Genomic DNA, 47,197 nt, shown 5'->3' on the forward strand with positions numbered 1-47,197 from the left:
CCGCCGACGGCCGGCGGAGCGGGAGGCCCGCGATCGCCGAGATGTACGAGGCGCGGGCGGCCGAGTATCGCGAATATGCCGACATGATCCGGCGCGTCGTGCTACAATCGCTCGACCCTCCGGTGCGCAAGCCGGAGGCTTGAAGGCGCCCCATGGCCATCTCCCTTGCCAAACGGACGGCCCAGCTCAACGCCGAGCAGACGCTCCTGGTGAAGGCCGATAAGGACATCGAGGAGGGCTGGCAGCGCATCCGAAATCAGGAAGACCGGGTGCGCGAACTCATGGCGGGCGGCCACGATACGCGCCAGGCCGAACGGCTGGTCGACCTGCTCAAGGAGACCCTGATCGAATGGGAGCGCCACCGCGTCCTGATCGAGCAGCGTGTCAGGTATCTGGAGCAGGAGGTCGAGGCGGGGTAGCCGGGGCCGGCCGGCTAAACGCGGCACGGGCTCGACCCGGGGTTATGTGCTGCTTGGCATCGCGGGTCCCTGCCGCCGGATCGAACAGGTCCGGGCACATTTTCGCCTTTGATCTGTTGGGGTAATATCGATTTCTGCTATTTGCAGGGGCCGGGCGCCCGTTGGCCCCGCGTCGGTGAACGAAAGCTGCCTGAGCCATGAATGAAGTCGGCGACCAGCCGGTCGATGGAGAGCGTCGGACGAAGACCCCGCTGATCATCGGCGTGGGCGCCTCGCCGGGGGCACTGGACAGCATCGAGCGATTCTTCGCCAAGCTGATCGTCGGGGCCGATCAGGCCATCGTGCTGGCGCTTCAGCATCATGAGGCTTTCGACGAGCCGCGGCTGCGCGAGGTCGTGCGAAATTCCAGCGGCGGCAAGGTCGCCGAGATCGCCGATGGCGATGCGGTCGAGGGCGGCACGATCTATCTGTGCCCGCCGGCGATGATCACCACCGTCCAGGATGGCCGGTTCGCGATGCGCAAGGCCGAGCAGGCGCCCGGCGAGCGCGCCACCATCGACAGCTTCCTGGTGTCGTTGGCGGAAGAGCGCGCCGAGCAGTCCATCGGCGTCCTCCTTGCCGGCACCGGCGGTGACGGCACGCTCGGCACCGCGACGCTGAAGGATCATGGTGGCCTCGCCATCGCCGAAAGGATCGCGAGCCAGGAAAATGCCGAACCTCTCATCGACGGCAACACGCCCGCTTCGATCGCGGACTACGTGCTGCCGCCGGAGGAGATCCCGGAGCACATCCAGGTCTATGCCCGGCATCTGCGGCGCCTGGAGGAGAAGCAGGGGTTCGACGAGGTTCTGGCCGCGGCCGCAACCTCGCTGTCGCGCATCGCGGACATCCTGCGCAACAAGACCGGCAATGATTTCCACGGCTACAAGCAGAACACCTTCCTGCGCCGGGTGCAGCGGCGCATGCAGGTGGTCCAGATCGAAGACATTTCCGCCTATGTCGATTTCCTGCGCAACGACAAGGACGAAGCGCAGCATCTGTTCAACGACCTCCTGATCGGTGTCACCGAGTTCTTCCGCGACAAGCGCGAATTCGAGGTGCTGGAGACGCAGATCATTCCAAAGATCTTCGAGAGCAAAGGCGCGGGCCAGCAGGTCCGCGTCTGGGTGCTCGGCTGCGCCACCGGCGAGGAGGCCTATTCGATCGGTATCCTCCTGCGCGAGCACATGGCGCGGATGGATTCGGCGCCGCAGGTCCAGATCTTCGCCACGGACATCGACGGACGGGCGCTCGCGACCGCCCGGGTCGGGCGCTATCGCACCAATATCGAGGCCGACATGACCGGCGAGCGCCTGGCGCGCTGGTTCGTCCGCGAAGGCGACACCTATTGCGTGGTCAAGGAGCTGCGCGAGATGTGCATCTTCTCGCAGCACAACGTCATCAAGGACGCGCCGTTCTCCAAGCTCGACCTCGTCTCTTGCCGCAATCTGCTCATCTATCTCAATGCCGAATTGCAGAACCGGGTCATCCCGCTGTTCCACTTCGCGCTGCTGCCGGAGCGGTATCTGTTCCTCGGCAATTCCGAGAACGTGACGCGGCATCCGAAGCTGTTCGAGCCGGTCGACCGCCGCGCCCGCATTTTCAAGAAGCTCGAGACCGGCGCGCGGCTGCCGCCGGAATTTCCGATCACGACGACAGCGGGCAGGGTGCCGGTCGAAGTGCCGACGGTCCGCGCTCTCGGCCCCGACGTCGGGCTGGAGCGCCGCGCGCAGCGCATCGCGGAGCGTTATGCACCCGCCTATGTCATCACCGACGAAAATTTCCACATCCTGCACTTCTCGGGACGCACCGGCCGCTACATCGAGCCGACGGCGGGCGCCGCCACGCTCGACCTGCTTCAACTGGTGCACCGCGACATCCGTCTGGAATTGCGCACCGCGCTCGGGCGCGCTGCCGAGACCAACGAGCCGACCCATGCAGGCCCGGTGCAGCTCGGTGTCAACGGTCACCGCGTCCTCGTCGACATCACGGTGGAGCCGATCCAGGACGGGCCTGGTGGTCACCGCAACTTCGTCGTGCTGTTCAAGGACGGTCCCCTCCGCACAATCGAGGCTGACCGGAACAATCCCAACGTCCTGGTGCGCACCGAGCATGTCGAGCGCCTCGAAGGCGAGCTGCGCGCCACGCGCGACCGCCTCCAGGCAACGATCGAGGAGCTCGAGAGCACCAACGAAGAGCTGAAATCCTCCAACGAGGAGTACCAGTCGCTCAACGAGGAGCTTCAGTCGGCCAATGAAGAGCTCGAGACCTCGCGTGAGGAGTTGCAGTCGGTCAACGAGGAATTGACGACGGTCAACGGCGAGCTGGCGCACCGTGTCCAGGAATTGACGCGGGCCACCAGCGACCTCAAGAACTTCCTCGAGAGCACGCAGATCGCAACGGTATTCCTCGACAATGATTTGCGCGTGATGAACTTCACGCCGGCGATCACGCAGATTCTGCACCTCGTCGAGACCGACACGGGCCGGCCCATCGCTCACATCAAGGCACGTATCCCGATCGAAGAGCTCTACGACGACGTCCGCCGCGTGCTGCGCACGCTCGCAAGCATCGAGCGCGAGCTGAGCGCGCCGGACAGCGGCACGCGCTACATCGTGCGCATCCTGCCGTACCGCAGCATCGACAATTTCATCGCGGGCGTGGTCGTCACCTTCATCGACGTCACCGCCATCACCCGCGCCGAGGAGCGGCAGCGTTTGCTGCTGGCAGAGCTCCAGCATCGTGTCCGCAACACGCTCGGCGTGGTGCGCTCGATCGCTCGCCGCTCGGCGGAGACGAGTTCGACCGTGGACGAATACGCCTCCCATCTCGATGGCCGGCTGAATGCTTTCGCTCGCACCCAGGCGCTGGTGACGCGGGATCCGGAAGGCGGTGTCGATCTCGAATACCTCGTCATCGAGGAACTGCTCTCCTATAACGCCCGCGAAGGCGAGCAGATACGGGCCTCGGGGCCGAAGGTGCGCTTCCAGCCCAAGGCTGCGGAAACCTTCGCGCTCGCCATCCACGAACTCGCGACCAATGCGCTCAAATACGGCGCCCTGAGCCAGCCGAGCGGGCGCATCGAAGTCAGTTGGCGGGTCGATGAGCGCGCTGAGCCGGCAGAGTTGGTGTTCGAATGGCAGGAGCGCGGCGGGCCGCCCGCGGCGCCGCGGCCGCGAAAAGGATTTGGTAGCGAGCTTCTGGAGCGTACCCTGGCGTTCGAGTTCAAGGGGCAGACCACGATGGCATTCAACCCTGTCGGGCTGCAATGCACGATCACCATTCCCTTGACCAACCGCGCGTTCCATACACCGGCGGTGGCTGATTAATGCCGTTGTCGAAGCCAGATCGCAGCCTGGTGGAGCCGGTCATTCGCCGGCTGAACCTGCTCAGGCCGTTGTCTGCCGAAGCCCGCGCGTCGCTCGAATACGCAATGCTCGAGGGGATCCAGCGCGCAGGAGCGGGCGAGGACCTGATCGCGGACGGCGATCCGGTCGACAGTGTCCGCCTCGTGCTGTCGGGCTGGCTCTGCCGCTACAAGACTCTCGAGGACGGCCGGCGCCAGATCGTCAATTTCATTTTTCCGGGCGAGAGCTGTGACGCCCATGCGTTCCTGCTTGCGGTGATGGATCATTCCATCGCGACGCTGACGCCGGTGGTCTACGCCGAGATCAAGCGCGCGCGTTTCGAGAGCCTGCTGGCCGGCGCCCCCTCGCTCGCCGAAGCGTTCTGGTGCGAGACGCTGGTCAACAACGCAATCCAGCGTGAATGGGCCATCAATCTCGGCCGGCGCGTCGCGGTGGAGCGCGTGGCGCATCTGTTCTGCGAGATCTTCGAGCGGCTCCGTCCCGTCGGCATGGTCGAGGGGAATTCGTGCATGATGCCGGTGACGCAAATGGATCTTGCGGACGCCACCGGACTTTCCGTCGTTCACCTTAATCGGACCCTTCAGGAACTGCGCGCGTCGGGGCTGATCATCCTGCGCGAGCGGATGCTGACGATCCCTGACCTCGATGCGCTCAAGAACGCGGCCCTGTTCTCGCCGAGCTATCTGCAAATCTACCGAGGGGCTGAAGCGACGCTGTGAAGCCGGCCTTGCTTCGCGCGACGCGTCGTCGGCGACACGCGGTCGAGCAGGAGCCGTCCCGTCGCGATCATCGCGGTTTGCGACGTAGCTCTCGCTGCGCATCATCGCCTGGCTCGCTTGGAAAAGGCTCGTGAGTTTGTCGGCCGAGAAACGTATCCGGCCGGGGAAGCTTCAATACCTCCCACGCATCGCAGATGGTCTTGCGAACCTGCTCCGCGTGCTTCTCATCCGACTGCAGGGGATGGTGAGTTTGCTTCGCCATCGAGCTCCCCGGATCATGCAGGCGGGAGCGCCATCGGTCTCTCAGCCACCAGCGCCTACGGCAGAGCCTCAGCCGGTGATGAAGCAACGATACACCCATCGCGGCGTCTCGGCTAAGCAAATCGGGGATTTGCCGGTTAATTCCCGTTCCGGCCCGGTTCTTGGTTGAAGAACGCTCGGAAAGGTTGGGAATGCTTGATCCAGGTTAGTCAGCGAAGCTTTTTGTGCGATTGGCTCGACTTGAGTAACTTATGCAAGGGCGCGCTCATGAGCCTTGTTGCATCATGGCGGATGCCTGACGCCCTGTTTGTCCGCGCCACACGCGCTATCGAAGAGAGCCGCACCCTCCGGGAGCAGCACAGACGGGCTGTGGGTCGCTACGGCGAAACCGTGAACGATTTGCGTGTGGCCATCATGGACAGCGCCATGCTTCGTTCGGAGATCAAGGCGCGCCGGGACAACGAGGAACCGTAGATCCGGTCCTTTCGAGAGGCGAGCAACCGTTCATCCTCCGGAACGTTGGTCCTCTGCCGATCTGTGCCGGCTCGGCGCCCACGAACGTCAGAACGCAACGGCGCGCGCGACCTCATGCATCGGAGAACGCCTGATGACGACGCGACCTCAGTTCCAGCAAAGAGATCCTTTGGAAACACGGCTTGCCGCGGAGGCGGAGCGGCTGCGCGAAGAAGCCGGGTTGCTTCCGCCCGGCGCAACGCGCGACGCGATGTTGCGCAAGGCGCATCAGGCGGAAACTGGCTCTCAAATGAGCGAGTGGCTGCGGTCGCCGGGCCTGCAGCCACCGGACTAGCGTCTGCTGAATGCGGCGGTGCTAACGCCGCTTCGCCGTTTTGCTGCGCCGGTTGTAAGGCGAGCGGTTGACGGGCCGCAGCGAAATCCCCTCGCGTTGCGCCTTGCTGCGAATGGCCGCGACCGGACGTTGCAGCTTGATGCTCATGACGCCGGTCGGCGTGTTGCCCTTCGCCAGCTGCTTCAACTTGCTCACGTCCGCGGGCGTCCACGGTTGCCGCGCGCGGCGTTTGTACGCGGGATTGGCCTTGCGCGGTCCCTTGCGGCCGATCGGTGAGCCCGCGCGCTTCCATGCTGCTTTTGCCATGATGGTCCTCCTTCAAGTCCTTAAGAACATACGAATCAGCATTTCGGTTCCGCCGCAATCAGGCGACAGAGCGAGGGGCGCGCACCGCTCGCGATCGCAAAACGACGCGGCGTTAACTTATTGAAATGCTGGAACCGTCTGTTGCGGCGGAAGCTACCAACGTTGCCGGCTGGGCCGCCTCAACCGGCAAGCGACTTGAGTGACAGAGAACTGGCCCCGGCGCCGGATCCCCCGCCGGGGCCGATTTCAGTCGATCCGAATCCGCTGTGGAAAGTCCAATGACCGCAAAACGCAACCGCAGGAAACAGACCCAATCGCTCCAGGAGCGGTTGGCGACATTCGCTGAAAAGGCTCGCGAGCGCGCAAGCAGCCTGCCACCCGGCAAGGAGCGCGAGATGCTGCTGCGGCGCGCGAAGCAGAACGAGATGACCTCGAACCTCACAGACTGGCTGAGCGCCCCGGTCTATCCAAGGCGAGGCGGTGACCATGCGTAGCTTCAAGCATTACCGCGCGTTCCAGATCGATCCGGACGGGCACGTGTTCGGATGCATCAACCTGGTCTGCGACGACGACGAGCAGGCCAAGCGCGAAGCCGCCGCGCTCGTGCTGGTCCATCACATCGAGCTGTGGCGACTGGACCGGCGGATCGCGCGATTCGATGTGCCGCCGGAAGCGGCTCGCCAGTAAGGGTTGAGGAACCGCGTGCAGCGCACCGGGTTGGTCGGATACCGACTTCGCCGGGAGCCAGCATGACGGACGTCGAAATTCGCAAGGGGATGCCGCCCGTCAAGCTGTCGCGCGGAGAGTTCGAGCGGCGTTACAAGAGCCAATTCGTCGATCCGGCCTTTGCGCCGCTGCAACGCGAGCTCGATGCGATCGTCGGCAGCGCCTGGGACGCCTACAGCCGTTCGCGCAAGGCGCCGCTGACGCGAAAGGCGGGCGCGGGTTTCTCCGATCCCGACTACGACATTGCCATCGACTGGCTGGACGCGCGCGCAAAAATCCTGGAAGCGCAGCGACGGCACGACGATGCGGAGGAGATGCCGCGCATCCTCGTCATCAACGGTTCGGCCCGCAGCGAGCACACCTGTCCCGGCGAGATGTCCAAGACCTGGCGTCTGGTCAAGCTGGCCGAGCCTGTCTTCACAGAGATGGGGTTCGCCGTCGACATCCTCGATCTGTCGCGCCTCGCCTCCGAATTCGGCAAGACCATTTATCCCTGCAAGTCCTGCGTCGGGACGGCGATGCCGCTCTGCCATTGGCCATGCAGCTGCTATCCGAACTATTCGCTGGGGCAGACCCACGACTGGATGAACGAGATCTATCCGCTGTGGGTTGCCGCTCACGGTATCCTGATCGTGACACCGGTGAACTGGTATCACGTGCCTTCAGGGCTCAAGGCGATGATGGACCGCATGGTCTGCGCCGACGGCGGCAATCCCGATCCCACCTCCACGCACGGCAAGAGGGCTGATGAGGCCAAGGCGATGGAGCTGAAGGGCTGGCCCTATCCGCGCCATCTCGCCGGCCGTCATTTCGGCGTCGTCGTTCACGGCGATGCCGTCGGTGCCGAGGGCGTGCGCCGCGCCTTGTCGGACTGGCTGACCGACATGCAGCTGATCTCGGCGGGCCGCTTTGCCGAGCTCGACGGCTATGTCGGTTACATGGAGCCATATGCCATCTCGCATCGCGAGCTCGATGAGGACACGGAATTCCAGCAGGAGGTGCAGAACGCGGCGCGCGCGCTGGGCAACGCCGTCCGGCTGGCGCGGAGCGGGCATCTTCAGGAGCCCGGCGTCGGTCTTGCCGACCCGAACCCCAAATGACCGGTGCGCGGCTTGATTGCCTGATCGTCGGCGGCGGCCCGGCCGGGCTGATGGCAGCGATCTATTTGGCGCGCTTCCGCCGCAATGTCTGTGTCGTGGATAAGGGCGCGAGCCGGGCCGCGCTGATCCCGCGCAGCCACAACGTTCCCGGCTTCGTCCACGGGCTATCGGGCGCGGATCTGATTGCCCGCATGTCGGCACAGCTGGAAGAGCTCGCCGTCGCTCGCGTGGAGGCCGAGGTCACCGCGTTGCGACGGCACGATCACGGTTTCGAGGCGATTTGGAACGGCGAGGCGCATGCAGCCGCCACCGTCATTCTCGCCAGCGGCATCGTCGACACCCATCCGCCATTCCGGGAATGGCGCGCTGCCGTCGCGGACGGGTTGTTGCGCTATTGTCCCGTGTGTGACGCCTTCGAGGCGACCGGCCATCGCATTGGTATCATCGGCCCGCTTCACCGTGCCGCCGGCAAGGCGCTGTTCCTGCGCGGCTACTCGCGCGACGTGACGCTGCTCGCCATCGGCCAGGATGACGACCGGAACGCAACATCGGAGCTGACCGAGGCCGGCGTCGAGGTCGTGTTCGCGCCCGACCTGCATCTGCGGCGGAGGGGCGGGGGCATCGAGGCCGCCTTCGCCGATGGCCGGACGCTGCAATTCGACACGGTCTACCCGGCGATGGGGGCCGAGGTGCGTTCGCAACTCGCGGTGTCGCTAGGCGCCGAGCATGTCGGGGAAGGCTATCTGAAAGTCGACGACCATCAGCGCACCTCGGTCCGCGGACTCTACGGCATCGGCGACGTCGTCACCGACCTGCATCAGATCTCGGTCGCGTTCGGCCACGCGGCAGTCGCCGCCTGCAATATCCACCACAGTCTGCCGCGGCGTCTGGCTTGACGGGGAACGAAGGGCGCGGCTTCGCCTTGGTTGAGCGGGACGCGCGACATCGGCGCGCAATGCCGGCCTGAAGGAAGAGCTCATGCTGGAAGAGAAACTGAAGGAAGCCATCGTTGGCGAGTTGCAGCGGCAAGCCGCCAACCGGCCGCAGACGCTCAAGATTCAAGGCGCGGACGATGCGAACAGTTCGGAGGAGCTGATCGTCAATGGCAAGATCGATCTTGCCGCCCTGGTCATGGTGATCGCGGGATCAGTCGCCGGCGGGCCCTAGCCATACTCCTCGCCGATGCCGTATTCCCGGTAGATCTCCAGCGGGTCGAGGTCGGGAAACAGGCGGCATTTGGCCTGGGCGAGGTGCAGGGTCACCGCCGCCGGCTCCTTGCCGTTCGCCAGCATCTTGCGGATGTCGTCCATATGTGCGTTCGGCTGGTGCTTCGGTTCGAGCTGCTCCAGCGCGACCAGGGCGGTCGCGAGGGCCTCGGTCAGAACCCAGTCGTCGTGGCCGGTGATTCCCTTCTTCGGCATCGGCAGACCCCACTGTGGCGGCAGCACCCAGTCTATCGCGACTTCCGCCAAGAAAGCCATTGAGCCATTGCTGCCGCGGGTCGGGAAATGGGTCGACGGCGCTCTCCAGCTTGCATTATGGCCGCGTGTGGCTAAAAGGCGGCGACTTGCAGTATCTTTGTTGAAACAATCTTGGCGTAGACGGGCCTGCACAGCATCCGGGCCGGCTGTTCCGGTCTTGGCCCCTGATCCCGTATCGCAACGATCCGATCGCGCTTCCCCTTCAAGGCTCGAGCCAGCATGATTTTTCTCAGCTTCGTCTACCGTTTCATCACCAACTTCGCGTTCATGGCGGTGGTCTATTTCAGCCTGAACTTCATGGAGAAATATCCGAACCGGGCGATCCTGGCGATCCTGGTGCTGGTCTATGCCGCCATGCGCGCAGTCTCGACGCTGCGCGCGTTCTACTTCTTCCAGAAGATCGAGAAGCTGGAAGCCGAGACGCGGCGCCTTCAGGGCCCGATCAATGACGGCTCCGGAGGAACCAGCGCGCGCAAGCAGGTCGTGGCCGACGTCGCGCGGCTGCGGCGCGACGGCGAGCTCAAGTCCTATATGGACCTGTTCTTTCTCGCGCTGATCGTGCTGCTCTGCGTCGCCGCCATCATGCGGCAGTAACTCACGCGCGTTTCTTCGCGCTGGTCGCGAGGCGGGTCGGGCGGGGTGCAGTCGTCTTGGCCTGTGCGGCATGCTTCGGTGCGGCCTGCGCCGCATGTGCCGTTCGCCGTCCCTGCGGCTTGGCCTTGTTCTTGGCTGCATGCGGCGTCTCGGCCGCCATCGCCAGCCGCGTCGCGGCCCGCCGCGACAATGTCGTCGACAGCAGCACCTCGACCGAGCCTTCCGGGATCGCAAAGAGAGCGCGGCCGGGCACGGGCAGGGTGGCCGCGACATTGGTCTGCGCCATGGTCCGGCGCGGCAGCAGCGGCTGATGCTCGGTCTGCGCATTGAGGTCGGCGAGCGAGGGCGCCGGAAGCGCCTTGGTCTGCGTGAACACGAAGCCCGGAACGGCCGGCCAGCGCGCGATCGGCACGGTCTCGGTCGGCGGATGCAGCAGCCACTCCACCGGCGTGGTCGGTGTCGCCGGGCGGTCGGCGGTCGCGGGCACCACATGCACGATGCGATAGCCGCGCGCCTTGAGGTCGCGGATGATCTTCGGCAGCGCCGCCACGGTGCGGGCCTGGATGTCGTGCAGGAGCAAGATGCCCTTGCCTTTGGCCTCCAGCCGCTGGATCGCGAGCTGATAGACGCGGTCGGACGACACATGGCGCCAGTCGTCGGCCGGGAAGTCGGCGCTCCAGACCTGGATGCCGCGCGAAATTAGATGATGCTCGACGCCTTCGGCGCGCATCAGGCCGGGAATGCGGAAGAACGGCGCCAGCTTGGACGGATCGGTCATCGCGGCCGAGGTCCACTCGATGCCGCCGTTGATCTCGGCCTCGGCCTTCTCAATCGGCATCCGGTCGAAGGTCAGCGGATGGTTCATGCTGTGGGTGCCGACGGTGTGGCCCGCCGCCACCAGCTTGCGCACTCCGTCCGGGTTCGCCTTGGCCTGGCTGCCGATGATGAAGAAGGTCGCCTTGATGCACTCGTCGTCGAGGATCTTGAGGACCTGGTTGGAATATTTCGGCAGCGGACCGTCGTCGAAGGTCAGGACGACTTCATGGTCCTTCAGCGGCAGCGTCTCGCGATACTGCATGGTGCCGATCAGCGGATGCTCGTGCGGATCGACCACGAGGGTGCGGGACGTGCCGAGCGCGTCGGGATGGCCCGGGCAGTCGGCCGCAAGCGCCGGCGATCCGATGGTCGAACATCCAAGGAATCCGCTGAGGCAAAGGACGATCCACGATCGCGTCCGCAAGACAACGCTACTTCCGATCATGAACCCCGTCTGCCCTCATAAGCGATTGCCGCCATAGTAGGTCGGAGACATCAGGAAACGGTTCAGGCGCAAAGAACCTTTCCCATGGCAAAGTCCCCATCCATTTGCATGGGGTAGCATGAACAGAGTGTTAATAGGGTCCAAATCACCCCATTTTGCGCCGGCGTGACATTCCGGCATCAGCGCGCATCGGCATTCTTTTGCGGCACGCCGGCCGGTGCGACGTGAACCACGCGAAAACCGTTCTCCCTCAGATACCGCAGGAAGGCCGGCATGATCGCGGCCGTGCGCGCCTTGGGGTCGTGGAAGAGGACGATGCCCTTGCCGCTCGCGGCGAGGCGCTCCGTGACGAGCTTCAGTTCCTGCTCCGGCGTCATCTCGTTCCAGTCGCTGGCCCACAAATCGGCCCCGAACACGACGATGCCGCGCGACTGCAGCAGGTCGAGCTGCGCCGGCGTCCCCTGGAAATAGGGAAAGCGGAAGAACGGCGTCGAGGGCGTCGTCGTCGACGTCCCGTGCAACGCCATCTCGGCGGCCGCGATGCCGCGGTCGATCTCGCTCTTCGCCTTGTCGAACGGGATCCGCGCCATGAACGGGTGCGACCAGGTGTGGTGGCCGATGGTGTGGCCTTCACGGGCGATGCGCTTGACCATGTCGGGATGCTGCGAGGCGTGCAGGCCAATCAGGAAGAAGGTCGCGCGCACGCATTCCTGCGCCAGCGCCGCCAGCACCTTCGACGTCGTCGGCGGGTTCGGCCCGTCGTCGAAGGTCAGCACGACCTCGTGATCGGCCAGTGCAAGCGTCTGCGGAAAGCTCTTCAAGCCCACGCGCGGCGTGGTCTTGGCATCGACGCTCAGCACGCGCGAGGTGCCGAGTGCGTCCTTGCGCGGGCATTCGGCGGCTTCAGTCGAGGCGATGCCGGCGAGGGCGCCGAGGGCCGCGCCCAGCGACATCGAAGTCCACCTCAGTCGAAGCATCTTTGTCATTGCGCTCGCAGTTGGCTTGTGGGTATTGCCTGACCGTCAGCTCAGACCACCTGATCCAACCTGTCAAACGGCGAGGCGCGCCATGGATGAACATATGGACGTTGCCCGATCCGCCGCGGATTCGGTACTCGACCACGTGCCGATGCGCAATGAAGACGGCGATATCAGGCACGAATTCGTCGAGGAGATCGCGCGTGCGATCGAGGCCGGCGACAGTGCGTCGCTGCGCGCCTGCGTCGCCGAGCTGCACGAGGCCGATCTCGGCGATCTCATCGGCGCTCTGGAGCCCGACGACCGCGTCCGCCTGGTCGAGCTGACCGGGCGCGACTTCGACTTCGCCGCGCTGAACGAGGTCGACGAGGCCGTCCGCGAGGAGATCCTGGAGGAACTGCCGCCGGAGACGGTCGCCGAGGGCGTCCGAGAGCTTGAATCCGACGACGCGGTCGAGCTGCTGGAGACCCTCGACCAGGCCGAGCAGGAGGAGATCCTCGAGAAGCTGCCGCTCAAGGAGCGCGTCGCGCTCGAACGCAGCCTGCTGTATCCCGAGAATTCCGCGGGACGCCGGATGCAGACCGAGTTCATCGCGGTGCCCCAGGATTTCACCGTGGGCCAGGCGATCGACTACATGCGCGAGACGCCGGATCTGCCCGACCGCTTCTACGAGATCTACGTCGTCGACAAGGACCAGCACTGGCAGGGCGCGGTGCCGCTCGACGTGCTGCTGCGCGCGCGCCGGCCGGTGGCCTTGGCCGAGCTCACCGACGAGGACCGCCGCCGCGTCTCCGTCCTGGAGGACCAGGAAGAGGTCGCGCGCATGTTCGGCAAGTACAATCTCGTCGCAGCCCCCGTGCTCGACACCCAGGACCGCCTGGTCGGCGTCATCACCGTCGACGACGTCGTTGACGTCATCGAGGAAGAGGCGGACGAGGACCTCAAGGCGCTCGGCGGCGTCACCAGCGACGAAGAGCTGTCGGACACCTTCCTGACCATTGCGCGCGGCCGCTTCAACTGGCTGCTGGTCAATCTCGCCACCGCCTTTCTCGCATCCTCGGTGCTCGGCCTGTTCGAGGGCCAGCTCGAAAAGATGGTCGCGCTCGCCGTGCTGGCGCCGATCGTGGCGAGCCAGGGCGGCAATGCCGCGACCCAGACCATGACGGTGGCGGTGCGGGCGCTGGCGACGCGTGAGCTCGGCTCCTCCAACGCCTGGCGCGTGGTGATGCGCGAGGCGCTGGTCGGTCTGATCAACGGGCTCGCCTTTGCCGTGATCACGGGCATCGCGGCGGTGGCCTGGTTCAAGATTCCCGGCCTCGGCATCGTCATCGGGCTTGCGATGGTCTGCAACCTCATCGCCGGCGCGCTCGGCGGCATCCTGATTCCGATGGCGCTCGAACGCGTCAGGGCCGACCCGGCGGTGGCCTCCGGCACCTTCGTCACCACTGTGACCGACGTCGTCGGCTTCTTCTCTTTCCTCGGCATTGCGACGCTGTGGTTTGGGTTGAGGTAGCGGGGCGAGGCCACGCTCTCTCCACGTCATTGCGAGCTCAGCGAAGCAATCCAGAATTCCGCGGAGACAGTCTGGATTGCTTCGTCGCAAGGGCTCCTCGCAATGACGGTGGTAGGCACCTCAGCACCCTCACTCCCGTGTCCCGGGCGGGCAGCAACGCCCTTCGCGTTGCTGCGCAGAACCGGGACCCAGAAGGCGGCATACTCTGCGGAGAGATGGGCCCCGGCTCTGCGGCGCACCGCGAAGGCGCGCTGCCGCGTCCGGGGCACGAGACCGATGGACGGCGACCATCTTTAATCCCAACTTAAGCGACCTGCCGCATCATCGCCCCGCTTGGGGGAATGGACATGCGTTTGCGGCTGAAGGCGGACGGACGGATCGTCGAGTTGCGGGACGGACAGGAGTTTCCGGTCCAGCCTGCGGCCAATGCCGCGCCGGCCGAGGCCAACTCGCTTGCGGTGCGCGATTTGCGCCGCCGCGCCTGCCTCACCCAAATGGAGTTCGCCGCCAAGCTCGGCGTTCCCGTCGAGACCATCCGCAATTGGGAGCAGGGCAAGCGTGCTCCGCGGGGACCGGCCCGCGCGCTGCTCGCGGTGATCGCGCACGCCCCGGATACGGTGTTCCAGGCGCTCGCCAAAGCCTGACGCCAAGGGCCTGACGTCAAGGGCTACGAGCCCCGACGCGAACCTCCTGTTAGCATTGCGCCAAATATCCCGCCGGACTGCCGCGGCTTCCGTTGGCAGCGTCATGGGCCGGGTCCATAATGAGGCCTGATGACGTTTGGGGCTGCCGCAACGGAAGAGGACTCCTCATGCTGTTCGTCGAGGCCAGTGGCGCAAGAATCCCGGCGATCGGGCTCGGGACCTGGGAGCTGAGCGGAAGGCCTGCGGCGCGTCTGGTCGAGCAGGCGCTGCGGCTCGGCTATCGCCACATCGACACCGCGCAGGTCTACGACAATGAACGCGAGGTCGGCGACGGCTTGCGCGCCTCGGGCGTGCGCCGCGACGAGGTCTTTCTCACCACCAAGGTCTGGACCAACCATTTCGCGCCCCATGATCTCGAGCGCTCGGTCAAAGAGAGCCTGGCGCGCTTACGGCTTACCTCCGTCGACCTGTTGCTACTGCACTGGCCCAATCCGCACGTGCCGCTGGCGGAGACGCTCGGCGCACTGTCGCATGCCAAGCGCATGGGCCTGACCCGCCACATCGGCGTCTCCAATTTCACGGTGGCTCTGATCGAGCAGGCGGTGGCGCTATCGGGCGAGCCGCTGGTCTGCAACCAGGTCGAATATCACCCCTATCTCGACCAGGCGAAGGTGAGGGCGGCCTGCGATCAGCATGGACTTGCACTCGTCGCCTACAGCCCGATCGCCAAGGGCCGCATCAAGTCCGACCAGAGGCTGGCCGAGATCGGGCGCACCCACCGCAAGACGCCGGCGCAGATCTGTCTGCGCTGGCTGGTGCAACAGAATGTCGCTGCGATCCCGCGCACCTCGCGCATCGAGCGCCTGTCTGAAAACATCGAGATCTTCGATTTCGAGCTGTCGGAGGATGAGATGAGCCGGATCGCCGCACTCGCCAGTCCCAAGGGTCGCCTGACCGACTTCGGCTTCGCCCCGAAATGGGATTGAGGGGGGGCTGGGGTATGCTAGGACCGCGACGGCAACCCAAGATCGGTCGATGGAACTGCGGAAGATCATACGGACGGACATTGCGGCGTCGGCAATCGCGCATCTGACGCTGGTGGCGCTGATCATCGTGATCAGCGAGGTCCATCCGTTTCACGCCGCGCCGCCCGAGACTGTTACCGTCGACATCGTCACGCCGGAGCAGGTGAAGGAGGAGATCAAGGAGCAGGAGACGAGGGAGGCGGCCAAGGAGAAAGTGCCGGAGCCGCCGCCCGATCTGAAGCTGCCGAAGCTTGATTTCACCGACAAGTCCGAAGCGGCGGGCAAGCCTGCGGCCAAGCAGCAGGCAGCGGCACCATCGCCGCAGCAAACGCCAGTTGAACCGCAGCAGAAGCAGCCGCCGCCGCAACCCTCGTCGGCGCCGAAGCAGCGTGAGGCCAACGTGCAGCCGCAGCCTGAACAGCCGCAGCCCTCGCAACAGCCGCCGCCGCAACCGCAGCAACCGCCGGCCCAGCCAATGCAGCAGCCATCGATGCAACCGCCGCCACAGGCCGCGCCGCCGCCGGCCTATCAGGCTCCGCAGCCTGACGTCACCGTCAAATACGGCGTCATGCTGGGTCTGCCGCCTGAATTGCCGCCGCAGCCGCCGAAAGACGCCCCCAAGGACGATGGCGGCGATGCCAAGGATTCGATCGCAGCCAAGCTGCCGGCTGAAATCATCGCCGCGCTTCGCAGCCACTTGCGGAGCTGTGCGAAATTGCCGGCCGGACTTGCGCCGACCGACAACGTTCACATCAAGCTGCGCACGGTGTTCGCCACCGACGGCACGCTGGCGCGCGAGCCGATCCTGCTCGAGGCCCCGCCGTCCACAAAAGGGGTGACCCTCGTGAAGTCCGCAATGAGCGCGCTTCAGAATTGTCAGCCCTACAAGATGCTGCCAGCCAATCTGTACGAGGAATGGAAGGTGCTGGACCTGTCGTTCAGCCCGCGGGATTTCGGCGGGTAGCTCGGGTAGCTCTTGTAGCCCGGGTGAGCGCAGCGATACCCGGGACACCACTCGCAAAGATCCCGGATGTCGCGGAGCCTGTCATCGGGCGGCGCGTCGCGCCGACCCGTTGGCTCATCCGGGCTACGCGATCGCGCCTGTGTCGCCCCGCTGTTAATCCAGCCGCGCAAAAATATTCCACTTTACCGAAATTCGGTTTTGTCGTATGTGTCGTGCATCCCGGCTCATCCAAGAGGGGCGATCTTGTGTCGTCACTGTCGCGAGCCGGGCTTGCGGTGGACGCGGCAGCGTCGGCATGAGAGGTGCGGGCAGGGCGGGTAGTCCCTGTGAGCCCGCAACCGCGTGCAGACGAGCGGCGCTGCTAGGTTCGTCTCGTCTGTAAGTTTCCGGCTTTGTCGACAGGGCTGGGAAAACTGCGGCGAAATGGCGGCCGTGCGTACGGCAAAACCGTGTGGTCCTGGCCGTCGTTGCTACGGTCAAGCTTTTCGCGAAGGTGCGAGCGAGCCCAACCGGGCAGACTGCATCATGCAATTTGCGGGGCGAGGGAGGCCAGAAGGAAAGTTCGGCTCCCGGGAGAGCACGGCATAAGCCGTCCGACCATCGCGCAGGGAAGGCCGAGTGATCGGCACCACCTGTATGCTGCTGTGCGGTTCTTTCTGCGTGTGCGTTTCGCGCAGCGGACCGCGGGTGCCAGTCGGCACCCGGCCTTCCCTGCGCCCTCTTGGATTTAGAGGGACGAAAGATGAAGCAAAGCTCGGGCGATTCAAGCCGCGAGGCTGAAGAGGCACGTCTGTGATTCAGATTGCGAACCGGAAGGGCGAAGCAGTTGCCACACACCCTGGCATCGTAGGGTGGGCAAAGCGAAGCGTGCCCACGACTTTGCGTATCGTCGTCGGACTCGTGGGCACGGCGCTTTGCGCCTTTGCCCACCCTACGGCACCGCGCCGCGTCGCAGAGCCGCGCTCAATGACCGCGCTTTCCCATCTCCTCACCATCCACGCCCTCCGGCGCCATCGCCGCCCATGCGCTCGATGCAAACTGCCGTCGCCAGGTCACGATCACCACGGCTGCCGTGGTCACGAACAGCAGCCAGGGGCTGACGAACCAGCCGAGATAGCCGAGTGCGAAGAAGAAGGCGCGCTGGCCGCGGTTGAAGTGGCGGCCGGCGGATTCGAACAGGCGCGAGGTGCGGATGACATGGGCTTCGGCCGCTGGTGTGTCGCGCTGGTCCGCGGGCGGCATGCCGCCGAACAGGATCGCGACGTAGTTGAACAGGCGGTAGGCCCAGGCGAACTTGAAAAAGGCATAGACGCAGATCAGCACGAGGCCGACGCATTTCAGCTCCCACATGGCCGGCGAGGTGCTGAGGTCGATCGGCAGCTTGCTCAAAATCGTGATGGCGTCGTTGGTGGCGTGCAGCAGCGCCAGCGCGCCGCCGAGCGCGAACAGGCTGGTGGAGGCGAAGAAGGCGGTGCCGTTCTGAAGCGAGGCCATGATCTGCATGTCGACCATGCGGGTGTCGCGATCGAGCAGGCGGCGCACCCAGACCTCGCGATAGCGGTTCATGCGCGCCGACAGGCTGTCGCGGCCATAGGCCGAATGCTCCAGCGTCAGCGCATAGACCAGCCATTCGATGATGAAGAAGCCGACGGCGGTGATGTCGACCCAATGCCTGCTCATGTCTGTCTCCTGGCGCGGACCGCAACGATTGCCACGCATGGCGAGACGCAGCAATGATTGATTGGCGGCAGGCGATGGCGTTAAAAGCGGCTCGATCTAGGACGTCTCGGGAAGGACTGATGACATGGCTGCGCTGAAACTTGCGATCGGCAACAAGAACTACTCGTCATGGTCGATGCGGCCCTGGCTCGCGCTTCGCGCCAACGACATCCCGTTCGTGGAGACGCTCATCCCGCTCTACACCGACAATCCCGCGGACAAGGAGCAGATCCTGTCCTTCAGCCGCGCCGGCAAGGTGCCGGTGCTGGTCGACGGCGACGTCACGGTGTGGGATTCGCTCGCCATCATCGAATACATCGCCGAGCGCTATCCGGAAGCGAAGCTGTGGCCGGACGACGTCACCGCGCGCGCGTATGCCCGATCGGTGTGCGCCGAGATGCATTCCGGATTCGTCGCTCTGCGCAACGAATGCGGCATGAACCTGCATCGGCCGATCCGTCCCGTGGCGCTGTCGGCGGACGCCAAGGCCAACATCGCCCGCATCGAAGAGATCTGGCGCGAGTGCCGCACGCGCCATGGTGCCAAGGGTCCGTTCCTGTTCGGCCGCTTCGGTGCCGCGGACGCGATGTATGCGCCGGTCGTGCACCGCCTGCGCACCTACGCGATCGACGTCGCGCCGGACACCAAGGCCTACATGGAGACGATGATGGCGCTGCCGGCGTTCCAGGAATGGACCCGCGACGGGCTGGCCGAAACGCTCGTCATCGCCAAGTTCGAGGACGCCTGATCGCCGGGTCCGATCGGGGCGGCCGGCCGCGTGCCGGCCGGCGGCGCTCATGGTCCGGCAATTGACCGGGGGCCACGGATCACCCGGGCTGCGACCGGCCTGCGACACGCCGCCTGAACGCGCGGCCCGGCTGGTATCATCCGGCCCGCCGGTTCCATCTCTATCACTCTGAAAAGACTGCCATATGTGCGTGTTTGCCATGCTGGCTTGGCGCTGGCCAAAACCGCCGGCCGCGTGCTATACAGCGCCTGGGTTTCTGGCCGGCCGTCGCAGTGGGACCATGGGCGAGGCAGGCGTTGTTTGAGTGGAGAGGGTGTTGAAGCACAAATTCCCGATTGGAACGCGCGTATTGTTCACGGCCAGCAACGTCGCGCGCCCCGCTGCCAGCGGCTCGTATGAGGTCATCCGTCTGCTGCCGACCGACGGCGACGATTGCCAGTACCGGATCAAGAGCTCGACCGAAGCCTTCGAACGCGTCGCCAAGGAAAGCCAGCTCGCGCTCTCCTGAAGATCGACGCCATCAGCGCATTCGCGCCTCCTGCGGAATTGGTATCCTGCCGCCGTCAAAAGGCCCGCTTCACCTTCAAAAGGTGCGCCGGGGCAGTTGCCGACCCGCGGTGCTCGCTTGACCATTCGCTCTCTGCTCGCGTGAGGGACGTCGCGCATGAACTGGGCATGGGCCACTTCGCTCGACCAAATCTGGCGCTCGCCGGCCTTTCCGATGTGGATGACGCTGGCCGCTGCCGGATTCTTCGGGTTGATTCTCGTGATCACGCTGCTGCGCGCCGATAGGTCGGTCGCCAATGGCGCGCTGACGGTGATCACGCTGCTGTCCATCGCGATCGCCGGAGCTGCCACCGTGCGCGTCTATGGACCGGCGGGGCAGGACGCCCCGACCGAAGCGCGTGCGCAAGGTGCGGTGATCGCAAGCCTGCCGGCGCTGTCGTGCCTCGACGATCTCGCCGGCGATGCGGTCGCCATCGGCTGCGAGAAGGCGCTGTTCGGTGCGCCGGATGCCGTGGCTGCGGCTGTCTCCTACACCGCGGCCCGGATCGACCGGCTGATGGCGCTCGGTGATGCCGCGACCGCCGACAAGAGCCTGACGGCGGATTTGAAGGCGCTGCGCAAGGCGCTGGAGCACGATCGCTACGGCCTCGTCGCGCAGGTGCTCGTCGCGCGCGACGGCTGCACGCAGTTCGACTGCGCCGCGTTCCGCGCGCTGACGGACCAGCAGCAGGTCGCCGCCAACATGGATTCCCATCTCTACGACACGCTGGTCGCGCGCCATGTGCCGACCTGGAACGCGCCTGCAGCGGTGCCGCCAATGCCGGCCACGGCGGCGCTTAGCGGGCTGCCGCCCTCGATGCCGACGGGCAAGCCGACCAGTGCGGAGTTCCCGAGCGCCTCGTCGACGCCGCCGGTGAGCATCATGAATCCGGAGCCTACGGCGACGACGCGGCAGGCGGCGCCCGCCGCAAACGCAACGGCAGCGCCGCGCGCGCCAGCGGCTGCCTCCGCACAAGCCGCGGCGCCTGCGGCACCACCGGCCGCGAAGAAGCCGCCGGCTCCCAAGGCTGCTCGCGCTCCCGCAGCACCGGTTCCGCTCGCTCCGCCGCCGGCCACGGCGGCCGCTCCCGCGGCTGCGGATAACGAGTAGATCGGCATTCCAAATGCGGTGCTGCCCGGCTAATGCTTGGGCATGCCGCTACATCTGATCAAGCTCGCCGTCGGCTGCGACTCCGTCAAGGAATTGAAGGAGTGGATCGCCGAACGGATGCAGACCGCCAAGAAGAAGGGTCTGCCGCAACATCACATCCACATCACGCGCATGGTGCCCAAGCGCGACGCCGAGATCCTCGCGGGCGGGTCGCTCTATTGGGTGATCAAGGGCGAGATCGCCGCCCGGGAAAAGATCATCGGCATCGAGCCGTTCCGCGACAAGGACGGCATCGGGCGTTGCCGCATCGTGATGCAGCCGAAGGTGATCTCGGTGTCGCCGCGGCCGATGCGCCCGTTCCAGGGCTGGCGCTATCTCACCGACGATTCCGTGCCGCCCGATCTCGGCAAGTCCGCCGCCGGCTCGATCGCGGCGATGCCGGAGCCGATGCGACGCGAGTTGCGCGATCTCGGGCTGCTCTAGACCGCGATATTATCGATCAGCCGGGTGTTGCCGAGCTTCGCCGCGACTAGGATCCGCAAGGGGCCGTCCTTGCGTGAGGTGATCTCGGCCAGCGTCTCGGCATGGCGGACTTCGAAATAGTCGAGCACGAAGCCGGCGGCCTTGATCATCTCGGCGCCGCCGGCCATCGCAGGCGCGATGGCATCGCCGGCCTTGATCCGCCGCGCGCTCGCTTTCATGGCACGGTAGAGGACGGTGGCGGTCTGCCGCTCCTCGGGCGACAGATAGACGTTGCGCGAGGACATCGCGAGCCCGTCGCGCTCGCGCACGGTGCGGGAGCCGACGACCTTCACGCCGAGGTCGAGATCGCGCGCCATCTGCGTCACCACCCGCAACTGCTGAAAGTCCTTTTCGCCGAAGATCGCAAAGTCCGCCCGGCACTGCGTGAACAGCTTGCCGACGACGGTGGCGACGCCGCCGAAGAAATGCGGGCGGAAGCGGTCCTCGAGGCCGGCGAGCGCCGGCCCATCCGGCACGATTCGGGTGGCGAAGCCGTCGGGATACATGGCCTTGACGTCCGGATGCCAGACGACGTCGACGTCCTCGGCCGCGAGCTTGGCGATGTCGGCCTTCCAGGTGCGCGGATAGGCGCCGAAATCCTCGGTGGGGGCGAACTGGGTCGGGTTGACGAAAATCGAGACCACAACGCGGCTGGCGCGCCGTTTGGCGAGGCGCACGAGGGACACATGGCCGTCATGGAGGGCCCCCATGGTCGGGACCAGTGCGATCGTGGCCTTTCGCTTGCGAAGATTGTCGACGGCGCGGCGCAAGGTTGGGACCGTGCGGACGATCAGGGGGCTCGGTGACATCAGGACTCGACAGGTTGGGAATCGGCGCGGCACGATCTGGCGCCCGGGGCGACTAACCTTAACAAGCAGGGATCGTGGACGCCATGCATGCGGATGCGGCACAGCATCCCGCGCAAGGCAGCGCACGACAGCGCGAGATTGTGGGCTGGATCACACACGAAAATTGGCGCCGCGATTCATGATGAAGCACGGCGCGATACGATTTGCATGACCTGTCACGCATTTCACTTGACCGCAGACGCGGCCAACTCGAAGATTATTCGTCAGGGGTATTGAGGATCGCCATGCTTGTGCAGGCTAGCCAAGGCCAATCCGGCTCGGCGCACGTTGTCGTGCTCGGCAACGAGAAGGGCGGCTCCGGCAAATCGACCACCGCCCTGCACATCGCGGTTGCGCTCCTGAAGGCCGGACAGCGCGTCGCCACCATCGACCTCGACTGCCGTCAGCAGAGCTTTACCCACTACATCGGTAATCGTGCCGCCTGGGCGCGCCGCACCAAGCTCGACCTCGAGCTACCGGTGCATCGCTGCATCAAGCTCGGCGAGACCATGCAGATCGCCGAGAACGAGAACTCCGAGTTCCAGCAGTTCATGGAGGCGGTCTCGGCAGTCGAGAGCAACTTCGACTTCATCGTCATCGATACGCCGGGCACCGATAGCTACCTCATGCGCCTCGCGCACTCGATGGCCGACACGCTGGTCACGCCGATCAACGACAGCTTCCTCGATTTCGACGTGCTCGGTACCGTCGATCCGGCGAGCTACGCGGTGACGGGCGAGAGCCACTATGCCGAGATGGTGCGCGACGTCAGGCGCAAGCGCCGCCAGCTCGACGGTTCGACCACCGACTGGATCGTCGTGCGCAACCGCCTGTCGATGCTCGGCTCCCGCAACAAGCAGCTGGTCGCGGAGGGGTTGAAGGACCTGTCGCTGCGGCTCGGCTTCCGCTATGTCGACGGCTTCGCCGAACGCGTGGTCTATCGCGAATTTTTCCCGCGCGGCCTGACCGCCCTCGACGAGATCGACGAGGCCACGCTCGGCATGCGGCCCAATCTCGGCCATCTCACCGCACGGGAAGAGGTGACGAGCCTGCTTCGCCAGCTCAAGCTGCCGCTCGACGAGCGCGGCCGCCGCCGCGCCGCCAACCGGGCCGAGTGGTTCAATCAGATCGACAAGCCGCTCGAAGTTCACGACATCCTGGGCGCCTGAGCGGTATATCGCTACTTTCGATCGATCAGAATGCTTGGTTCCCGCGGGAACCCTGGTCGCGTTCGGCCGTTTTCATCCCGCATTACCGTGAAATTGAACCCGATCGCCACTGGTTGCGTCCGATGGTCAGCTGCACCCTGACGTAGCTTGGGAATAGCGGGTGCCTAAAAAACGTGTGCGCCGCACAATGAAAGAGCTGCCGGTTCACAATATTTGGCCTTCCTGTCACGCGCCTGTGACATATATTAGCGAATAGGCGACCAGGGGACGAAGAGCCCCGGAAGAACACGATTTTCAACAGGGATTCAGGCCGCAAGAGCCTGAGGCTGAGGACGAAAATGAAGCGTGGAATTGCCGTTTTGGTTTCGGTCAGTGCCCTCTGCGGCATCGCCTATTTCACGGCGAGCAAGTGGGCGATCAAGCACGAGACCGTCACTTTCTACGACGCTTCGCGTGACAACCGTCCGGTGCCCGTGCAAATCGCGGTGCGACGCGACAAGGAAATGCAGGCCAATGCCGGCATGATCACGCTGCCGGTCGCAGTGATCAATCACGGCAATACCGTCAAGAACACCGAATACGGCTTCCTCGCCAACATCTTCGCTGCGCGCGGCTACATGGTCGTGAGCCCGCAGCACGATCTGCCGACCGATCCTCCGATGGTCACCAAGCCCGGTGAGCTCTATGTCGGCCGGCTGCCGCAGATCCTGCGCGGCGTCGCCAACATTCATCTCGCCATGCAGGAGTTGAAGAAGGTTCAGCCCAACGCCGACTACGCCAGGGTGACGATGGTCGGCCACTCCATGGGCGGCGACATCACGATGTATTTCGCCAAGCAGTATCCGGATGAGGTCAAGAAGGTCGTCACGCTCGACAATTTGCGCGTGCCGTTCGTCACCGCGGGCAAGTTCAAGATCCTGTCGTTCCGTTCGCAGGATCCGCAGTTCAAGGCCGATGCGGGCGTGCTCCCGACCGACGAGGAATGCGAGAAGGCGGGTATCCAGGTCGTGAAGACCGAGTTTCAGCACAACGACATGCGCGACACCGGTCCGGATGTCGCCAAGAGCTCGATCCAGAGCATGCTCGACAAGTTCCTGAGCGCGACCGACAGCGAGATCGCGCCGGTCGACACGCAATCGTCGCCGCCCAACATCCTCGAGCCCGGCCCGGTCGCGCTGATGGCGCCCGCCAAGAGCTAACATCGAGAGCCGACGCTCTCACCCCCGATTGTACTGATTTCCAAAGCCTCCGCCGGCCTCCGCCCGCGGAGGCTTTGCACATTGACCGGGCTGCCCGCGCTGACCACATTAGCTGCTTACGCAGGGTCAAGCGATGTCGGGCGAACCCATCAAGCCGCGCGGCGGCGATGCCGTCTCGGCGCAAGCAGGCGGCGCGGTGCCGCAGGCCGGAACGTCGACCGCGGAGGACATTGCCGCTTTCGTCGCCAAGGCGCGGGCGCTGTCACCCCATGCGCCGGGCGCGAAGGGGCGGCTGATCTTCGCGTTGGATGCCACGATGAGCCGGCAGCCCACCTGGGACATGGCCTGCGCGCTTCAGGCCGACATGTTTCGCGAGACCGCGGCACTCGGCAGTCTCGATATCCGGCTCGTCTACTATCGCGGTCTGAACGAGTGCCGCGCCACGGGGTGGATCTCGGACAGCACCAGGCTTGCGGCGTTGATGAGCAGGATCGATTGCCGCGGCGGCGACACTCAGATCGGCAAGGTGCTGAGCGAGGCGCGGCGCGAAGCGGTCGCGTCGGGCGTGCGCGCCGTCGTCTTTGTCGGCGATGCCATGGAGGAGAATGTCGACGAGCTCTGCGTCAAGGCCGGCGAACTCGGCATGCTCAAGGTGCCCGTGTTCGTGTTTCAGGAAGGTCATGACGCGGTTGCCGAGCAGGCCTTTCGTGAGATCGCGCGCCTGACCGGCGGCGCCTGGTGCCGGTTTGATCCGGGCGCGGCGGCGCAGCTGCGTGAGCTTCTGCGGGCCGCCGCGGCCTATGCCGCCGGTGGTCGCGAGGCATTGTTGAAATTGGCGAAGACCACGAGCGGAGCGGCCCAGCTGATCGGTCAGATGAAGTAGCGCTCAGGCCGTCGCGGCTCGCGGCGGGCGTATGCCATGCATTTTGCCGCGAGGGCGACTATATTCCTGTTATGACCCTGATCGCCGGCGCTGTCGCAATTATCACGCTTTACCTGCTGCTCCAGATGTTCCGCGCCGCCAACCCTGCGGTGCTGGCGCGCGCCATCAGGTTCGGCGGCGGCGTGGTGGCGCTGGCGGTCGCAGCATTCACGGGCTTGCGGGGCGAGCTGGCGGTGGCGATCCCGCTGGGGATTTTCGGCGCCGGGCTGCTGGGTTGGAAGCCGCTGGCAAACGCCGGCTTCGGCAATGTCGGTGGGCTGTTCGGCGTCGGTGCCGCGCCCGCGTCAGGCCAGGCCTCGCGCGTGCGCTCGCAATTCCTGGACATGCGGCTCGACCACGACACCGGCCAGCTTGGCGGGCAGATCGTCGCCGGGCCTCACGCCGGGCGCGATCTCGGCGAGTTCGATCTCGCGGGCCTGTTGGCGATGGTCCCGACGTTCGACGCGGAGAGCGTGGCCCTACTTGAAAGCTATCTGGACCGCCGGTTTCCCGCTTGGCGTCAGAACGCGCAGGGCGACGCGGCAAGGGGGCAGCGCCGCACGGCGGCGAGCGGCAAAATGACGGCGGAGGAGGCCTATCAGATCCTTGGCCTGCAGCCGGGGGCGGGGCGCGACGACATCAGCCGGGCGCACAAGTCCCTGATGAAGAAACTCCATCCCGACCAGGGGGGCTCGAACTATCTCGCTGCCCGTGTAAACGAGGCCAAGGATACTCTGCTTCGTACGCATAACGGCTAACTCCGGCACCACGCTACAAACGCCCGTACCGCGTGAGCTCCACTTGCTCCGTTTGCCGTCGCCCCGATGCCCGCCATTGTCGGCGTGGTCGATCCCTTGAGGGAAGTTTTAACCGTAATTTATTGACGAGAGGTTGTCGCGGAACAGCCTTGTCATGAGCAGCGCCCGCGTGACCGCGACCCCAAAACGAAAATGCCCGCGCTAAGCGCGGGCATTTCGTCTCGAACGGGGAAGGAGATCAGTTGCGGACGGTGATGCAGGAGATCTCGGCGCGCTTCAGGGTGCGGCAGACGGCTTCGGCCTGGTCGCGCTCGAGGCCGGCGAAGCGGGCGCGGTAGAGCTTGCGATTGTCCTTTGCCACGACTTCGGTGAACGGATCAGCCTTGCTGAGCAGGCCGCGGGCCGAGCTGCGCGCGGCGTCGATGCGGTGCTGCGCTTCGTTCTCGCTCTCGAGCGCGCCGACCTGGACGATCCAGCCGCTGTGGGTGACGACCGGCTTGGTGGTGGCGCTCATCTGGACCGGCGTCGGATCGGCGGAGGCGAGCTTTGGACCCGCCGGGGCGGGCGCGGCGGCCGTTGCGGCCGGCAACACCCCGAGGACGCCGTTCCCGGTGCCGAATCCCGCGGGCTGCCGCGGCATTTCGGTACGGGCGATCTCGGCCTTTGGCGCTTCCGGTTGGCTGACGATCTCGGGCTTGTTGATGAGATCGGCCCGGGCGACGACGGCGCCGGAGGTTTCCGCGACGTCGGAACGGGGCGGAATGGCGTTGGTGACCGGCGGGGCGACCTGGGTGGGGGCGGCGGAGGCGACCTTCACGGCGCCGGCCTTGACCTGAACCGTCTTGACCCGAACCGGCTTCATCGGCTCGGACGAGCCGGGAATGATGGAGAGCGGCTGGCTCGAGATCACGCCATTGGTGAGCGGCGCGGGCTCGATCCTGGATTCCGTCGGCCGAACCTCGGGTTTGGGCTGGGCCGGCGGCACCGCGGCCGTCGCAGCCGCCAGCGTCGACAGACGTGCAGCCAGACGCGACGGGGCGGCTTCGGGAGCAGGAGCGGCTGCGGCCTGAACCGGCGCAGCGGGGCGTACCGGAGTATCCGATGCGTCGGCGACCTCGACATTGGCATCAGCGCCGTTACGCTCGCTGACCGCGACAACGGTGTGGGCGGTTGCGCCCTTCTCGAGATTCTCGGCGAGCAGGTTGCGCATGATGGCATCGCGCGAGCCGCCGCTGCGGCCGCCGAGCACGACACCGATCAGGTGGCGGTTGCCGCGGCGCATCGAGCTGACGAGATTGAAGCCGGAGGCGCGGGTATAGCCGGTCTTGATGCCGTCCACGCCCTCGACGCTGCCGAGCAGGTGATTGTGGTTGCGGATCGACTGTCCACGCCAGTTGAAGGTGGAGGTGGCGAAATAACGATAGTAGCGCGGGAAGCGCTCCTGGATGGCGCGCCCGAGCGTGGCCTGGTCGCGCGCGGTCGTGACCTGCTCGTCGTTGGGAAGGCCGTTGGCGTTGCGGTACACCGTCTTGGACATGCCGAGCGCGCGGGCCTTGCGCGTCATCATCTGGGCGAAGTCGTCCTCGTCGCCGGCGATTGCTTCCGCGATGACCACCGCGGCGTCGTTGGCGGACCGGGTGACGAGACCCTTGATGGCATCCTCGACACGGATGGTCTGGCCGGCACGCAGGTTCAGCTTGGTCGGATCCTGATCGGCGGCATGCTTGGACACCGGCATCTCGGTGTCGAGTTTCATCTTCCCGGACTCAAGGCGCTCGAACAGCAGGTAGAGCGTCATGATTTTGGTCAGCGAGGCGGGGTGCCGGATCCCGTCGGGGCTCGTTGCCTGCAGCACCGCGCCGGAATTGCCGTCGACGATGATGGACGCGAATTTCGGGCTGGAGCTCTCGGACACATCGCGCTGCACCCGGTGGTGCGCGTATTGGCGGCGATGGCGCCGCGCCTCGGCGGCATCGGTGGTGAAGATGACCGCGGTGGTGACCGTAAGAAGCCCGAAAACGCCAACCCGCACCAAGCGCGAGGAAGACAAGTTTTTACGAAGCATGGAACCCCGTCCCCGTTTCTGACTTGATCACCGGCTCGTGAGGCGAAATTGTGCCCAATGGACCCGGGATCATTACCTGCTCAGGCTGTCCCTCCGCTGGTGTTCGCCGCGGGGGACGTTCGGCCTGAGCCGCTATTCTGGCTAAGGTGATGTTCTTAAACGGCTTTTGACCGTTTGCGGAAGTTGAACACGTCCAGGGAATCAGGGTAGGGGGCCGGGGTTTCCAAAAGCTTAAGGAATTGTTGCGGGAAACCCCGGGAATCTCAGCGATTTCAATCTATTTTTGTGCGTCGCACAAGATTCTTGACTTTTTTGTGCGTTGCACTAATTGTGGGCAGAGTCAGGGAGCCGGGGCTTCCCGACGAGAGCCAGGGAAAAGGATTCCGAAATGTTCAAGGTTGAAGACTTTCAGAACTACGGGAAAGAGCACTTCGAGCAGTACGTCGCCTCCGCGACCTCGGTGCAGCACGGCCTCCAGGCGATCGCCAGCGCCTATGGCGACTATACGAAGAAGTCGTTCGAAGACACCAAGTCCTTCGTCGAGAAGCTTTCCGGCGTGAAGTCGCTGGACAAGGCCATGGAAGCGCAGACCGACTTCGCCCGTTCCTCCTACGAGACCTTCGTTGCGGAATCGCAGAAGATCGCCGGCCTCTACAGCGACCTCGCCAAGCAGGCGTTCAAGCCGGTCGAGACCATCGTGTCGAAGTTCACCCCGGCCGCCCAGTAACGTTTTCAGGACATCCTGGAATCGAAAAGCCCGGCTGAACCAGCCGGGCTTTTTGTTTGCGCGCGGTCGATCCGTCAGCGCGCCACGCGCAGCTTCGACAGCGAGGTGCCGATGTCCTTGAACACGGAGACGGTCTGGCTGGCCGATGTGACCAGATAGAACTTGTCGGTGCTGCTGGCGCAATATTGCAGCACGCTCGAGGTCGGATCGCTGCCCGTGTTCACCTGCACCGTGTAGATGGTGATGTTCTCGGCCTTGGCGTTGTCGCACAGCTTTTTCTGTCGCGTGTCGATCTGCGAAGCATTGCTGTACCAGCGGTTCTGCGTGTTCAGACCGTCGGAGAGCAGAACGATCGCGTCCTTGTAGGGGTAGTTCGCATCCTTGGCCGGCGCGTTCATGGGATTGCCGGTCGACAACGTCATCCAGCCCCAGGCCAGGCCGATGCCCTGGTTGGTGTTGCCGGTCGGCTTCATGGCATCGATGCGGCTCTTGAGCGCGCTCCAATCGTAGCTCAGCGGCATGATCGGTTGCAGATAGGACGAACTGCCGGAGTTGCAGTAGGAATACTGCTCGGCCGGGAAGAGCGTCCCCACATTGCCGCTCGCCGGCGAGGTGTTCTTGGTGTCGTAGTCCTGATCGCGATCGACCACGCAGCCGGTCCAGGTGCTGTGGTTGGCCGGCGCCCACTTCCAGTTATTGCAGTTCCAGTTGTTGCCTGCGGTGCAAGTCCAGCTGCCATTGGCGGCATCCCATTCGCTGAAGTCGATCCAGTCCTTGTTGTAGTTGCTGGCGCCGACGTTGACGTCCTTGGCGAACGGAACGATCGAGATGTAGACGTCGCCATCGGCCTTCGCGAGCGCGCTGAGCTGATCGACCAGATTCTTCGCGGCCGTCTGCATCGCCGGCATCTTGCCGTCCTGAGCCATGGAGCCGGTGTTGTCGAGCACCAGGGCCACGCGCATGCGGACGTTGCCCCAAGCGCTGGTGGACGTGGTGCCGATGCCGAGCGTCGGAAAGCCGGCGATCTTCATGAAGCTGGTCGTGTAGGTGCCAGTTCCGGTGAGCTGGATCGTGGAGCCCATGCTGGTGCTCGCGGTATAGGTGGCGGCGACGCTGACCGATGGCAGGGTGGCGGTGCCGGTAAACAGCGCGTTGAAATAGGCTTGCGCCTTCGTGCTGATCTGCGACGTGGTGATGGTGCCGGACGACAGATCCTTGGAGAGCATCAGAGCGGCCGAGTCGAGGGCCGCCTGCATGGACGTGCGGGCCTGGACAGCGCGGCTATAGTCCACCGCGGCACCGACCAAGCTCAGGACCGGGACCAGCGCGATGGCGAAGATCATGGCGATATTGCCTTGCTCGGCGGCCGCGAAGCGGGCGAGCCGTCGACCGATCAGGCTGACAAGCGGCGAGCGAAACATGACGATCCCCGAAATCCCTGGTTTTGCCCGATTTCGCGCCACGCCGTTGAATGCTTGGTAAATTGCACCGTAGAAGTCCGGGGGAGCCCGGGCGAAACGTCGCAATCGTGTTAAATGACCGGGTTCCTGGTCAAAACGTTCTAACCGACGTCGCGGAAATTTTTGTCAAATCGGTCCGGGTTGATTAACCTTTGCAGGATCGCCCGGACGGGAATCGGGACTGTCGCAACCGCATCGGCCGGATTTCTGCGCGCTTGCGGCGAGCCGGGGGCAGGCCCATATTGCTGGCGAACGATCCGGCTTGGACCGGATTTGTCGGGAGCGGCGATCCAACAAGGCGGCGCGCCTGCGCCAGGCTCCGACGGGCGGGGTCGCGCGGTGACCGCCATTCGCTTCCATGGGGAATTTGAACGCCTGAGCCATGCCGCAATTGACTTCCAGACTCGACCTGTCCGCGCCAGCCGCTGCCTACGCTCCTCGCTTGAGCAATGACGAGAACCGTTCGGGTAACCCCTCGGGTCCGAACACTTCGGTCATCACCAAGGTCAAGCCCAAGACCAAACGGCCGAACCTCTACCGGGTGCTGATCCTGAACGACGATTACACGCCGATGGAATTCGTCGTCCACGTGCTGGAGAAGTTCTTCAACAAGGACATCGAGGCCGCGACCAAGATCATGCTGCATGTCCACCATCATGGCATCGGGGAGTGCGGCGTGTTCACCTACGAGATCGCCGAGACCAAGGTGACGCAGGTGATGGATTTCGCCCGCAAGCACCAGCACCCGCTGCAATGCGTGATGGAAAAGAAGTAATCCCGCGTTCGAGTTCTTTAGAGTGGTTCTGTTCGCGTGGTGTGTGATGGCAGCACATCTTGCTGCATGATCCGGCGACCATCGGCACCAGCGTCAACCCTGCCCAAATGGGTAGTTCTGCCCAAATCGGAACGGGTTTTGCATCCGAAAATACCGCGGGTGTGTCGCCGCCTGAGTCGCGGAACCGGTCTTTCGCCGCGATCTTGTATAACTATATGTGACAAAGGTTGTTGTTGCCTGACCGGGCGATGGCGATCATGATGGTGGGGGCCATAGAGGACGCGAATGCCGACTTTTTCCCAAAGCCTTGAACAATCCCTGCATCGTGCACTGGCGATCGCAAACGAGCGTCATCACCAATACGCGACGCTCGAGCATCTCTTGCTCTCCTTGATCGACGACTCCGATGCAGCCGCCGTCATGCGCGCCTGTAGCGTCGATCTCGACAAGCTCCGCACGAGCCTGGTTAATTATCTTGAGACCGAATTCGAGAACCTGGTGACGGATGGCGCCGACGACGCCAAGCCGACCGCCGGCTTCCAGCGCGTGATCCAGCGCGCGGTGATCCACGTGCAATCCTCCGGTCGTGAAGAGGTGACCGGCGCCAACGTGCTGATCGCGATCTTCGCCGAGCGCGAGAGCCACGCCGCGTATTTCCTGCAGGAGCAGGACATGACGCGCTATGACGCGGTCAACTACATCAGCCATGGCATCGCCAAGCGGCCGGGCGTCTCCGAGGCGCGGCCGGTGCGCGGCGTCGACGAGGAGACCGAGGCCAAGGGTAACGAGGACGCCAAGAAGAAGGGCGAGGCGCTCGATACCTATTGCGTCAACCTCAACAAGAAGGCGCGCGACGGCAAGATCGATCCGGTGATCGGACGCAATTCCGAAATCAACCGTGCGATCCAGGTGCTGTGCCGCCGACAGAAGAACAACCCGTTGTTCGTCGGCGAAGCCGGCGTCGGCAAGACCGCGATCGCGGAGGGCCTCGCCAAGCGCATCGTCGACAGCGAAGTGCCGGAGGTTCTGGCAGCCGCCACGGTGTTCTCGCTCGACATGGGCACGCTGCTCGCGGGCACGCGCTATCGCGGCGACTTCGAAGAGCGCCTGAAGCAGGTGCTGAAGGAGCTCGAAGCGCACCCCAACGCCATCCTGTTCATCGACGAAATCCACACCGTGATCGGTGCGGGCGCGACGTCGGGCGGGGCGATGGATGCCTCGAACCTGCTCAAGCCCGCGCTTGCCTCGGGCACGATCCGCTGCATGGGCTCGACCACCTACAAGGAATACCGCCAGCACTTCGAAAAGGACCGCGCGCTGGTGCGGCGCTTCCAGAAGATAGACATCAACGAGCCGACGGTCGAGGACGCCATCGCGATCCTCAAGGGTCTCAAGCCGTATTTCGAGGACTACCACCGGCTGAAGTACACCAATGAGGCGATCGAGGCCGCTGTCCAGCTCTCCTCGCGCTACATCCACGACCGCAAGCTGCCGGACAAGGCGATCGACGTGATCGACGAATCCGGTGCGGCGCAGATGCTGGTCGCCGAGAACAAGCGCAAGAAAACCATCGGCATCAAGGAGATCGAGACCACGATCGCCTCGATGGCGCGGATCCCGCCGAAGAGCGTGTCGAAGAACGACGCCGAGGTGCTCAAGCATCTCGAGCAGACCCTGAAGCGCACCGTATTCGGTCAGGACAAGGCGATCGAGTCGCTCGCCGCTTCGATCAAGCTGGCGCGTGCCGGCCTGCGCGAGCCGGAGAAGCCGATCGGCAGCTACTTGTTCTCGGGTCCGACCGGCGTCGGCAAGACCGAGGTCGCAAAGCAGCTTGCTGCAAGCCTCGGCGTCGAGCTGTTGCGCTTCGACATGTCCGAATACATGGAGCGGCACACTGTATCCCGCCTGATCGGCGCGCCTCCCGGCTATGTCGGCTTCGACCAGGGCGGCCTGCTCACCGACGGCGTCGACCAGCATCCGCATTGCGTGGTGCTGCTCGACGAAATCGAGAAGGCGCATCCCGACCTCTACAACGTGCTGCTCCAGATCATGGATCACGGCCGGCTCACCGACCACAACGGCAAGCAGGTCAATTTCCGCAACGTGATCCTGATCATGACCACGAACGCGGGGGCTTCCGATCTCGCCAAGCAGGCGTTCGGCTTCACGCGCTCCAAGCGGGAAGGCGACGACCACGAGGCGATCAACCGGCAGTTCGCGCCGGAATTCCGCAACCGCCTTGATGCCGTCGTCTCGTTCGGCCATCTCAGCGTCGAGGTGATCGGCACGGTCGTGGAGAAGTTCGTGCTGCAGCTCGAGGCGCAGCTCGGCGATCGCGACGTCACCATCGAGCTGTCCGAGCCGGCCAAGGCCTGGCTGGTCCAGCATGGCTACGACGAGCAGATGGGCGCGCGCCCCATGGCCCGCGTGATCCAGGAGCACATCAAGAAGCCGTTGGCCGACGAGGTGCTGTTCGGGAAGCTGAAGGGCGGCGGCCATGTCCGCGTCGTTCTGGTCAAGGACGAGGCCGACGAGACCAAGGACAAGATCGGCTTCGAATTCGTCGAGGGGCCGGTTACCCCGAAGCAGGAGAAGCTGCCCGGCACCCGCAAGCGTCCTCCGGGCAAGTCCAAGCCGGGTGGCCCCGGCGGCTCCAAGGGGCCGACCTCCAAGGGTCCGCTGGTCAAGGCTTGATCTAGCGCATCATGAATCGAAAGGCCGGCTGCGAAGCCGGCCTTTTTGTTTCCGAGGGTGGGTGTGACCCTTACGTTCCGGCTTCGGGCGCGGCCGCTGGCGGGTGCGGCTTGCGCGGAGCGGCCGGCCGTGCGCTGCGGGCGGGGGCCGACGGCTGCATCGTCACGATGACCGGATTGGGCTTGTGATCGGTTGCCGCTCCCGTCGCGGCATCGACGCCCATTCCGACGACCCCGCCGAGCAAAAGATTGCCGGCGAAGCCGGCGGCCCCGGACGTCGGTATGTCACGGCTGAGCGGCACGACCTGCGGCTCATAGCCTTCCTTCTGAAAGGTGATCGAAATGTCGGCGTTCCGCTTGACGACCACGGAGCAGGGTGTCGTGCAGGTGGTCGGAACCTCCATTCCGCTGACGACGGCTTCCACGCCTGACGGTGTCGATGAGATGCTGATGTTCTCGGTCGTGCCGCGCGTGACAGACGCGCAGCCGCCCAGCATGACGCTGAGCGCCATAATTCCCAATGAACGCATGAAATGCCCCTTGTTCCCCGCTCCACTGAAGCGCAACCGTAGCGCGAGCGCAATAGGTCACAGGTCGGGATAGTTAAGCCACGCAGGGGTTGTGCACGAGAACAGCGGGCACCTGGACGTGGGGCCGTGCTATTCGCCGCGCAAGCGCTGATCGTCCTGCACGCGGACGTGCTCGGCGCCGCGCGCGCCGGCGGGAGACAGCCGCATCATGCTCAGCACGGCGCCGCACAGCGCAAATCCCACGCCGGCAAGGAGTGCCAGCCTGGTCCCCTCAACCGGATACCGTCCGAGCAGCAACGCCACCAGCGCAGCGCCGGTGGTCTGGCCGAGCAGGCGCGCCGTGCCCAGCATGCCGCTGGCGCCGCCGGCGCGCTCGCGCGGGGCGGCTGCGATCATGGTGCGGTTGTTAGGGGTCTGAAACAGACCGAACCCGGCGCCCGCCAGCGCCATGCGCCAGATCACGTCGAACGGCGTCGGGTCCGCGGGCAGGAAGGCGAGCGCGGCAAGGCCGCCGGCGAACAGCGTGAGCCCGATGCCGCCGAGCAGGCCGGCCGGGTAACGCTCGACCAGGCGGCCAGCGAGGGGCGCCGCGAAGGCTACCGCGATCGGCCATGGCGTGATCAGGAGGCCCATATGCACCGCCGAATAGCCGAAGCGGCTCTGGAGGTAGAAGGGGATCGCGACGAAAGCGAGCATCTGCCCGCAGAACGAGGCGATCGAGGTCGCAATCGACAGCGCGAACACCGGGATGCGCAACAGGTCGACCGGCAGCAGCGGCGAGGTCATGTGGGTCTCGCGGTAGATCAGCAGCGCGCCGGCGACGACAGCGATGGCGAACTGCACGAGGCAGGTGATCGCGGCCTCGCCATGGCCGACGCTGTCGACGGCCGCGATCCCGACGCCAAAGGTGATCGCGGAAAGCCCTGCGCTCTGCCAGTCGAACGAATGGCTGGCGGGCTTGGTGTGCGGCAGGCTGCGCAGGCCCAGCAGCAGCGTCACTGCGCCGAGCGGCACGTTGATGGCGAACAGCCAGGGCCAGCTTCCGACCGCGAGGATGCCTGCGGCGAGCGTCGGGCCGACCGCTGCGGAGAAAGCGACGACGAGTGCATTGAGCCCGATGCCGCGGCCGAGCTGGCTGCGCGGATAGGTAAAGCGCACCAGCGCCGCGTTGACGCTCATGATGCCGGCCGCGCCAAAGCCCTGGATGATGCGCGCGATCGTCAGCAGCGGCAGCGTATGCGCCAGCGCGCAGAAGGCGGACGCCAGCGTGAACAGCACCAGCCCGACCAGATAGACGCGGCGATAGCCGACGATCTCGCCGAGCGAGGCCAGCGGCAGCAGCGAGATCGTGATCGCGAGCTGGTAGCCGTTGACGATCCAGATCGAAAAGGCCGGACTCGCATCCAGGTCGGCCGCGATCGTCGGCAGCGCGACATTGGCGATGGCGCTGTCGACCACCGCCATGATGATGCCGAGCGCAATGGTGAGCACCGCCTGATTGCGCTGCGGCTGCGGCAGGCCGTCGGCATGCTCAATCGGGGCGGACGACATGATGGAGGCGCGCTTGATTCGAGCCGTGGTTCGTCTCCGAATAGGAAATTGCCGGATCGACCGCAACCCGGCAGGACACATACAGTTCCTGTGCCGGAAGCAGTCCTTCCGGCGTGGGAAGCATGGGTCGGGAGCGCTTTCCAGAGCGCTCTAGGGCCGGGCGGTTAGGCGATTGGCCCTCGCTACACCGCCGGCGGGTTCCGGTCGGTGAAGGTCGTGCGCTGGTGCCAGTAGGGATAGGGCAGCGTGACCTTGCTCGCCGCGTCGAGCTTTGCGATCTGGTCCTTGGTCAGCGACCAGCCGACCGCGCCGAGATTTTCGCGGAGCTGCGTCTCGTTGCGCGCGCCGATGATCAGCGTCGACACTGTCGGACGCTGCAGCAGCCAGTTGAGCGCGATCTGCGACACGCTCTTGCCCGTTTCCTTCGCGACGTCGTCGATGGCCTCGACGACACGATAGACGTGCTCGTCCGGCACCGGCGGGCCGAAATCGGCCGTCTTGGGCAGGCGGCTCACCTCGGGCTTCGGCTGCCCCCGGCGGATCTTGCCGGTGAGGCGTCCCCAGCCGAGCGGTGACCAGACCACGGCACCCAGCCCCTGGTCGAGGCCGAGCGGCATCAACTCCCATTCGTAGTCGCGCCCGATCAGCGAATAATAGGTCTGGTTGGCGACGTAGCGCGGGAAGCCGTGCTTGTCGGCAACAGAGAGCGATTTCATCAGGTGCCAGCCGGAGAAATTCGAAACGCCGACGTAGCGGATCTTGCCGGCGCGCACGAGCACGTCGAGCGTGCCGAGCACCTCTTCGGGCGGGGTGAAGGCGTCGAAGCCATGAAGCTGGAACAGATCGATGTAGTCGGTGCCGAGCCGGCGCAGCGAACCGTCGATGGCTGCGAGCAGGTGTTGGCGCGACGAGCCGATGTCGTTGGGGCCGTCGCCAAAGCGGAAGGTGGCCTTGGTCGAGACCAGCACCTTGTCACGGCGGCCCTTGATGGCTTCGCCGAGCACGCGCTCGGACTCGCCGAGCGAATAGACGTCCGCAGTGTCGAACATCGACACGCCGGCCTCGAGACAGATGTCCAGCAGGCGCCGGGCTTCGGTCGCATCCGTCGTGCCCCACGCCGCGAGGCGGCCAACACCGCCGAACGTTCCGGTCCCGAGACTCAAGGCGGGCACCATGAGGCCCGACCGGCCCAAGCGTCGGTATTCCATCGATATGCTCCTCGGCTGACTGCTGATTGATCCGTGCGATCTTGTTGCTGAAGTTAGCGCAAGCGAACGCCTTGTCCTATCATGCGCTCACATACCGGCCCTGCTTGGGAGCGGCCTAGTCGTGCAGCAGCATGTCATCGAACGCTGCATCGCCAACCTGCGAGCGGACCGCTTTCGCCTGAGCCTCGCTGCTCGTTACAGGTGAGGGAAGGCAGGCGCGTTCGCTATCATGCGTTTGCCGCGGCAACAGCGTCAGGCCCCAGCCGACCAGAACCAGCACCGCGAGTCGGATCGCGATCACGCTCAGCAACAGCTCCGATCCGCTTATCGTGGTGCGAGTCCTCATGTGCGCCAGCCTGATGCAGGCGGCAAGGCCTGACAATCTGGAATTGGCGAGCCTTGTCTTCGCCCCGGGCGAAGGCTGCGGCCAATGGCTGTCCGAATCTCAATGCCGCAATTGGCTGTGCCGGAAGTCGCGCGGCGACATCCCGAACTGCTCGCGGAAGACGCGACCGAAATGCGAGAGGTCGTTGAAGCCCCAGGCAAAGGCGATCTCGCTGATGTGGCGATGGACGAGCATGGGCGAGGCGAGGTCGCGCCGGCATTTGGCAAGGCGTTCGGCGAGGACGAAACGTTGGAACGAGGTCTCCTCGTCGGCGAGAAGGTCGTTCACGTAGCGCGGCGAAATGCCGAGCGCGGCCGCGGTCTCCGACAATGAAAGGTCGGGGTCGGCGAGGTGGGCACGCACGTGCGCCTTGAGCCGGTAGATCAACGCGGAGCGGTGGGTCGAAGACGGCAGCGACGTCTTGCCGAGCCGCTCGCTCAACGCCATGGCGAGAAGATCGACGGCCTGTTCCGACAGAACGGCGGCGTTGTCCGACGAGCCGATCAGCGCTCTGGCAAAGCCGGAAGATGAAATCGTAGGCGAGCCGCTCGAGCGGTGCCTCAGTGCCGAACGACATCGCAGTCAGCGTCTCGGTGCCGCCGAGCCGGCGCTGCAACATCTCGCGCGGCACCTTGAAGATGGTCTGGGTGAAAGTGTCGTTGAACTTCAGCTCATAGGGGCGCCTCGTGTCGTAGAGTGCGAATTCGCCGGGATGAATCACGGTCTCGCGGCCGTCCTGCACCACGCCGCCATCGCCGCGATTGCCGAGCGCCACCAGGACGAAATCCTGATCCGAGCGCGCAATGCGGGAGGGCGTACGGAACACATGCTGGCGGTCGGAGCGGACCTCGGAGCACACCGCCTTGCCGAGCGAAGCCTGCGTGACCGAGCCGCGAAAGGCGCTACCGAGATCGGACTTGCAGTCGAGCCCGACAAAGACGTCGCAGACGATGTCCTGCCAGAGGGCGAGCCGCCGGTAGCCGGGGCTGCCGTCCGTCGTGAACTGGATTGGCATCTGGAGAGCCTCCCTTTTCCCATCCAGCAAAACCGCGCGTGGGCGGATCCAGCCTGACCGAAGGCAAATCGCGTACCCGGCAGAAATTCCGTCCGGTCGAGTTTTTGTTCCGCCGCGGTCGAGCGTCCGGTTGCCTGCCTTGGCTCAATAGACTGCATCGGAGATGGCTTCCGATCAACCGGCAATGGAGGCGGCAATGGGCATCGAACATCCGAAATACAAGGTCGCGGTGGTGCAGGCGGCGCCGGCCTGGCTCGACCTCGACGCCTCGATCGACAAGTCGATCGCGCTGATCAGGGACGCCGCCGAGAAAGGTGCCAAGCTGATCGCCTTTCCCGAGGCCTTCATCCCCGGCTACCCTTGGCATATCTGGATGGACTCGCCGGCCTGGGCGATCGGGCGTGGCTTCGTGCAGCGCTATTTCGACAATTCGCTGTCCTATGACAGCCCGCAGGCCGAGCGGCTGCGCGACGAAGTGCGGAAAGCGCGACTCACCGCCGTGATCGGTCTGTCCGAACGCGATGGCGGTAGCCTTTATCTCGCGCAATGGCTGATCGGACCTGACGGCGAGACCATCGCAAAGCGCCGCAAGCTGCGGCCCACCCATGCGGAGCGCACCGTTTACGGTGAGGGCGACGGCAGTGATCTCGCGGTGCATGCAAGGGCCGACATCGGCCGTCTCGGCGCGCTGTGTTGCTGGGAGCATCTTCAGCCGCTGTCCAAATACGCGATGTACGCCCAGAACGAGCAGGTCCACGTCGCGGCCTGGCCAAGCTTCTCGCTCTACGATCCCTTCGCGCCGGCGTTAGGGGCCGAGGTCAACAACGCCGCCTCTCGCGTCTATGCGGTGGAGGGCTCCTGCTTCGTGCTGGCGCCGTGCGCAACGGTCTCGCAGGCGATGATCGACGAGCTCTGCGACCGTCCGGACAAGCACGCGCTGTTGCATGCCGGCGGCGGCTTTGCCGCGATCTACGGCCCCGACGGCAGCCAGATCGGCGACAAGCTCGCGCCGGACCAGGAGGGGCTATTGATCGCCGAGATCGATCTCGGCGCCATCGGCGTTGCCAAGAACGCGGCAGATCCGGCCGGGCATTATTCACGCCCCGACGTGACGCGGCTGCTGCTCAACAAGAAGCCCTACAAGCGCGTCGAGCAGTTCGCGTTGCCGGTGGATACCGTCGAGCCTACGGACATTGCCGCGGCGGCGAGCTGAGCGTTGCCGTGAGGGCGGACGTGTCGCGGCTCTCGGCTACGCGACGCAGTGGCCGAGTAATTCCGGATGTGCGGCGCAGATGTGATGCGCGCCGGCGTCCCTGAGCTCGGCCTCGCTGCCATAGCCATAGAGCACGCCGATGGCTGTCATGCCGTTGGTGCGGGCGCCGACCACGTCGTGGCTGCGGTCGCCGATCATGATCGCGCTGCTCGCATCGACCTTGGCCTCGTCGAGCGCGTAGCGCAGCAGGTCGCGCTTGTCGACGCGTGTGCCGTCGAGCTCGGAGCCGAACACACGCTCGAAGTAGGGCTTCAGGCCGAAATGATCGACGATGCGGGTGGCGTAGACCGCGGGCTTGCTGGTCGCGACGAACATGCGCGGTGTGGTCGCGGCCAGCGTCGTCAGAGTGTCCACGATGCCGGCATAGGCCTCGTTCTCGAACAGGCCGATATCGCTGAAGCGCTCGCGATAGAGCAGCAGCGCGCGGTCGGCGAGTTCGTCGGTTCCGGTGAGCTTCTTCAGGCTGGCATGCAGCGGCGGGCCGATGCACCAGGTCAGCTCGTCCTCGCTCGGCACCGCGACGTCCAGCCGCTCCAGCGCGTATTGGATCGAGCGCGTGATCCCCGGCTTCGGGTTGGTCAGCGTGCCGTCGAGATCAAAAAAGATTGTCACCATCCGGGCGGGACCTGCGTTGATACTGCCGTCTGTTGCTAGTTGGCTGGGGTTCCAAGTCAAGGTCCGATTTTGGTCGATTGCGTCGATGCCATGCGAATAGCTCGGGTTATCGCTGTCTTGTGCCAGGCCCTCGTGCTGTCGCCGGCGCTCGCAGAGGAGACGGCGCCGCCCGTCGCGCCTCCGAAGGCGGAGGAGCCCGCGAAGCCGCCGGAGAAGCCGGCTGACGCGCGCGAGAGCGATACGCGGGAGTCGATCTGCCTGATCGTGGAGGCGGCCGCGCGCGATGCCAATCTTCCGCTGGAATTCTTCGCCCGGGTGATCTGGCAGGAGAGCCGCTTCCAGGCCGATGCGGTGGGCCCCACGACACGCAGCGGCGAGCACGCGCAGGGGATCGCGCAGTTCATGCCGGGCACGGCAAACGAGCGCGGGCTGCTCAATCCGTTCAACCCGGTGCAGGCGCTGCCGAAGTCGGCGGAGTTTCTGAGCGAGCTGCGCAACCAGTTCGGCAATCTCGGCCTTGCCGCAGCCGCCTACAATGCCGGCCCGCGGCGCCTGCAGGAATGGCTCGCCGGCACCGGGGGCATGCCGGAGCAGACCCGCAACTACGTCTTCGCCATCACCGGCACGAGCGTCGATGCCTGGGCCAAGGCGGGAGCGACCGGCAAGGGACCGCCGAGTTCGCCGCCGACCAGCTGCCGTGATCTGATGGCGCTGCTCAAGCGCGCGCCCAACGCCTTCGTCGCCGAGCTCGAGCAGCATGTGGAGCTTGCGGCCGCAAAGGCATGGGGCGTCCAGCTCGCCGCCGGCTTCGACCGCAATAGGGCGCTGGCGATGTACTCCCGCGCCGTGACGCGGCTCAGCACGGTGATTGGCGAGCGCGATCCGAGCCTGCTGTCATCCGTGATGCGCAGCCGCGGCACGCGGGCGTTCTACCAGGTGCGCATCGGCACTGAGACGCGCAGCGAAGCGGATGATTTGTGCAACCGGATCAGGAAGGCGGGCGGGGCGTGTTTCGTGCTGAAGAACAGGGGAATGAGCGGGTAGACCGCCAGTGGGGTGTCACGCACGTCGCTCGCATGCCAGCTCCGCCGAGCGCTTCCTTGACGGCCGCCTCCGCAATGGCCGTTATGCGCCGACGATTCCTCTTTCGCCGGCCGTCCTGTGGCGCTTCCTCCGCTCGATTCACCGCAATGGAATAGCCGCTGGCTTGCCTTTGGCTGGGGGCTGCGCTCGATCACGCAGACGATCCTCACCATCGTGCTGTTCGTGACCTATCTCGGCATCGGCGCGCTCGCCCATGACACTCATTTCAGCCTGGCCTGGGCGCTCGCCTCGACGTTGTTCGTCTGGGCGGGGCCGGCGCAGATCATCCTGATCACCACGCTCGGTTCCGGCGCCACCATCATTCAGTCGGCGATTGCAGTCACGGTCAGCGCGATCCGTCTGTTTCCGATGGTCGTCTCGGTGCTGCCTCTGATGCGCACGCCGACGACCAAACGGCGCGAGCTGATCTTTGCTGCGCATCTCACCGCGGTGACGCTGTGGGTCGAATGCCACCGTTTCCTGCCGCAAGTGCCGCGTGAGCGGCGGATCGCCTTCGTTCACGGGCTCGGCTGTGGCCTCGTCTCGGTCTGCCTCGTCGCCAACACGGTCGGCTATTTCCTCGCCGCCAACCTGACGCAGACGCTTGGAGCGGCGATCCTGCTGCTGACGCCGCTGTCCTTCCTGTTCTCGACCGCGCGCAACAGCCGCGAGGTCGCCGATGTCGTCGCGCTCGTGCTGGGCATATTGCTGTATCCGCTGGCCGCGAAGATGAATTCCGGCGTCGATATCCTGGTCAGTGGGGTGGCGGCCGGCACGATCGCCTATGGCGTGCATTGGTGGCGACAGGTGCGCGCATGAGCTTTGCGCAAGCGATCGGCGACTGGCACGCGCTGGCGGTGCTGTTCGTCGCCGGCGTCGTTCCCAACCAGATATGGCGCATGCTGGGCCTGTGGTTCGGCGGCGGCATCGACGAGGGCTCCGAGCTGCTGGTCTGGGTGCGGGCGGTTGCGACCGCGATCCTCGCCGGCGTCATCGCCCAGATCGTGGTCGAGCCGCCAGGTGCGCTGGCTAGCGTGCCTGATGCCCTGCGCTATGGCGCGGTGGCGGCCGGCCTCGTCGCCTTCCTGCTGGCCCGTCGCTCGATCTTTGCGGGCGTCGTGACCGGCGAAGTCTTCATGCTGGCCGGCAAGTGGTGGTTGGGCTAAAACCGCCGGCGAACAGCCAAGGAACAGGAAATATGGTTCGCGAACAGGAGCTCCGCGAGGGCGAGGTCGCCATCGAGCTGCCACCGACGCAAGATGCCGGTCTCGTCTTCATCGGCCGTATCCGCACGCCCTGGGCGTCGCGGCTGGAGACGCCGCGGCAGGGACGTCAGGATGGTCCGGTGTGCCGCCTCGAGATCTTTGAGCCGTTCGTGCCGGCCATCAAGGGCGTCGATTTCTACAGCAATCTCGAAGTGCTCTATTGGCTCGACCAGTCGCGCCGCGACATCATTTTGCAAAGCCCGAAGAACAACGAGAAGACCCGCGGCACCTTTTCGCTGCGCTCGCCGGTGCGGCCTAACCCGATCGGTACCTCGATCGTGAAGCTGGTCGGGATCGAGGGAAATGCGATCCTGGTGCGCGGGCTCGACTGCCTCGACAACACGCCGCTGATCGACATCAAGCCGGATCGTTGCGAGTTCACGCCTCTGGCCGCGCCGCAGAAGGGCGATTTCGAGACGGAGTGACAATCAGCTCTTCAGCGCCGCGATCAGCTTCGCGGCGTGCTCTTCCAGCACCTTGGCGTCTTCCTTGCGGCTTGCGGGCGGCAGCATGGCGACGCCGTCGTGGCGCGGCATCACGTGCATGTGCAGGTGAAACACCACCTGTCCGCCGGCGGGCTCGTTGAACTGCTGCACGGTGATGCCGTCGGCGTCGAAGGCCTTCATCGCGGCTGCAGCGATCTTATGCGCGCCGCGGGCGACATGGGCGTAGTCGTCAGGCTTGATGTCGAGAATGTTGCGGGCAGGGGCCTTCGGGATCACCAGCGTGTGGCCAGGCACGCGCGGCATGATGTCGAGGAACGCGAACACGTGCTCGTCCTCGTACACCTTGGAGCAAGGCAGCTCGCCGCGCAGGATCTTTGCGAAGATGTTGTTGGTGTCGTAGGCGGTCATACGGCGGCTCCTCGAATTTTGCGCTTACTGTCACCAGCCACGGCAAACCGTCAAGGCGCCTCGTCGACGCCTTTGCGGAACGGGCCGAGCTCGGCGAGCTCCCGTCCGGCTTCCGCGACATAGGCGCGTTCGCGCTTGAGATAATCGTCGATGGCGCGGCGCAGGCCGGGATCGGCGATGAAGTGGGCGGAATGGGTGGTGCGCGGCAGGTAGCCGCGCGCGATCTTGTGATCGCCCTGCGCGCCGGCCTCGACATGTTTCAGGCCGCGACTGATCGCGAAATCGATCGCCTGGTAATAGCAGACCTCGAAATGCAGGAACGGATGATGCTCGACCGCGCCCCAGTTGCGACCGAACAGTGTGTCCGAGCCGATGAAGTTGATCGCGCCAGCGATCCAGCGATTGTTGCGGCGGGCCATCACCAGCAGCACGTCCTCACTCATGGTCTCGCCGATCAGCGAGAAGAACTCGCGCGTCAAATAGGGGCGCCCCCATTTGCGCGAGCCGGTCTCCATGTAGAATTCGAAGAAGGCATCCCAGGCATCTTCGGTGATGTCTTTTCCTGTCAGCCAATGGATGGTTATTCCGGCCGGCAGCGCATCGCGCCGCTCGCGCTTGATCGACTTGCGGTGGCGCGAGTTCAGCGTCGCCAGGAAGTCGTCGAAACTCGCAAAGCCCTCATTGTGCCAGTGGAACTGCTGGTCGGTACGCTGCAGGAAGCCGTGCTGGGCGAGCAGCTTCGATTCGGCTTCGCGCGCGAAGGTGACGTGGACAGAGGAGGCTTTGCTGACGCCGCACAGCGCCACCAGCCCGCTCGCCAGCGCCTCCATGATGCGCACGCGATCGACACCGTCGCGGACCAGCAGCCGGGGCCCGGTTGCCGGGGTGAAGGGAACCGAGACCTGGAGCTTCGGATAATAGCGCCCGCCGGCGCGCTCATAGGCGTCCGCCCAGCCGCGGTCGAAGACGTACTCGCCTTGGGAATGCGATTTCAGATAGCAGGGCACAACGCCGGCGACGCGGCCATCGATCTTGGCCACGAGATGCCGCGGACCCCAGCCGGTGCGGATGGTCGCCGAACCCGATATCTCGACGGCCGCAAGAAATGCGTGCGATACGAATGGGTTATAGGCAGGTTTTGAGAGGCTGAGGGAATCGCCTCGAAGGGCGGATGAGGTTCCCGGGCCATGCCCGTTGCAGGCCTTTTCGTTAAAGGTCTTGCCGGGATTGGCGCAGGCGTCCCAATCCTCCGGTGGCACTTCGCCAATCGAAGGTACGGCCTCGAGCGTGATTTCGGATGATGCCATCGTTGCCCAAGATCGTGCATTGCAGCAGCGACTTCAAGAGGTGGGGGAGGCACGCTCTCGTGCCCCGGACGCAGCGCAGCGCTTCTTCAGCGGTGCGCTGCAGAGCCGGGGCCCATGTCGCTGCGGATTCGTGGAGAGATGGGTCCCGGCTCTACGCAGCAGCCTTGCACGTTGCAGCGCGTCCGGGACACGAGCAAGCCCTACGGCACGAACCCTTCAAAAATCATCTGATCCGCATGCTGCCCAACCCGCGTCCGCTGCTCGCCCGTGCGCACCGTCCAGCCGAGCAGGGCGCAGCCGAAGGCGTTGCGGGCGATCCAGGGGGCGGGGGCCGGGAGGTCGTCGACCCGAAAGGCGACGAAGTGGGGTTGAGTCCGAAAGCCGTGGCGCAGATACAGCATGCTGTCACGCTGCGCCTGGCTCAGCTTGGCCCAGTAGTCGTCCTCATAGGTGTGCTGCGCGACGATGCCGCGCGGACGGGAGGGCAACAGTTCACGCAGCGCCAGCACCTGGTCGGGATCGAAGGACATGCCGACGGCTGGCCCGTCATAGGATTCCAGCACCTCCGCCATCCGCTTCACCAGCTTGCGGTCGCCGCCAAAATGGCTCTTCACCTCGATCACCAGCGGGACGCGGCCGGCGACGAGGGCGCAGAGGTCGCTGAGCGACATCATCCGCTCAGGCGTGTCCTTGAACTTGATCGCCTTCAACTCCGCCGCGGTCCTTTCGACCACCTCGCCGGTCGCCTCGGTGAGGCGGCCGAGGGCATGGTCGTGATGCACCATGGCCTCGCCGTCGGCGGAGAGCTGGATATCGACCTCGATCGAGAAATTGCCTGCGATCGCAGCTTGCACCGCGCCCGGCATGTTTTCGACAATGCCACGGGAGATGTCGTGCAGGCCGCGATGGGCGACCGGCCGGGCTGTCAGCCAATCCGGAGCGCGCATGCGCGTCAGGCGACCTCGAACACGCCGTCGACCTCGACCGCCGCATCGGCGGGCAGCGAGGCGACGCCGACGGTGGTGCGGGCATGGCGCCCCTTGTCACCGAAGGCGACGACCATCAAATCCGAGGCGCCGTTCAGCACCTTCGGCCCGTCCAGGAAATCCGGCGCCGAGTTGATGAAGCCGCCGAGGCGCACCACACGCACGACCTTGTCGAGGTCGCCGAGCGCCGCCTTGACCTGGGCCAGCAAATTGACCGCGCAGCCGCGCGCAGCCGCAGCGCCGTCCTCGATGGAGACGCCGGCACCCAGCTTGCCCTTGGCGATCAGCTTGCCGGCGGGATCGAAGCAGACCTGACCTGAGACGAACAGTAAATTGCCGGTGCGCACGAACGGCACGTAGTTGGCGACGGGCGTGGGGGCTTCGTGCAGCTTGATGCCCTGTTCCGCCAGCTTCTGCTCGACCGTGCCCGCCATGTCCGACCTCGTTGTCCAGAAATCATTCGCCCCGGCGCGTCCGCAGGCGGCCGGGCGCGCCCTGTTTCGCCCATCGGGCCGCCACATGCAAGCAACCGGAAGGGCTGTATTTGTTGAGGTCGGACAGCAGGTTCAGCGCAAGGGCCGCAACTTTACGTGAAACGGCCTCAGTTGCGACGCAATGGAACGGTCATTAAAATGTCGAATCTGCGCTTCCCCAAGGATCTGCGCTTCCCAAGGAATAGACATGGTGCACCTTTTCCGGCTCGGTGTGATGGCGCTCGCGGCGGCTGCTTTCGGTCCCGGCGGCGGGGCCCAGGCCGCCAACGGTCCGTTTTTGGCGCATCAAGCACTCTATGACCTCAGCCTGGTGAAATCGCGGTCCAACTCCGTCAACAGCGCGCGTGGCCGCATCCTCTACAACTTCACCGGAAGCTCGTGCGAGGGCTACACCTCCGAATTCCGCCAAGTGTCCGAGCTCGACAGCGGCGAGGGCAAGGTTACGCTCAGCGATCTCCGTTCCAATTCCTGGGAGGATGCCGCCGGCAAGAGCTACCGCTTCAAGATCGAGACGCGCATGAATGAGGCGGATGCCGGCCGGGTCGACGGCTCGGCCGAGCGCGACGGCGACCACATCAACGTCAAGCTGAAGCTGCCGGCGCCGAAGAGTTTCACCCTCGACGGCAAGATCGTATTCCCGACCGAGCAGATCCACCGCATCATCGCGGCAGCCAACGAAGGCAAGTCGCTGCTCGAGCTCTCGGTGTATGACGGCTCCGACGACGGCCAGAAGGTCTACAACACGCTGACCGTGATCGGCCAGCCGATCCCCGCCGACCGCGCCGGCTCGCCGGATCCGTCAACCTCCGACGAGCACATGAAATCGCTCAAGCGCTGGCCGGTCACCGTCAGCTATTTCGACCGCGAGGCCCAGCAGAAGGAAGGCGAACAGACGCCGGTCTACGCGATGGCGTTCGAGCTCTACGAAAATGGCGTCTCGCGCCAGCTCGTGCTCGACTACAACGATTTTGTCATTTCCGGCGCGATGGGCAAGTTCGACGTCAAGGACAGCAAGCCCTGCAATTGAGGGGGCGCCTGCCGTGCACTCTATTCTATCACCGTCACCCTGAGAGCTTGTGACCCTATGAGTTGCGGGCGCGCTATTTGGCTCGGTGGGACGATAGCAATCGGGCGGTAGGCCTCAAGGTTGGTGGGATTTGCTCA

50 protein-coding genes and 1 pseudogene (1 of these 51 cut by a window edge) are annotated in these 47,197 nt (G+C 65.1%); 33 read left to right on the forward strand and 18 right to left on the reverse strand.

Annotated features, from left to right (window positions below; translation table 11 throughout):
* The 6 genes from IVA81_RS09920 to IVA81_RS09945 form a co-directional block, all read left to right on the forward strand.
* Window positions 1-143: the 3' portion of a chemotaxis protein CheB gene (locus tag IVA81_RS09920; RefSeq protein ID WP_247315253.1), read on the forward strand. It extends 865 nt beyond the left edge of the window; the window shows 143 of its 1,008 coding nt (coding positions 866-1,008); the start codon falls outside the window, past its left edge; its stop codon occupies window positions 141-143.
* Window positions 144-152: 9 nt separating this feature from the next.
* The gene (locus IVA81_RS09925; RefSeq protein WP_247315256.1) at window positions 153-419 is read left to right on the forward strand and encodes a hypothetical protein; all 267 of its coding nucleotides are present in this window, start codon (window positions 153-155) and stop codon (window positions 417-419) included.
* Window positions 420-616: 197 nt separating this feature from the next.
* Window positions 617-3,787 (forward strand): CheR family methyltransferase, encoded by a 3,171-nt coding sequence (locus tag IVA81_RS09930; RefSeq protein ID WP_247315273.1) that lies wholly within the window; start codon window positions 617-619, stop codon window positions 3,785-3,787.
* Window positions 3,787-4,545: a Crp/Fnr family transcriptional regulator gene (locus tag IVA81_RS09935; protein WP_247315276.1), complete on the forward strand. Its 759-nt coding sequence runs from the start codon at window positions 3,787-3,789 to the stop codon at window positions 4,543-4,545. Before IVA81_RS09930 ends, IVA81_RS09935 begins: the two co-directional genes overlap by 1 nt.
* Window positions 4,546-5,073: 528 nt before the next feature.
* Window positions 5,074-5,280, forward strand: a complete 207-nt coding sequence (locus IVA81_RS09940) for a hypothetical protein (RefSeq protein ID WP_247315279.1) — start codon at window positions 5,074-5,076, stop codon at window positions 5,278-5,280.
* A 133-nt stretch (window positions 5,281-5,413) separates the two neighbouring features.
* On the forward strand, window positions 5,414-5,614 hold the full coding sequence (locus tag IVA81_RS09945; protein WP_247315283.1) for a hypothetical protein: 201 nt from the start codon (window positions 5,414-5,416) through the stop codon (window positions 5,612-5,614).
* Between the two features lie 21 nt (window positions 5,615-5,635).
* Here the strand turns inward: IVA81_RS09945 and IVA81_RS09950 are convergent, their stop codons facing one another.
* Window positions 5,636-5,920 carry a hypothetical protein gene (locus IVA81_RS09950; RefSeq protein ID WP_246923111.1) on the reverse strand — a complete coding sequence of 95 codons (285 nt, stop codon included), beginning with the start codon at window positions 5,918-5,920 and terminating at the stop codon, window positions 5,636-5,638.
* Window positions 5,921-6,198: 278 nt separating this feature from the next.
* Between IVA81_RS09950 and IVA81_RS09955 the strand changes: the two genes are divergently transcribed.
* The 5 genes from IVA81_RS09955 to IVA81_RS09975 all read left to right on the forward strand — a co-directional run bounded on the left by IVA81_RS09955 (window position 6,199) and on the right by IVA81_RS09975 (window position 8,913).
* The gene (locus IVA81_RS09955; RefSeq protein WP_247315285.1) at window positions 6,199-6,414 is read left to right on the forward strand and encodes a hypothetical protein; all 216 of its coding nucleotides are present in this window, start codon (window positions 6,199-6,201) and stop codon (window positions 6,412-6,414) included.
* Window positions 6,407-6,607 carry a hypothetical protein gene (locus tag IVA81_RS09960; RefSeq protein ID WP_247315288.1) on the forward strand — a complete coding sequence of 67 codons (201 nt, stop codon included), beginning with the start codon at window positions 6,407-6,409 and terminating at the stop codon, window positions 6,605-6,607. Before IVA81_RS09955 ends, IVA81_RS09960 begins: the two co-directional genes overlap by 8 nt.
* Window positions 6,608-6,669: 62 nt before the next feature.
* Window positions 6,670-7,746, forward strand: coding sequence for a flavodoxin family protein (locus IVA81_RS09965; RefSeq protein WP_247315290.1), 1,077 nt, complete (start codon window positions 6,670-6,672; stop codon window positions 7,744-7,746).
* On the forward strand, window positions 7,743-8,642 hold the full coding sequence (locus tag IVA81_RS09970) for an NAD(P)/FAD-dependent oxidoreductase (RefSeq protein WP_247315293.1): 900 nt from the start codon (window positions 7,743-7,745) through the stop codon (window positions 8,640-8,642). Before IVA81_RS09965 ends, IVA81_RS09970 begins: the two co-directional genes overlap by 4 nt.
* Window positions 8,643-8,724: 82 nt before the next feature.
* Window positions 8,725-8,913 carry a hypothetical protein gene (locus IVA81_RS09975; RefSeq protein WP_247315295.1) on the forward strand — a complete coding sequence of 63 codons (189 nt, stop codon included), beginning with the start codon at window positions 8,725-8,727 and terminating at the stop codon, window positions 8,911-8,913.
* On the opposite strand, the gene IVA81_RS09980 is transcribed toward IVA81_RS09975, so the two are convergent.
* A complete protein-coding gene (locus IVA81_RS09980; protein ID WP_247315486.1) occupies window positions 8,910-9,167 on the reverse strand; it encodes a hypothetical protein in 258 nt (85 codons plus the stop codon). The two genes, IVA81_RS09975 and IVA81_RS09980, sit on opposite strands and share 4 nt — an antisense overlap.
* 279 nt (window positions 9,168-9,446) lie before the next feature.
* On the opposite strand from IVA81_RS09980, the gene IVA81_RS09985 reads away from it, so the two are divergent.
* Window positions 9,447-9,821, forward strand: coding sequence for a hypothetical protein (locus IVA81_RS09985; RefSeq protein ID WP_247315299.1), 375 nt, complete (start codon window positions 9,447-9,449; stop codon window positions 9,819-9,821).
* Window position 9,822: 1 nt separating this feature from the next.
* On the opposite strand, the gene IVA81_RS09990 is transcribed toward IVA81_RS09985, so the two are convergent.
* Both IVA81_RS09990 and IVA81_RS09995 read right to left on the reverse strand, forming a co-directional pair.
* A complete protein-coding gene (locus tag IVA81_RS09990; RefSeq protein WP_247315301.1) occupies window positions 9,823-11,082 on the reverse strand; it encodes a polysaccharide deacetylase family protein in 1,260 nt (419 codons plus the stop codon).
* Between the two features lie 179 nt (window positions 11,083-11,261).
* Window positions 11,262-12,035, reverse strand: coding sequence for a polysaccharide deacetylase family protein (locus tag IVA81_RS09995; protein WP_247315304.1), 774 nt, complete (start codon window positions 12,033-12,035; stop codon window positions 11,262-11,264).
* Window positions 12,036-12,150: 115 nt separating this feature from the next.
* Between IVA81_RS09995 and mgtE the strand changes: the two genes are divergently transcribed.
* From mgtE to IVA81_RS10015, 4 genes are all read left to right on the forward strand, one after another.
* Window positions 12,151-13,572 carry a magnesium transporter gene (gene mgtE, locus IVA81_RS10000; protein ID WP_247315307.1) on the forward strand — a complete coding sequence of 474 codons (1,422 nt, stop codon included), beginning with the start codon at window positions 12,151-12,153 and terminating at the stop codon, window positions 13,570-13,572.
* A 341-nt stretch (window positions 13,573-13,913) separates the two neighbouring features.
* Complete coding sequence (locus IVA81_RS10005) at window positions 13,914-14,216, forward strand: helix-turn-helix domain-containing protein (protein WP_247315310.1); 303 nt, start codon at window positions 13,914-13,916, stop codon at window positions 14,214-14,216.
* A 167-nt stretch (window positions 14,217-14,383) separates the two neighbouring features.
* A complete protein-coding gene (locus IVA81_RS10010; RefSeq protein WP_247315312.1) occupies window positions 14,384-15,202 on the forward strand; it encodes an aldo/keto reductase in 819 nt (272 codons plus the stop codon).
* 49 nt (window positions 15,203-15,251) lie between these two features.
* Window positions 15,252-16,205 carry a hypothetical protein gene (locus IVA81_RS10015; protein WP_247315315.1) on the forward strand — a complete coding sequence of 318 codons (954 nt, stop codon included), beginning with the start codon at window positions 15,252-15,254 and terminating at the stop codon, window positions 16,203-16,205.
* Window positions 16,206-17,168: 963 nt separating this feature from the next.
* Here IVA81_RS10015 and IVA81_RS10020 read toward each other — a convergent pair.
* On the reverse strand, window positions 17,169-17,885 hold the full coding sequence (locus tag IVA81_RS10020) for a DUF599 domain-containing protein (protein ID WP_247315325.1): 717 nt from the start codon (window positions 17,883-17,885) through the stop codon (window positions 17,169-17,171).
* A gap of 124 nt (window positions 17,886-18,009) precedes the next feature.
* Between IVA81_RS10020 and IVA81_RS10025 the strand changes: the two genes are divergently transcribed.
* From IVA81_RS10025 to IVA81_RS10040, 4 genes are all read left to right on the forward strand, one after another.
* Complete coding sequence (locus IVA81_RS10025; RefSeq protein ID WP_247315327.1) at window positions 18,010-18,672, forward strand: glutathione S-transferase family protein; 663 nt, start codon at window positions 18,010-18,012, stop codon at window positions 18,670-18,672.
* Between the two features lie 316 nt (window positions 18,673-18,988).
* On the forward strand, window positions 18,989-19,180 hold the full coding sequence (locus tag IVA81_RS10030) for a hypothetical protein (RefSeq protein WP_026202495.1): 192 nt from the start codon (window positions 18,989-18,991) through the stop codon (window positions 19,178-19,180).
* A 156-nt stretch (window positions 19,181-19,336) separates the two neighbouring features.
* Complete coding sequence (locus IVA81_RS10035; protein WP_247315329.1) at window positions 19,337-20,329, forward strand: hypothetical protein; 993 nt, start codon at window positions 19,337-19,339, stop codon at window positions 20,327-20,329.
* Between the two features lie 42 nt (window positions 20,330-20,371).
* A complete protein-coding gene (locus tag IVA81_RS10040) occupies window positions 20,372-20,812 on the forward strand; it encodes a DUF1489 domain-containing protein (protein WP_247315332.1) in 441 nt (146 codons plus the stop codon).
* On the opposite strand, the gene panC is transcribed toward IVA81_RS10040, so the two are convergent.
* The gene (gene panC, locus IVA81_RS10045) at window positions 20,809-21,660 is read right to left on the reverse strand and encodes a pantoate--beta-alanine ligase (protein WP_247315334.1); all 852 of its coding nucleotides are present in this window, start codon (window positions 21,658-21,660) and stop codon (window positions 20,809-20,811) included. The two genes, IVA81_RS10040 and panC, sit on opposite strands and share 4 nt — an antisense overlap.
* 284 nt (window positions 21,661-21,944) lie before the next feature.
* On the opposite strand from panC, the gene IVA81_RS10050 reads away from it, so the two are divergent.
* The 4 genes from IVA81_RS10050 to IVA81_RS10065 all read left to right on the forward strand — a co-directional run bounded on the left by IVA81_RS10050 (window position 21,945) and on the right by IVA81_RS10065 (window position 25,747).
* Window positions 21,945-22,868, forward strand: a complete 924-nt coding sequence (locus tag IVA81_RS10050; protein WP_247315337.1) for a division plane positioning ATPase MipZ — start codon at window positions 21,945-21,947, stop codon at window positions 22,866-22,868.
* A 338-nt stretch (window positions 22,869-23,206) separates the two neighbouring features.
* Window positions 23,207-24,067 (forward strand): alpha/beta fold hydrolase, encoded by an 861-nt coding sequence (locus IVA81_RS10055; protein WP_247315340.1) that lies wholly within the window; start codon window positions 23,207-23,209, stop codon window positions 24,065-24,067.
* A 133-nt stretch (window positions 24,068-24,200) separates the two neighbouring features.
* Entirely contained in the window at window positions 24,201-24,950 is a 750-nt protein-coding gene (locus IVA81_RS10060) for a VWA domain-containing protein (protein WP_247315342.1), read from the forward strand.
* Between the two features lie 71 nt (window positions 24,951-25,021).
* The gene (locus IVA81_RS10065) at window positions 25,022-25,747 is read left to right on the forward strand and encodes a DnaJ domain-containing protein (RefSeq protein WP_247315344.1); all 726 of its coding nucleotides are present in this window, start codon (window positions 25,022-25,024) and stop codon (window positions 25,745-25,747) included.
* A 238-nt stretch (window positions 25,748-25,985) separates the two neighbouring features.
* Here IVA81_RS10065 and IVA81_RS10070 read toward each other — a convergent pair whose 3' ends face one another.
* Window positions 25,986-27,812, reverse strand: a complete 1,827-nt coding sequence (locus tag IVA81_RS10070; protein WP_247315346.1) for a D-alanyl-D-alanine carboxypeptidase — start codon at window positions 27,810-27,812, stop codon at window positions 25,986-25,988.
* Between the two features lie 388 nt (window positions 27,813-28,200).
* Here IVA81_RS10070 and IVA81_RS10075 point away from each other — a divergent pair, with 388 nt between their 5' ends.
* Complete coding sequence (locus IVA81_RS10075) at window positions 28,201-28,539, forward strand: phasin family protein (RefSeq protein ID WP_028143975.1); 339 nt, start codon at window positions 28,201-28,203, stop codon at window positions 28,537-28,539.
* A gap of 74 nt (window positions 28,540-28,613) precedes the next feature.
* Here the strand turns inward: IVA81_RS10075 and IVA81_RS10080 are convergent, their stop codons facing one another.
* Window positions 28,614-29,960 carry a pilus assembly protein gene (locus IVA81_RS10080; RefSeq protein ID WP_247315348.1) on the reverse strand — a complete coding sequence of 449 codons (1,347 nt, stop codon included), beginning with the start codon at window positions 29,958-29,960 and terminating at the stop codon, window positions 28,614-28,616.
* A 481-nt stretch (window positions 29,961-30,441) separates the two neighbouring features.
* Between IVA81_RS10080 and clpS the strand changes: the two genes are divergently transcribed.
* Window positions 30,442-30,774 carry an ATP-dependent Clp protease adapter ClpS gene (clpS, locus tag IVA81_RS10085; protein WP_026202494.1) on the forward strand — a complete coding sequence of 111 codons (333 nt, stop codon included), beginning with the start codon at window positions 30,442-30,444 and terminating at the stop codon, window positions 30,772-30,774.
* 285 nt (window positions 30,775-31,059) lie between these two features.
* Window positions 31,060-33,468: an ATP-dependent Clp protease ATP-binding subunit ClpA gene (gene clpA / locus IVA81_RS10090; protein WP_247315351.1), complete on the forward strand. Its 2,409-nt coding sequence runs from the start codon at window positions 31,060-31,062 to the stop codon at window positions 33,466-33,468.
* Window positions 33,469-33,538: 70 nt separating this feature from the next.
* Here the strand turns inward: clpA and IVA81_RS10095 are convergent, their stop codons facing one another.
* The 5 genes and pseudogenes from IVA81_RS10095 to IVA81_RS10115 form a co-directional block, all read right to left on the reverse strand.
* Window positions 33,539-33,997, reverse strand: coding sequence for a PEGA domain-containing protein (locus tag IVA81_RS10095; RefSeq protein ID WP_247315364.1), 459 nt, complete (start codon window positions 33,995-33,997; stop codon window positions 33,539-33,541).
* Between the two features lie 129 nt (window positions 33,998-34,126).
* A complete protein-coding gene (locus tag IVA81_RS10100; protein WP_247315367.1) occupies window positions 34,127-35,548 on the reverse strand; it encodes an MFS transporter in 1,422 nt (473 codons plus the stop codon).
* Between the two features lie 182 nt (window positions 35,549-35,730).
* A complete protein-coding gene (locus tag IVA81_RS10105) occupies window positions 35,731-36,756 on the reverse strand; it encodes an aldo/keto reductase (protein WP_247315370.1) in 1,026 nt (341 codons plus the stop codon).
* Window positions 36,757-36,871: 115 nt separating this feature from the next.
* On the reverse strand, window positions 36,872-37,057 hold the full coding sequence (locus tag IVA81_RS10110) for a hypothetical protein (protein ID WP_247315489.1): 186 nt from the start codon (window positions 37,055-37,057) through the stop codon (window positions 36,872-36,874).
* A gap of 144 nt (window positions 37,058-37,201) precedes the next feature.
* Window positions 37,202-38,156 (reverse strand): annotated as a pseudogene (locus IVA81_RS10115) (helix-turn-helix domain-containing protein).
* Window positions 38,157-38,352: 196 nt separating this feature from the next.
* Here IVA81_RS10115 and IVA81_RS10120 point away from each other — a divergent pair.
* Window positions 38,353-39,369 carry a carbon-nitrogen hydrolase family protein gene (locus IVA81_RS10120; RefSeq protein ID WP_247315373.1) on the forward strand — a complete coding sequence of 339 codons (1,017 nt, stop codon included), beginning with the start codon at window positions 38,353-38,355 and terminating at the stop codon, window positions 39,367-39,369.
* A gap of 36 nt (window positions 39,370-39,405) precedes the next feature.
* Here the strand turns inward: IVA81_RS10120 and IVA81_RS10125 are convergent, their stop codons facing one another.
* Complete coding sequence (locus IVA81_RS10125) at window positions 39,406-40,044, reverse strand: HAD family hydrolase (protein WP_247315387.1); 639 nt, start codon at window positions 40,042-40,044, stop codon at window positions 39,406-39,408.
* A 90-nt stretch (window positions 40,045-40,134) separates the two neighbouring features.
* On the opposite strand from IVA81_RS10125, the gene IVA81_RS10130 reads away from it, so the two are divergent.
* The 4 genes from IVA81_RS10130 (at window position 40,135) to tsaA (ending at window position 42,817) form a co-directional block, all read left to right on the forward strand.
* Entirely contained in the window at window positions 40,135-41,088 is a 954-nt protein-coding gene (locus tag IVA81_RS10130) for a lytic transglycosylase domain-containing protein (RefSeq protein ID WP_247315390.1), read from the forward strand.
* A gap of 117 nt (window positions 41,089-41,205) precedes the next feature.
* Window positions 41,206-41,946 carry an AzlC family ABC transporter permease gene (locus tag IVA81_RS10135; protein ID WP_247315393.1) on the forward strand — a complete coding sequence of 247 codons (741 nt, stop codon included), beginning with the start codon at window positions 41,206-41,208 and terminating at the stop codon, window positions 41,944-41,946.
* Entirely contained in the window at window positions 41,943-42,293 is a 351-nt protein-coding gene (locus tag IVA81_RS10140; protein WP_247315396.1) for an AzlD domain-containing protein, read from the forward strand. The genes IVA81_RS10135 and IVA81_RS10140 overlap by 4 nt, the downstream gene beginning before the upstream one ends.
* A 32-nt stretch (window positions 42,294-42,325) precedes the next feature.
* Window positions 42,326-42,817 (forward strand): tRNA (N6-threonylcarbamoyladenosine(37)-N6)-methyltransferase TrmO, encoded by a 492-nt coding sequence (gene tsaA / locus IVA81_RS10145; protein ID WP_246919863.1) that lies wholly within the window; start codon window positions 42,326-42,328, stop codon window positions 42,815-42,817.
* Between the two features lie 3 nt (window positions 42,818-42,820).
* Here tsaA and IVA81_RS10150 read toward each other — a convergent pair whose 3' ends face one another.
* From IVA81_RS10150 to IVA81_RS10165, 4 genes are all read right to left on the reverse strand, one after another.
* Entirely contained in the window at window positions 42,821-43,246 is a 426-nt protein-coding gene (locus IVA81_RS10150; protein ID WP_247315413.1) for an HIT family protein, read from the reverse strand.
* A 50-nt stretch (window positions 43,247-43,296) separates the two neighbouring features.
* A complete protein-coding gene (locus IVA81_RS10155) occupies window positions 43,297-44,553 on the reverse strand; it encodes a GNAT family N-acetyltransferase (protein ID WP_247315416.1) in 1,257 nt (418 codons plus the stop codon).
* 200 nt (window positions 44,554-44,753) lie between these two features.
* Complete coding sequence (locus tag IVA81_RS10160; protein WP_247315419.1) at window positions 44,754-45,500, reverse strand: glycerophosphodiester phosphodiesterase; 747 nt, start codon at window positions 45,498-45,500, stop codon at window positions 44,754-44,756.
* A 5-nt stretch (window positions 45,501-45,505) separates the two neighbouring features.
* Window positions 45,506-45,973, reverse strand: coding sequence for a RidA family protein (locus IVA81_RS10165; RefSeq protein ID WP_247315422.1), 468 nt, complete (start codon window positions 45,971-45,973; stop codon window positions 45,506-45,508).
* A 247-nt stretch (window positions 45,974-46,220) separates the two neighbouring features.
* Here IVA81_RS10165 and IVA81_RS10170 point away from each other — a divergent pair, with 247 nt between their 5' ends.
* The gene (locus IVA81_RS10170; protein ID WP_247315426.1) at window positions 46,221-47,060 is read left to right on the forward strand and encodes a cell envelope integrity EipB family protein; all 840 of its coding nucleotides are present in this window, start codon (window positions 46,221-46,223) and stop codon (window positions 47,058-47,060) included.
* Window positions 47,061-47,197 lie beyond the last annotated feature (137 nt).

It is taken from the genome of Bradyrhizobium sp. 141 (genome assembly GCF_023074055.1).
GTDB lineage: Bacteria > Pseudomonadota > Alphaproteobacteria > Rhizobiales > Xanthobacteraceae > Bradyrhizobium.

Bases quoted from the DNA above. Each gene is read 5' to 3' on its own strand.
- IVA81_RS09925 (WP_247315256.1), top strand. From the start codon at position 153: ATGGCCATCTCCCTTGCCAAACGGACGGCCCAGCTCAACGCCGAGCAG.
- IVA81_RS09930 (WP_247315273.1), top strand. From the start codon at position 617: ATGAATGAAGTCGGCGACCAGCCGGTCGATGGAGAGCGTCGGACGAAG.
- IVA81_RS09935 (WP_247315276.1), top strand. From the start codon at position 3,787: ATGCCGTTGTCGAAGCCAGATCGCAGCCTGGTGGAGCCGGTCATTCGC.
- IVA81_RS09940 (WP_247315279.1), top strand. From the start codon at position 5,074: ATGAGCCTTGTTGCATCATGGCGGATGCCTGACGCCCTGTTTGTCCGC.
- IVA81_RS09945 (WP_247315283.1), top strand. From the start codon at position 5,414: ATGACGACGCGACCTCAGTTCCAGCAAAGAGATCCTTTGGAAACACGG.
- IVA81_RS09950 (WP_246923111.1), bottom strand. From the start codon at position 5,920: ATGGCAAAAGCAGCATGGAAGCGCGCGGGCTCACCGATCGGCCGCAAG.
- IVA81_RS09955 (WP_247315285.1), top strand. From the start codon at position 6,199: ATGACCGCAAAACGCAACCGCAGGAAACAGACCCAATCGCTCCAGGAG.
- IVA81_RS09960 (WP_247315288.1), top strand. From the start codon at position 6,407: ATGCGTAGCTTCAAGCATTACCGCGCGTTCCAGATCGATCCGGACGGG.
- IVA81_RS09965 (WP_247315290.1), top strand. From the start codon at position 6,670: ATGACGGACGTCGAAATTCGCAAGGGGATGCCGCCCGTCAAGCTGTCG.
- IVA81_RS09970 (WP_247315293.1), top strand. From the start codon at position 7,743: ATGACCGGTGCGCGGCTTGATTGCCTGATCGTCGGCGGCGGCCCGGCC.
- IVA81_RS09975 (WP_247315295.1), top strand. From the start codon at position 8,725: ATGCTGGAAGAGAAACTGAAGGAAGCCATCGTTGGCGAGTTGCAGCGG.
- IVA81_RS09980 (WP_247315486.1), bottom strand. From the start codon at position 9,167: ATGCCGAAGAAGGGAATCACCGGCCACGACGACTGGGTTCTGACCGAG.
- IVA81_RS09985 (WP_247315299.1), top strand. From the start codon at position 9,447: ATGATTTTTCTCAGCTTCGTCTACCGTTTCATCACCAACTTCGCGTTC.
- IVA81_RS09990 (WP_247315301.1), bottom strand. From the start codon at position 11,082: ATGATCGGAAGTAGCGTTGTCTTGCGGACGCGATCGTGGATCGTCCTT.
- IVA81_RS09995 (WP_247315304.1), bottom strand. From the start codon at position 12,035: ATGTCGCTGGGCGCGGCCCTCGGCGCCCTCGCCGGCATCGCCTCGACT.
- mgtE (WP_247315307.1), top strand. From the start codon at position 12,151: ATGGATGAACATATGGACGTTGCCCGATCCGCCGCGGATTCGGTACTC.
- IVA81_RS10005 (WP_247315310.1), top strand. From the start codon at position 13,914: ATGGACATGCGTTTGCGGCTGAAGGCGGACGGACGGATCGTCGAGTTG.
- IVA81_RS10010 (WP_247315312.1), top strand. From the start codon at position 14,384: ATGCTGTTCGTCGAGGCCAGTGGCGCAAGAATCCCGGCGATCGGGCTC.
- IVA81_RS10015 (WP_247315315.1), top strand. From the start codon at position 15,252: ATGGAACTGCGGAAGATCATACGGACGGACATTGCGGCGTCGGCAATC.
- IVA81_RS10020 (WP_247315325.1), bottom strand. From the start codon at position 17,885: ATGAGCAGGCATTGGGTCGACATCACCGCCGTCGGCTTCTTCATCATC.
- IVA81_RS10025 (WP_247315327.1), top strand. From the start codon at position 18,010: ATGGCTGCGCTGAAACTTGCGATCGGCAACAAGAACTACTCGTCATGG.
- IVA81_RS10035 (WP_247315329.1), top strand. From the start codon at position 19,337: ATGAACTGGGCATGGGCCACTTCGCTCGACCAAATCTGGCGCTCGCCG.
- IVA81_RS10040 (WP_247315332.1), top strand. From the start codon at position 20,372: ATGCCGCTACATCTGATCAAGCTCGCCGTCGGCTGCGACTCCGTCAAG.
- panC (WP_247315334.1), bottom strand. From the start codon at position 21,660: ATGTCACCGAGCCCCCTGATCGTCCGCACGGTCCCAACCTTGCGCCGC.
- IVA81_RS10050 (WP_247315337.1), top strand. From the start codon at position 21,945: ATGCTTGTGCAGGCTAGCCAAGGCCAATCCGGCTCGGCGCACGTTGTC.
- IVA81_RS10055 (WP_247315340.1), top strand. From the start codon at position 23,207: ATGAAGCGTGGAATTGCCGTTTTGGTTTCGGTCAGTGCCCTCTGCGGC.
- IVA81_RS10060 (WP_247315342.1), top strand. From the start codon at position 24,201: ATGTCGGGCGAACCCATCAAGCCGCGCGGCGGCGATGCCGTCTCGGCG.
- IVA81_RS10065 (WP_247315344.1), top strand. From the start codon at position 25,022: ATGACCCTGATCGCCGGCGCTGTCGCAATTATCACGCTTTACCTGCTG.
- IVA81_RS10070 (WP_247315346.1), bottom strand. From the start codon at position 27,812: ATGCTTCGTAAAAACTTGTCTTCCTCGCGCTTGGTGCGGGTTGGCGTT.
- IVA81_RS10075 (WP_028143975.1), top strand. From the start codon at position 28,201: ATGTTCAAGGTTGAAGACTTTCAGAACTACGGGAAAGAGCACTTCGAG.
- IVA81_RS10080 (WP_247315348.1), bottom strand. From the start codon at position 29,960: ATGTTTCGCTCGCCGCTTGTCAGCCTGATCGGTCGACGGCTCGCCCGC.
- clpA (WP_247315351.1), top strand. From the start codon at position 31,060: ATGCCGACTTTTTCCCAAAGCCTTGAACAATCCCTGCATCGTGCACTG.
- IVA81_RS10095 (WP_247315364.1), bottom strand. From the start codon at position 33,997: ATGCGTTCATTGGGAATTATGGCGCTCAGCGTCATGCTGGGCGGCTGC.
- IVA81_RS10100 (WP_247315367.1), bottom strand. From the start codon at position 35,548: ATGTCGTCCGCCCCGATTGAGCATGCCGACGGCCTGCCGCAGCCGCAG.
- IVA81_RS10105 (WP_247315370.1), bottom strand. From the start codon at position 36,756: ATGGAATACCGACGCTTGGGCCGGTCGGGCCTCATGGTGCCCGCCTTG.
- IVA81_RS10120 (WP_247315373.1), top strand. From the start codon at position 38,353: ATGGGCATCGAACATCCGAAATACAAGGTCGCGGTGGTGCAGGCGGCG.
- IVA81_RS10125 (WP_247315387.1), bottom strand. From the start codon at position 40,044: ATGGTGACAATCTTTTTTGATCTCGACGGCACGCTGACCAACCCGAAG.
- IVA81_RS10130 (WP_247315390.1), top strand. From the start codon at position 40,135: ATGCGAATAGCTCGGGTTATCGCTGTCTTGTGCCAGGCCCTCGTGCTG.
- IVA81_RS10140 (WP_247315396.1), top strand. From the start codon at position 41,943: ATGAGCTTTGCGCAAGCGATCGGCGACTGGCACGCGCTGGCGGTGCTG.
- tsaA (WP_246919863.1), top strand. From the start codon at position 42,326: ATGGTTCGCGAACAGGAGCTCCGCGAGGGCGAGGTCGCCATCGAGCTG.
- IVA81_RS10150 (WP_247315413.1), bottom strand. From the start codon at position 43,246: ATGACCGCCTACGACACCAACAACATCTTCGCAAAGATCCTGCGCGGC.
- IVA81_RS10155 (WP_247315416.1), bottom strand. From the start codon at position 44,553: ATGGCATCATCCGAAATCACGCTCGAGGCCGTACCTTCGATTGGCGAA.
- IVA81_RS10160 (WP_247315419.1), bottom strand. From the start codon at position 45,500: ATGCGCGCTCCGGATTGGCTGACAGCCCGGCCGGTCGCCCATCGCGGC.
- IVA81_RS10165 (WP_247315422.1), bottom strand. From the start codon at position 45,973: ATGGCGGGCACGGTCGAGCAGAAGCTGGCGGAACAGGGCATCAAGCTG.
- IVA81_RS10170 (WP_247315426.1), top strand. From the start codon at position 46,221: ATGGTGCACCTTTTCCGGCTCGGTGTGATGGCGCTCGCGGCGGCTGCT.